The organism is Pseudomonas sp. NFACC24-1 (genome assembly GCF_900115235.1).
Lineage (GTDB): Bacteria > Pseudomonadota > Gammaproteobacteria > Pseudomonadales > Pseudomonadaceae > Aquipseudomonas > Aquipseudomonas fluorescens_AA.
Genome location: NZ_FOVS01000007.1, coordinates 169,007 through 217,366 on the forward strand (window position 1 = coordinate 169,007; position 48,360 = coordinate 217,366).

A 48,360-nucleotide genomic window follows, 5' to 3' on the forward strand; every position below is an offset into this window, starting at 1 on the left:
TCATGAAGCCCGACAGTCTCGAAGAGCACCGCGAGCGCCTCTTGGCGGCTGGCTTCTCGAAAGTCGTGCCGTGGTTCCAGTGTCTTAACTTCGCCTCGTTGATTGCCCTGCCATGATCGATCTGTCCCCCCTCGCCCGCCATCTGGCCGGCACGCCCCTGGCCGATTGGGCCGCGACGCTGCAGACGCAACTCGACAGCAAGATGGAAAAGGGCCACGGCGACCTGGAGCGTTGGCAAAGCGCCCTCGATGCGCTGCCGGTTTTGCAACCCACCACCGTCGACCTACTGAATGGCCTGACCCTCGACGCCGATTGTTCCGACGAAACCCGTGGACAAATGCGTGCCGCGTTGATGGGCCTGTCACCCTGGCGCAAAGGGCCTTTCGACCTGTTCGGCGTGCACGTGGACACCGAATGGCGCTCGGACTGGAAGTGGTCGCGGGTGGCGCCGCACCTGGATCTTGCGGGCAAGCGCATCCTCGACGTGGGCTGCGGCAACGGTTATTACATGTGGCGCATGCTCGGCGCCGGGGCGGACACGGTGATCGGCGTCGACCCCAACTGGTTGTTCTTCTGCCAGTTCCAGGCGGTACAGCGCTACCTGTCGCAGCCCAACGCCTGGCATTTGCCGTTCCCCTTCGAAGCCCTGCCAGCGGAACTGGAAGGCTTCGACACAGTGTTTTCCATGGGCGTGTTCTACCATCGCCGCTCGCCGATCGAACACTTGCTCGCCTTGAAGGACTGCCTGGTCAAGGGCGGCGAACTGGTGCTGGAAACCCTGGTGATCGAAGGCGACGAACACCAGGTGCTGGTACCCGAGGACCGCTACGCGCAGATGCGCAACGTGTGGTTCCTGCCGTCGGTCCCGGCCCTGGAACGCTGGCTGCGCCGCGCTGGGTTCAGCGACGTGCGTTGCGTGGACGTGAGCCTGACGACCGTGGAAGAACAGCGCAGCACCGAGTGGATGAAGTATCAGTCATTGAGTGATTTCCTCGACCCCGCCGACCACAGCAAGACCATCGAAGGGCTGCCGGCGCCGATGCGGGCGGTGATTGTGGCACGTAAATAAATCGCCCAACCACCACAAGCCCCCTGTGGGAGCGAGCTTGCTCGCGATGACGGCCGGACATTCAACAGACATGTTGCCTGACAGACCGCTATCGCGCTCCCACAGGGGATCAGTCTGAAGACTTGGCTCTTCGGGCCTTGAAGAACTCACTCAACACCGTACTGCATTCCTCGGCCAGCACCCCGCCCTCGAACATCACCCGATGGTTCAGGAAACCCTGGCTGAAAAACTGCCCCTGGCTCTGCACGATGCCAGCCTTGGGCTCCAGGGCGCCGTAGACGACCCGGGCGATGCGCGAGTGGACGATGAGGCCGGCGCACATGCTGCACGGTTCCAACGTCACGTAGAGGGTGCTGCCGGGCAGGCGATAGTTGCTCACCGCCTGGGCAGCGGCGCGGATGGCGACCATTTCCGCGTGGGCGCTGGGGTCGTGGCCGCTGATCGGGCAGTTGAAGCCGCGCCCGATGATCTCGCCGTCCTGCACCAGCACCGCGCCCACCGGCACTTCCCCCAGGGCGGCGCCTTGGGCGGCGAGGGCCAGGGCTTCGCGCATGAAGTCCTGGTCACGACTGCGGTCGATGATCCGGGCGGGGCGAATCTGGCGCATCACGCCACCTCGATGGCGGCCATCAGGCCGGTTTCCATGTGGTCGATCACATGGCAGTGGAACATCCACACCCCTGGATTATCCGCCACCAGCGCCACCTGCGCCCGTTCGTTCTTGCCCAGCAAGTAAGTGTCAGTGAAATATGGCACGACCTTGTGCCGGTTCGACGCGATCACCTTGAAGCTCATGCCGTGCAAATGGATCGGATGCTGGTACTGGGTCATGTTCTTCAGTTCGAAAATGTAGCTCTGGCCTTTCTTCAGGGTGGCGATCGGCCGGTCGGCGCAGGTCTTGTCGGTGATGTCCCAGGCCTTGCCGTTGATCTGCCACAGGCTTGGCGGCTTGCCGTTGTCGACATTGACCGACACCGAGCCGACCCATTCGAAATTGAAGTTGAGTTTCTCGGCATTGGCCAGGTCCGGTTCGGACACCGGGTTGGCTGGCAATGCCGGCGGCCACTGGGTCGGTGCGTCACTGTTGGGCACCGAACGCAAGGTGCCCAGGCGCACCGGGCCATTGCGCAACGACAATTCTTCACCGGCCGGCGGCGCCTTGATCGCCAGGCAAATGCGCATGCCCGGGCCCAGCCAGTATTCCTTGCCCAGCGGACGCGGTTCGATGGGATTGCCGTCCAGCGCATAGATCTGCGCTTCAACGCCTGGGATGTTGATACGGTAAGTCAGGGTGTTGTCGAGGTTGAGCAAACGCACCCGGGTGATCTGCCCGGCCGGCAGATCGATCACCGCCTGCGGCACGCCGTTGATGGTCGCCAACCGCCCGGCCGTGCCGCCACGGGCCGCCTCGCGGGGAATGCTGAACGCGACGAACTCGCCCTGCTCATCCACATGCCAGCTCTTGAGGCTCAGGGTCTGTTCGTACTTGAAGCCGGTGGGCTCACGCTCTTCGATGATCAACGGTCCCACCAGCCCACGGCCGAGTTCTTCGCTGCTGTTGACGTGGGGGTGGTACCAGTAACTGCCAGCGTCCGGCACGCGGAATTTGTAGTCGAAATATTCGCCCGGCAGCACCGGCAGTTGCGAGACATACGGCACGCCGTCCATCTCCAGCGGCAAACGGATACCGTGCCAGTGGATGGTGGTGGCGACCGGCAGGTGATTGATGAAACGCACCCGCAACCATTCGCCCTGGCGCACCCGCAGCTCGGTGCCCGGCGCCGAGGGGCCGAAGGCCCAGGCCTGGGTCTTGTGCCCGGCCACCAGCTCCACGTCCAGGGGCGCCGCGATGAGTTCATAGTCGTGACCGGCCTCGGCGTCCGCCCGCTTGCCCAGCCAGTACCGCGACGCACCGCCTGCACCCACACCAACGACAACAAGACCGGCCAGGCCACCGAGTATTTGGCGACGGGTAAAGGACATGAACGCAACCACCTATTGAATCCGCGCGAACCGTTGGGCCCGCAAAAGGCGAATACGATACACCCGCAGATGAGAAACAGTAAGGCCAGCGAAAATGAAAAAAACAAAATGAAAAATGCCCTGGGGAGGTTATCCACAGGGCATTTTCGTGCACTCCGAGACAAGCCTTTTCGACAGGATCAGTCTATTCGCTGGTTACGTATTGCTGTGCCGCGGCGTGAAGAAGGCCAACGCCGCTGCAACGATGAACAACGCGGGCACGTCGCCCACCAGATGGCCGACGTGGCTTGTCCCGTCCATCTCGACGCCGAAGGACTGCACGGCCATGATCGCACCGTGCACGACGCTCGACCACACGGTGAACCAGATCAGGCTCAAATGTTTCATCGGATCGCGCGACGCCATCAGCAGGAACACGCCGAGGGTCGCGTAGATGCCGACGATCATCAGCGGATACTGGGAATGGCCGCTGTGCCACGCCCAGCCGGACGGCCACAGGATCATCAGCGGCCAGATCGCGAATATGGCGATCAGACCGACTACGATCAAAACGATGCGCAAGGCGGCGAGCCGTTGGGTGTCGTTCATGGCGGGCTCCTTATTGCGGCGGATTGCCGTAACTGGATGCCCGTGAGTATAGAACGCTCCCCGGTGTGTATCCCGTCAACCGATACCGTCAGTCGTCTTGACGGTTCAGGCCGGCATGCCCGTAATCAGATGCACCACACCGTGCTCCAGTGTCATCACCCCTGCCACCCCGGCCGCGCTCAACCCTGGCCGGTCGATCCGTGCCACGTCCCGCAACTCCACCCGCAGCCGCGTCAGCGCTACGGGTTGATGGTGCTTGAGGTTATCCGCGCCACCCAGCGCGGCGACGATGGCCGGTGACAGCTCATCAACCGCTGTCGCTGGCCTGGGCTCTTCCGGTACCAGGTCCGGGGTCAGGGCTTTCCAGAATGCCTGTTGCAGTTTGTCTAACATGTTCAATTCTCCATGGCCAGGGTGGCCGGACTGGCCGTGGGTGAATGAATACGCAAGAGATCGCGCACTTGCTCGGCGCTTTCCTGGGCCAAGGCCTGTTGGGCCAGCGTGCGGCATTCGCTCAGATCCCATTCACGCACGCAGGCCTTGATGGCCGGAATCAGCGGCACGCTGACCGATAGCTCATCCACGCCAAGCCCCAGCAACACCGGTACCGCCAAGGTTTCCGATGCCAGCGCGCCACACACTCCGACCCATTTGCCATGGGCGTGAGCGGCCTCGACCGTCCGGGCGATCAGGCGCAGCACCGACGGATGCAGGCCATCGGCCTGGCTGGCCAAGCGCGGGTGGTCGCGGTCCATGGCCAAGGTGTACTGGGTCAAGTCGTTGGTCCCGATGGAGAAGAAATCCACTTCGGGAGCAAACAGGTCGGCCATCAGCGCCGCCGCCGGCACTTCGATCATGATGCCCAGCTTCGGCGCTTGCGGCAGGCCCAGGTTGCGCACCTCTTCGTCCAACATCTGCCGCACCAGCCGCAACTCCGACAGCTGCGTGACCATTGGCAGCATGATGTGCAGCCGCGTCAGCCCCGAACAGGCGAGAATTGCCCGGAACTGTTCGCGCAATAACTGAGGTCGCTCCAGGCACAGGCGAATACCACGCATGCCCAGGAACGGATTGGCCTCGTGGGCCATCGGCACATAGGCCAGCGGCTTGTCCCCGCCCACGTCCAGGGTACGCACCACCAGATTACGCTCAGCTCCCAGGGCCCGGGCGACGGCGCCATACAGGAGCGCTTGCTCGTCGTGTCCCGGTGGGTGGGCGCGATCCAGGTAAAGCAGTTCGGAGCGCAACAGCCCCACCCCATCGCCCCCCAGGGTCATGGCCTGCTCCACGTCCCGAAGCGAGCCGACATTGGCAGTGATCTCGACTCGATGACCGTCAAGGGTACGGGCCGCCAGGGCCGATTGCTCGAGGTCGCGCCGCTGCCGTCGCAACTGTCGGTCACGGGAGGCCTGGAGTTGCTCAATCCGCGCCGCGTCTGGATTCAAATGCAGTTCTCCGCTGTCGGCATCCAGCAACACCGGGGTGCCGTTGGCGAGGGTCAATACCTGCTCAGGCACGCCACACAACGACGGCAGGCCCAGCGCACGGGCCAGGATCGCCACATGGCTGGTAGCACCGCCACCCACCGTGACGAAACCGGCGATTCGCGAGGTGTCCAGGTTGGCGGTCTGGGACGGCGTCAACTGCGCGGTCACCAGGATCGACTGCTCGGGCAGATCCCAGGCGTGGTCCCGTACGCCGAGGATCAGCTTAAGGACCCGATGCCCGACATCGGACAGATCCATCGCGCGCTCGGCCAGCAGGACACTGCCCGACTGCTGGAACTGCGTGGCGGTCGCCTCGGTCGCGGTTTTCCAGGCAAAGGCCGCACTCTTGCCTTCGACGATCAAATCCCGAGCCTGCTCCAGCAAGGTGGGGTCTTCCAGCAGCTCCTGATGCGCGGCAAAAATCTGGGCCTGGACACTGCCTGCACTCTCGCTCTGCAACGCCTTCAATGCCTGGTTCGCCTGGTTCAACGCCTGGTCCAGAAGGGCCTGCTCGGTCTCGATTCCCGCGCCTGGCTCTTGCACTTCCAACGTATGGGTCGCGATCTGCACCACCACACCCGACACCGAGCCCGGCGAGGCACACACGCCTTGCCAGCGCTCAGGCGTGGGCGATTCGACGCACATGGGCACTTCTGGCGTCGGCTGCGCCTGGACGGATTCACCGCAGCCCGCCAACAATAGTTGCGTCAGTGCCTCGAGCGCCTGTTCGGCCTGTGGACCGGCGGCACTGAGCTGCAAACTGTCGCCCTTGACCGTCTGCAACGCCATGATCGCCACCAGGGATTTGGCATTGGCGCTGGCCTGCTGTTTGTGCAGGCAGATGTTCGCATCAAAGCCTTTGGCCGCCTGGGCGAACACCGCAGCGGGACGCGCATGCAGACCGCTGTCATTAGGCAGGATCAGCGGCTTGGAAAACAGCACCGAGCCCTGTTGCGTCTGCGTGTCCTGCCCTGGCGTCCCTTGACTCACCTGCAGCAACGGCTGACCGCTTTCCACCCAGGACGACTGGGCCGGTATCAGGCTGAAGTCTTCGCCAGTGACCACCAGCATCAACGTCAATAGACTGCGCGCGTGCAAGGCGATGTAGTCGGCATCGAAATCGATCAGCGGTTGCCCGACCTCGACTCGTTGACCTATTTCTACTCGGGAAGTAAAGCCCTTGCCCGCCAGGTTCACCGTGTCCAGGCCGATGTGCATCAACACCTGAACACCGTTGTCACTGGTGACACTCACTGCGTGGGCGCTGTCCTGGAGCGTGCCGACGACACCGGAGAGCGGCGCACAAAGGGTCTGCGAAGTCGGATCGATACAGATTCCATCCCCCACGACACGGTTGGAAAAGACCGGATCAGGCACGTTGTCCAAGGGCATCAAGACCCCGGACAACGGTGCGAGCAATTGCAAAGGTTGCGTTGTGTTCATGACTTCACCTGCTGCTGTCTGTTCTTTTGGCATCGCGGGCAGAGCGCATCCACCGACCCGCGTCACACGGGTCATTTCCACCAGTACTCAACCTGCACGCCCACGTTGGAACCATGCCGCGTGCCGCCAAATGCGCCGGTGTCGGACAGCGCCGAACCGGCCGCCAGTTCATTGGCTGCGCGCTGGGCCGCCGCGTTCCAGCTGGCGTAGGTGTAATACAGTCGTATTTCCGGGCGGGCCCAGAATTCCGGGCCCTTGGGCGACCAGGTAGGGGCAAAGGTGAATTTGCTCAGCTTGCGTGTTCCATCGCTGGCCTGCACTTGGTCATGGCCCAGTTCCGCCACCAACTTGAACTGATCGGTGATGGCATAGGCCGGCCGAACCCCCAACGACAGCCAGTCCTGATCGGCGCCATCAGGGCGAATGTCCTTCTGGTACACCGCCTGCACTTGCCCGCCGAAACGCGGCGTGACCTGCCAATCGAAAAACTCCACCAGACGATAGCTCTTGTTGCTGTCGTCCAGTCCGGTATCGCCGGTATAACCCAGTCCGGTGCCGGGCCCCTCACCGTATTGCAAGGCCAGTTTATTCTTGCCACCCAGGAAGTCCTGCTGCACATGCTGGGCGGTCAAGGCCCAGCCGCGATGGGCATCACGACGATTCGCCTGATCGATGAAGCTTACGCCGAACTCCAGCTCGCCACCGGGGTTGGTATCGAAGCCGCCCACGTTGAAATCATGCCGGTTGACTGGGTCTTTCTGGTACAGGTTGTCCTTGCGCGAAAAGGCGTAGCTGTATTTCAGCCCGCCGATCAACACATCCTCGATTCCGGCCCCAGTGGCGCTCTGGTTCCAGTAGTAGAAATCGGAAATATGGATGTCGTTACGCTTGTAGTAACGCCGACCGGCCCATAGCGAGCCTCCGTTCAGGCTGGGCATGTTCGACCACTGGGCATACATCTGCGGCATCCGCGCCGCGCCGTTTTCGCCCTGGAACGTCGGCGTGCGGTCGTAGCGGTTGTACAGCGACGCCATGCCATCCACGCTCAGTACCGAACCGTCGTCGAGGGTGAAAAGATCCTGGCGCAGCTCCAGTTCGCCATATTGTTCGCACTCGTTGCCCAATCGGTATTTGCTTTGTGCCCCGGGCAACTGGAAACAGGATTGGGAGCGGCCATTGGTGGCGCTGCCGACGCCACTGCGCAGGTAGCCGGAGAACTCCAAGGCCTGGGCCGGGAATGGCAACGCCAGGCAGATACAAGACACCGCAAGTCCACGATTTATTGTTGTTTTCATATGCCGCTCCTTCTTTTTTATTGTTTTTTGATGCACTTCAATCGTCCTTCGCCCGCCAACGAATGGGCGATAAAGGGCACACGGTGCGTCGAGCGCAACGTGATCGCTATCAGGCAATGCCTGGGTCAGAAATGACGTTTATTCAGTCGCTCAGGTGCAGCACGAACGACTCGTAGGGGCGTAGGAACAATCGTCGCTCACGGTGTTGGCGGTCGTAGTTGCCGATCACCCAGCGTTGCTTCGTGTCGCCGGAGAGAATCCCTTCGGGCAACTGGACTTCGCAGTCGCCACCGTAAAAGTGGCTGACGACCAGCAGGCGTTCGCCCTGCCCTTCGCGCAGGTACGCCCACACCTGGGGATGCTCGGGCAGCAGCAGGCGATAGACCCCGTCCTGGATCAAGGCTTCGCTGCGACGCAGGGCAATCAAGCGACGGTAGTAATGCAGTACCGAGGTCGGGTCTTGCAGTTGCTGCTCGACATTGATGAAGGCCGCGTTGGCGGGTACGTCGATCCAGGGTTCGGCACGGCTGAAACCCGTGTTCGGCCCGGCAGTCCATTGCATCGGCGTGCGCCCGTTGTCCCGGGACTTTTGCATGATCGGCGCCATGGCCTCGGCTTCAAGCACTCCGGCGTTGCGCTTGAGGCGGTAGATGTTCAGGGTTTCCACATCGCGGTACTGATCGATGTGATCGAAGCCCGGATTGGTCATCCCCAGCTCCTCGCCCTGGTACACGAAAGGCGTGCCTTGGAGAAAGTGCAACGCGGTAGCAAGCATCTTCGCCGAGACCACCCGATACTTTCCGTCTTGCCCGAAACGCGACACCACCCGCGGCTGATCATGGTTACACCAGAACAGTGCGTTCCAGCCGCCACCGGCCTGCATGCCGGTCTGCCAGTCGGACAAAATGCGCTTGAGCTCTAAAAAGTCGAAGTCGGCCCGCACCCACTTTTGCAGGTTCGGGTAATCCACTTTCAAATGATGGAAGTTGAAGGTCATCGACAACTCCCGTGATTCCGGGCACGAGTAACGAACGCAGTGCTCAAGGTTGGTGGACGACATCTCGCCAACGTTGATCAGGTCGAAGCCTTCGAAGACTTCCCGGTGCATGTCCTGCAGATAGCGGTGTACGTTCGGGCCATCGGTATAGAAACGTCGGCCATCGGTGTGATCGTCAGGAAAGTCGGCCGGCTTGGAGATCAGGTTGATCACATCGAGACGGAAGCCCCCCACGCCCTTGTCCCGCCAGAAGCGCATCATCTTGAACACTTCGGCGCGCACCTGCGGGTTGTCCCAATTCAGATCGGCCTGAGTGTGGTCGAACAGGTGCAAGTAATACTGGCCGGTCTGTGCTTCGTACTCCCAGGCAGAACCACCGAATTTGGATTCCCAACTGTTGGGCTGGTCGCGCCAGATATAGAAATCGCGGTACGGGTTGTCGAGGCTGCTGCGAGCAGCCTGGAACCAGGGATGCTCGATGGACGTGTGGTTGACGACGATATCGAGCATCAGCTTGATGTCGCGCCTGTTGGCTTCGGCGATCAACAACTCGCAATCGGCCATGGTGCCGTAGCTGGGGTCAATGGTGTAGTAATCGCTGATGTCGTAGCCGTTGTCCCGTTGCGGGGAACGCAGGAACGGGGTGAGCCACAGGTAATCGACTCCCAGCCAGTGCAGGTAGTCGAGCTTGTCCACGACGCCCAGCAAATCACCGGTGGCCTGGCCGCCGTGGCTGTAGAAACTCTTTGGATAAATCTGGTAGATCACTGAGCGTTGCCAGTCTTGCATGGCGAGATTCCTTCAATCTGTTGGGTGCTGGCCCGCAGGTTTCATTGCAGGCAGCCCGGCTATATGGAGGTCAGGCGACGCGATACCCGGGCCGGACGATCTTCATGCTCAACGCGCAGGTCAGGGCAAAGGGCACGCTCATGGCGATGACCATGCCGATCACGAACATGGGTATGGCGTCGGGAATGATCGAAATGAAACCCGGCAAGCCCCCCACGCCAATGGCTGAGGCCTTGATCTTGTTCAACGAGAGGAAAATGCAGCCCAGGGCCGAACCGGCCAAGGCGCAATAAAAGGGGAATTTGTAGCGCAGGTTGACCCCGAACATCGCCGGTTCCGTGATGCCGAAGTAAGCGGAAATCGCCGAGGTGGACGCCATGCTCTTGTCCCGGGCATTGCGGGTCATGTAGAACACCGCCAGCGCCGCGCTACCCTGGGCCAGGTTGGACATGACGATCATTGGCCAGATAAAGGTCCCGCCCTGGGTCGAGATCAACTGAAGGTCCACCGCCAGGAACATGTGGTGCATGCCGGTGACTACCAGCGGCGCATAGAGCAGGCCGAAAATCACCCCGCCAATCACCGGCGCCAGGTCGAACAGCGCCACCATGCCTTCGGTGATCAGGATCCCGAGGTGCCGGGTAACCGGCCCGATGATGGCGAGGGCCAGCACCCCGGTGACCACAATGGTGGTGATGGGAATCACCAGCAGCTGGATGGCGTTGGGCACCCTGGCACGCAACCACTTCTCGATCACGCTCATGACATAGGCCGCCAGCAGGATCGGCAGGATCTGCCCTTGGTAGCCGACTTTTTCGATCCGGAACCAGCCGAAGATATCGAAATAGGGCAGGCTCTGGCCGTCCAGCCCCGCCACGGCCTTGCCGTAGTTCCAGGCGTTGAGCAGGTCCGGGTGAACCAGCATCAGGCCCAGCACGATGCCGAGAATTTCACTGCCGCCAAAACGCTTGGCCGCCGACCATCCCACCAGGGCCGGCAGAAAGACGAAGGAGGTGTTGGCCATCAGGTTGATCAGGCTCCAGACACCGTCCAGGTTCGGATACGCGTCGAGCAACGTCTGGCCGGCAATGAACATGCCCTTGGCCCCCAGCAGATTGTTGACGCCCATCAATAGGCCGGCGATCACCAAGGCGGGCAGGATCGGCATGAACACGTCGGAAAGCACCCGTACCAGGCGCTGCATGCCGTTGCCCTTCTGCGCGCCCTGGCGCTTGACGTCGGCAATGGTCGCGGCGGCCAGGCCCGTCAGCTCCCGCAGGGCGGCGTAGACCTTTTCCACTTCGCCCGGGCCGATGACTACCTGGAACAGCCCGCCGGTAAAAAACGAGCCCTTGACCAGGTCGACCTGGTTCAGCGTGGCGCTGTTCACCCGGGCGGCGTCCTTGAGGGACAGGCGCAGGCGCGTCACGCAATGGGCTGCTTGCTCGATATTGTCGACGCCACCGAGGCTTTGCAGCAGCTCACTGGCGATTTTGGAGTAGTCGTGGCTCATGCTTTTTTTCTTCCGCGTCATTCTTGTTATTGAGAGTCGACAGCACGTGGAAGGGAAAGTACTCGTCTGTACGAGTTAAATCAACAACTCGTACAGACGAGTCTTGAAATTGTTTATGATGCCCCCTGACAAAACGGGAAGCGTCCTACGCTCCTCTCATCAAATAATGACAGCCGAATGGACAAATCCCCCACTTGGCCCTTAAGGTTCCGCCCCGGTGAACAGCGCGGTACAGAGCCCTCTCCATGAGTAAATACAACCGGATCTACAACGATCTGCTGACCAGCATTACCACCGAACGCCTGGAGCGTGGCGCCCGCTTGCCTTCGGAAACCGAACTGATGGACAGCTACCAGGCCAGTCGAGGCACCGTGCGCAAGGCCATCGAACAGCTTCAGGAACGTGGTTTTGCCCAGAAGATCCACGGCAAGGGCACCTTCGTGCTGTCGACCTCCCCCATCGAATTCCAGCTCGGCGGCATCGTCAGCTTCCAGGAGACGTACCCGCGCCTGGGCGACGACGTCAGCACCGATGTGGTCGAATTCAGCCAGATGCCCCTGGAAGGTGCCCTGCTCGAGCACATCAAGGCACCCGCCGGCAGCCAGGTGACGCGCATCAAGCGGGTACGACGAATCGACGGCAAACGGGTGATCCTGGACATCAACCATTTCGTCAGCGATGTGATCCCCGGCCTGACCCGCGACATCGCCGAGCGCTCGATCTACGCCTTCATCGAACAGACCCTGCTGCTGCAAATCGCCTATGCCCAGCGCACCATCGAAGCGGTTCGCTGCGGCAAGGACGACCAGCAACACCTGGACCTCGACGGCCAAAGCCACGTCATCGTGGTCAGCAACCAGACCTTTCTCCAGGACGGCCGACAGTTCGAGTACACCGAATCACGGCACACCCTGGATAAGTTTTATTTTTCGGATGTGGCGCGGCGCTGAAGTCGTGTGAATCCCCGGTCAGCGACGCCACAAGCATGTCACCCAACCAAAGCTTCCAGCCCCTTGAAAGGCAAGCCCGGTAACCGCCGGCCTTCTTTCGCAACGTTGACCTGCAAGGCCACCTGGGCCACGTCCAACACGTTCTTGGTCAGCGAATAGCTGCCCTTGGCCTGTAGCCAGGTCAGAACGTCTGCCAAGTGCCAGATAGACGCACTCCCCTCGTGCACGGGCGTCGGGAAGCTGCCCGGATGAGCCAACATCAGCTTGCGCATGTTTTGCCGAGATACACCGACGATCTCGGCTACGTCGGTCAGCCCGACTAAATCAGGCGCTACCTCGATCAGTCTGGCCGATGGCACGGCGCGGCGAACGTCGCCCAGTGCACTAAGCACAGCCTCAACCGCATCAGGCGCATCGCGAGTGAACTCAAGCGCCAGCCGCCCCGGCTGCCCGATGCCTACCAAGGCATCGTCGCAGCCCGCTTCACCCAGCCGCTCGACCAGTTCATCCAGCGCGCAGCCATCGTCAGCAAGCTGATATTTCAAGGTAAAGGTAAATTCCATTGTTCTATTCCTTAGCATCGTAATCCGCATCGCGCCGATTGCGATGCGTCGAGCAATTGTCCACGACGCGTCGCAACGCTCGCGCATGGTTGCCAGGATTCTTCGGCGTGCTCCATATCGATGTGATGCAGAACTCGCCACAACGGCACTCCACGTCGTTGTACGGGCAATAAACCCGTCCCCAGGCGTGACCGCCGCCAACTTCTATGCGCCACCCGCGCCCTTCGGCATGCCTGAGCGCGTCTTCGATCTCTTTCTTCGGGTGCGTTGGACGAATCATCCGTGATCTCCAGTATTCGCACGACCCGCAGAGTTGTCAAATGACAACCTTCCCTTCTTTCGAACAGCCGCACTCGGCAACGTCTCAGAAAGCCAAAATTGATCGGCATGCGACAAGTCTCCGTGAACCATGCCGGTGAAATACCCATAGGGCTGCAGCCGATGATAAGCGCTTCCTGGTGCGCTCCAAGGCGGGTAATCGTAGCGAAAGGTGACGGCACCACCCTCCCAACACTGCCACGGTATGTAGGCGCGATTGGCAGTCGCGAAGCATAGGCAATGTATTTATGCACGGCTGGTTTACCGAAAGACCGCTTCCGTAAGCCCTTGCGACTCAACCCACAGCCTCGCAGCGACGCTCGTGTCCAGTGCTTGCGCAGGAACCTTGGCAATGGCCGGATAGCCGCGTATTTCGCTGAGCCTGTCCGGGCCGTAATAGACACCGCCTTGAGCCTGCGGTGAGGTCGCGGCGAAGAGGGTCGGCAACGCCCCCTGCGCTGCCGGCTGGAACAGGAACCACATGTAGCGACGAGCCATACCCGGAACGCTCCATGCACCGGCGCCATTGGGCAACAGATCGGTGCGCGAAATGCCCGGATGGGCAGCGACGCTCTGGATGCCCCAGCCAGCAGCATCGCTGCGGCGTTGCAATTCAAGGGCGAACATCAGGCAAGCGAGTTTCGATTGGCTGTAAACCGGCATCGGCTTGTAGCTGCGCTGAGCTTGCAGATCATCGAAGTTGATCGTGCCACTTCGGGCGGCGACGCTTGAAAGACTGACCACCCGTGGCTTGTTGCCCTTGCGCAGCAGCGGCAGCAGTTGGGCAGTCAAGGCGAAGTGACCCAGGTAGTTCGTGCCGAACTGCAACTCGAATCCGTCGCAAGTCACCTCACGCTTCGGCGGCGCCATCACAGCCGCGTTGTTGATCAGCAAGTCCAGGCTGTCGCGCGAACTCCGCAGGCTCTCGCCAAACGCCTCGATGGATTCGAGGCTGGCGAGATCCAGTGCCGCGAAAGTCACATTCGCGCCGGGAACACTTTGGCGAATCTGATCGACTGCTGCGGCGCCTTTCGACGGATTTCGACCGGCGATGATGACATTCGCACCGGCACGGGCCAACGCCAGCGCGTCTTGGAATCCAAGGCCGCCAGTACCGGTGACGACCGCCGTACGGCCGCGTTGGGAAGGGATGTCGGAAACTGTCCAGTGGGTCATGATGCTTGCCTGCCGAGAAGTTGAAATGCACACTAGGTGCATATAAATATGCACCTAGTGCTAAAACTTAATGCACTCAGTGCAACAATGCAATAGGCCATCGAATGTCAGAAACCTTCCCTCCCGCAGGTGAAGCCCCCACAGAAGGCTTGCGGGAACGCAAACGCCGCGAAACACGCCAGCGCATCGCCGAGGCCGGCCAGCGCTTGTTCCTCGCCAACGGTTACGACGGCACAACGCTGGACACCATCGCGGCAGCGGCTGGCATCTCGCGCCGCACGTTTTTCTCGTACTTCAAATCGAAGGACGACATCATCTTGTTCTGGCAGGACGCCGATTCGGCCAGGTTGATTGCCGATCTGCTGAAGACATCGCCCGACGTACCGCCACTCGATGCTGTTCGCGATGTGATGGTCAAGCACATCGCGCGCTATACGACCGAGCAGATGACAGCCGTGGACAATCTCATGCGTTCGAGCGAATCGCTGCTTGCGCGCAAGCAGGCGTACTACGCGCAACAGGAACAAGCGCTGTTCAACACGCTGTGCGAGGTCTGGCGGCAACCTGAGCGGCGGTTGGCCCTTCGGATGGTGGCCGTGGTGTCCGTCGGTGCGATGAGACTCGCGCTTCAGGCGTGGCGGGATCAGACTGGCCAGCGAAAGCCGGTGGCCAAGTTCCTGCAGGACGCCTTTGACAGTTTGAGAACAGAGCTTTGACTGTAGCGACGGGGCGTTTGCGGGTGGACATTGATACCGGACGCGACAGAACTGCCGCGTCCGGTTCGGGAAAAGCCTCGGCGTACGCCGGGGCCATGCTGCGAGGTCACGCGGCCAGTGTTCAGCCAGTCGCGGCTGTTGGCTAAACTGTCGGAACGGTGCCGCCGTCGATCCGATACTCGGTCCCTGCGATCGAAGCGGACCGCGGGGACGCCAGGAACGCGATCAAATCGGCCACCTCTTGTGGTGTGGCCGGTCGACCTACTGGAATTCCTCCCAGCCAATCCATGACGATTTTCTTGCCGCCCTCGTAATCCGTTCCGGCGTCCGCCGCCATCCGCTGCGCAAACGCTACGGAAGCCTCGGTCTCAATCCAGCCCGGCGCAACGCTCAGCACGCGAACGCCCTTCGGCGTCACCTCTCTCGCCAGAGACTTGCTGTAGGTCGTGAGGGCCCCCTTGGCTGCGGCGTAGGCGGTGGTGGACTCGGGCAAAGGCAGCACGCGCTGGATGGAGCTGACGTGGATGATGACGCCGGAGCCCTGAGCCAGCATCGCTGGCAGCAACGCACGATCCAGGCGTACGGCAGGCATCAAGTTCAGGTTCAGCTCGGCGAACCAGTGCTCATCACTGATCGCGGCGAAACCGCCACCGGGAGTGTGCGAACCGCCGAGCACGTTGATCAGGATATCGACGCCGCCCCAGTCCTGCAGGACGGTCTGAGCAAGATGATTCGCACCTTGCGCCGTCGACAGATCGGCAGCCACGTAGTTGACGCCCTCCACCGGCTCCGCTGGCAAGGTGCGCGCGGATGTCGCCACCCGAGCGCCGGCCTCCACAAGGGTTTTCACGACGGCAGCGCCAAGGCCCAGCGTGCCGCCGGTGACCAATGTCCGCAGGCCATTCAGATGAAGGTCGAAGCTCATGCCGTGATCTCCAGCGATGCGATCAGGCCGCGTTCAAGGCGAAAGCGGTAGGACAGAACGATCGGGCTGCCAGGGAAGTTGCCGGTGACGTTGGCGCGGACAACTTGAAAGCCGTCCTCTCCCTCAATGGCGAACGGCACGCTCGTCGCGCTGTACTTGGCCGATGCCTCGGCCATAAAGGCCTTGATGGCGTCGACGCCCGTGTAGGTACGGCCGTCGTCCTTCATGACGGCTTGCGCGGTGAAGCAACGCGCCAAGGCGTCGGGGTTGTGTTGCGCCGCGAAGTACGCGGCAATAGGCTCAGGGAGGGTCAAGGTATTCAAGTTTTGGCTCCATGGGGTCAGCGAAGGCCTTAGGATGCGCGTCTACCTGAATTCAGTGAATACACTAGAATCTTTATAGCTTACTTAGGAAACGATACAGAATGCGTGGATCCGACTTCGCTGAACTGAAGGCCTTCGTAGCCGTCGTGGAGCGCCAAAGCTTTGCCCGAGCTGCAGAGCATTTGGGCCTATCGCCGTCGGCACTCAGCCAGACCATCCGGCAGCTCGAAGGCCGCATCGGCGCTCGCCTTCTGAATCGCACAACTCGAAGCGTCGCGCCATCGGCCAGTGGCGAACTGCTCTACAGGCGCATAGCGCCTTTGTTTCGGGAGATGGCTGCTGCAGTCGCCCAAGCCAGTGAGGCGACAGGGCAGATGAGCGGCACGCTTCGCATCAACACGCTGGGGATCGCAGCGCGGACCATCATCGCGCCCCGGCTTTCACGCTTCCATCAAGCACACCCTGACGTGGTTCTCGACATCGTGGTCGACGACGCGCTCGCCGATATTGTCTCTGGCCGCTTTGATGCGGGCATCCGCGTAGGTGGGCAGCTCGAGAAAGACATGGTTGCCGTGCGCCTCACGCCGGACCTGAACATGGTGGCCGTGGCCTCCCCGGACTATATCGCGCGTAGAGGAACCCCCAAGTCACCTGCCGATTTGCATAACCATACATGCATCAACTGGCGGCTCCAGATGGACGGCAGGCAATATCGCTGGGAGTTCAAGAAACGAGGGCAGCGGCTCGAAGTGGCGGTGGACGGCCCCGTCGTCACCAATCATGCTGACATCGGCATTGCTGCTGCGCTGAACGGGCTCGGCATTGCCTATCACTTCGAGCGAGATGGCGTGGGCGAGCTCTTGACCCAGGGACGGCTGGTCCAGGTCCTGCCGGACTGGTCGATTTCGCGCCCGGGGTTGTTCCTCTACTATCCGAGCCGCCAGCATCGACCAGCCCTCCTCGGGGCGTTCATCGACTGTCTCCTGGATCGAAAACCGTTCGATCGGCGCTAGGCCTCAGGAAGGGTCGCCATAGCGTCGGCAAACACCACGGAGTGGGCTATGGCTTCCAGCACAAAAGAGGTGGCAGCAGCATGCGCATTTCCGCTTCTAAAGGGCAAGCTCCACGATTTGGCCATAGCACATTTACACTATGGTTTCTATGCGAGGCTTAATTCTAAACTACTGACAGGATTCTAATTCACCCTAAAAAAATGAGAAAACCATGACAAAATTAAAACTTGTTGCAGCGGTTTCTGTTTTGGTGGCACTAGCTGGATGTAATGTCATCGCTAGCAAAACTAATATACTCACTGATGACCAAATAAAATCCCAGGCTGGCGGGGCCCTAGGGTATTCTCCTGAGGAGCTGACTTTGGTAAGCCGCCGGACGGAAGGAACCAATACGTTCGCCGCGTTGAAGTCCAAAGATAATCAACAGTTTAATTGCATTATCAACGGCGGGAACCTCTTGACCTTTGGCATGACCAACCCACCATCCTGTGCTAAAAAAGGTCAGCCACCAGTTAGTGCTACTCCATTCGGTGGTTGATTTTTAAAGACAGTGTATACCAAGAGCCTCTTGAATATTTAGTTGAGTTCTACTCCTTATATAGAGTTGCTCTTGGCTTCCTAGAGAGAAGTGATTTCGAGTTATGATTTTTCATAACTTGAATTTTTTGATTTTTATTAGACTAATGTGCTGTTCGCTAAATAGGCTTGGTATCGGTCAACATGGCAATCAATCGGATTCCATGTAAAAAATACCCTGCTTGGAAAAGCACTCGCGCACAATGATAAAACCCAATGAAACCGGGCTTGTCATGAGATTTGATACCATGCCCTTGCCTGCTAAGGCGACATGGTATCGAGCGCTAGGCATGGGCATTTGGCTCAGTCAATGCCCCGTACCACACCGCATAAACACCGTCTCGGCGATGCACAAAGCGGCCAGAACTTGCCAGGCCAAAAAAGCCAAAAGCCCGCAATTACGCGAGCTTCAGGGCATTGGTTTGCTAGATCGTGCCGGTCAGTGCCGGACGCAGGATCATTCCCACTCAATCGTCGCCGGCGGCTTGCTCGACACGTCATACGTGACGCGGGAGATGCCTTCGATTTCGTTGATGATGCGCCCGGAAACGGTTTCCAGCAGCTCGTACGGCAGGTGTGCCCAGCGAGCGGTCATGAAGTCGATGGTTTCCACGGCACGCAGGGCCACGACCCAGGCGTAACGACGGCCATCGCCGACCACGCCCACCGATTTCACCGGTTGGAACACCACGAACGCCTGGCTGACCTTGTGGTACCAGTCGGCCTTGCGCAGTTCTTCGATGAAGATGTGGTCGGCGCGACGCAGCAGGTCGGCGTATTCCTTCTTCACTTCACCGAGGATCCGCACGCCCAGGCCCGGGCCCGGGAAGGGGTGGCGGTAGACCATGTCGTAGGGCAGGCCCAGTTCGAGACCGAGGCGACGCACTTCGTCCTTGAACAATTCGCGCAGCGGCTCGACCAGCTTGAGGTTCATTTCCTCTGGCAGGCCGCCGACATTGTGGTGGGACTTGATCACGTGGGCCTTGCCGCTCTTGGCGCCGGCCGACTCGATTACGTCAGGGTAGATGGTGCCCTGGGCCAGGTACTTGATGTTGTCCAGCTTGCAGGATTCGGCATCGAACACGTCGATGAAGGTGCGGCCGATGATCTTGCGCTTCTTCTCCGGGTCGGACTCGCCGGCCAGGTTGTTCAGGAACTGCTCTTCGGCATTGGCGCGGATCACCTTGACGCCCATGTTCTCGGCGAACATGGCCATCACTTGCTCGCCTTCGTGCAGGCGCAGCAGGCCGTTGTCGACGAAGACGCAGGTCAGTTGGTCGCCAATGGCCTTGTGCAGCAATGCGGCAACCACCGAGGAGTCCACACCGCCGGACAGGCCCAGCAGCACGTTGTCGGTGCCGACCTGGGCACGGACCTGAGCGATGGCGTCTTCAGCGATTTTCGACGGGGTCCACAGGGCTTCGCACCCACAGATGTCGAGGATGAAACGCGACAGGATGCGGCCGCCCTGCTTGGTGTGGGTCACTTCAGGGTGGAACTGCACGCCGTAGTAACGGCGATCATCGTTGAACATGCCGGCAATCGGGCAGCTCGGGGTGCTGGCCAGGATGTGGAAGTCTTCCGGCATCTTGGTGACCTTGTCACCGTGGCTCATCCACACGTCCAGGCCGAACAGGCCGTCGGCGTCGACGTGGTCTTCGATACCGTCCAGCAGGCGGCTCTTGCCGACCACGTCGACGCGGGCATAACCGAACTCACGCAGGTCCGAACCTTCGACCTTGCCGCCCAGCTGTTCAGCCATGGTCTGCATGCCGTAGCAGATACCGAAGACCGGCACGCCCAGGTCGAACACGGCTTGCGGGCAGCGCGGGCTGTCGGCTTCGTGCACGGACTCAGGGCCGCCGGCGAGGATGACGCCTTTCGGAGCGAATTCGCGAATCGCTTCGTCATCCATGTCGAACGGATGCAGTTCGCAGTACACGCCGATTTCACGCACGCGGCGGGCGATCAGCTGGGTGTACTGGGAACCGAAGTCGAGGATCAGGATGCGGTGAGCGTGAATGTCGAGGGCCATGGGAAAACTCTATAAAGCAGTTGCAAGCTTCAAGCTGCAAGCTGCAAGTAATCGGAAGCTGCGCGGTAGCTGTATGAACACAGCCCCGCCTGCAGCTTATAACTTGTGGCTTATAGCTGTCGGCATCAGCCGACCCGATAGTTCGGCGCTTCCTTGGTGATCTGCACGTCGTGGACATGGGACTCGGCCATGCCGGCGCCGGTGATGCGCACGAATTCCGGCTTGGTACGCATCTCTTCGATGTCGGCGCTGCCGGTGTAGCCCATGGAGGAACGCAGGCCGCCCATCAGTTGATGGATGATGGCGCTCAGGGTGCCTTTGTACGGCACGCGACCTTCGATGCCTTCCGGCACCAGCTTCTCGGCACCCGCGGAGGAGTCCTGGAAGTAACGGTCGGAAGAGCCCTGGGCCTGGGACATGGCGCCCAGCGAACCCATGCCGCGATAAGCCTTGTAGCTACGGCCCTGGAACAGCTCGATCTCGCCCGGCGCTTCTTCGGTACCGGCGAACATCGAACCCATCATCACGCAGTAGGCACCGGCGACGATGGCCTTGGACAGGTCACCGGAGAAGCGGATACCGCCGTCGGCGATCAACGGCACGCCTGTGCCTTCAAGGGCGGCGGCAACGTTGGCGATGGCGCTGATCTGCGGCACGCCGACACCGGCGACGATACGGGTGGTGCAGATCGAGCCAGGACCGATACCGACCTTGACCGCGTCGGCACCGGCTTCGGCCAGGGCCTTGGCGGCTTCGCCGGTGGCGATGTTGCCGCCGATCACCTGCACGTCAGGGAAGTTCTGCTTGACCCAGCGAACGCGGTCGATCACGCCTTTGGAGTGACCGTGGGCGGTGTCGACCACCACCACGTCAACGCCGGCATTGACCAGGGCGGCGACGCGGTCGCCGGTGTCCTTGCCGGTGCCGACCGCAGCGCCGACGCGCAGACGACCCTGGTCGTCCTTGCTCGCCAGCGGGTAGGCCTTGGCTTTTTCGATGTCGTTGACGGTCATCATGCCCTTGAGGGCGAATTTGTCGTCGACGATCAGCACACGCTCGATACGGTGCTTGTGCAGCAACTCGCGGACTTCGTCCTTGTTGGTGCCTTCCTTGACCGTGACCAGGCGCTCTTTGGGCGTCATCACTTGGCGGACGGAAGCATCGAGACGGTTCTCGAAACGTACGTCGCGGGAGGTGACGATGCCGACCAGGTCGCCATCGTGCAGTACCGGAACGCCGGAGATGTTGTGCATGCGGGTCAGTTCGAACAGATCCCGGACCGTGGCGTCAGCCTCGATGGTGATCGGATCCTTGACCACGCCAGCCTCGAACCGCTTGACCTTGCGCACTTCGGCGGCCTGCTGTTCGATGGTCATGTTCTTGTGGATGATACCGATACCGCCTTCCTGGGCCATGGCAATGGCCAGACGGGCTTCGGTCACGGTGTCCATGGCGGCGGAAACCAGGGGGATATTCAGTTCGATGCCACGGGTGAGACGGGTTTTGAGACTGACTTCGTTAGGCAGTACTTCGGAATAACCGGGCACTAGGAGAATGTCGTCGAAGGTCAGAGCTTCTTGGCTGATACGCAGCATCGCGGGGGCTCCCGAGCGGGAAAATGGAAGCGCGCCATTATACTCATGGACCCCGTCTGGCTCAATGTAAAACTCTGTCTATTATTGGCGGGCTGATTGACGGGGCTAATCACTACAATCTCTGGAGCACTCCTGATCCTGTGGCGAGGGGATTTATCCCCGCTGGACTGCGCAGCAGTCCCAAAGCAGTCGACTCAATATGCCTGATGTACCGCATAGCCTGGGTTTAGGGCCGCTTCGCGCCCCAGCGGGGATAAATCCCCTCGCCACGAAAGCAATCTCCAGCCTGCCTATCTACAACTCCACCCGCACCCAACTCACCGGCTGATCGAGCCAATCGGCGAACTCATCGAGAAAGTCCTGCTTGAACCCCGCCTCCAGCCAGTTATTGAAGATGAACCCCAGGTTGGAAAAGCCGCACGGCTGCAGGAACAGAAAACCATTGATGTCATCTTCATGGCCGCATTCGGGGCAGGTGAAGTTGTCGGTGCGCGCTGGCATCCAGTCTTCCAGGCTTTCGAACAACGCTTCGCCGACTTCCTTGCGGCACTCGGCGCAACCGGCTTCTTCGAGAAAGCCCTTGGCCGGCGTATAGATGCAGCGCTTGGTAATGATCTCCAGGCCATTGATCGCTTCGCCGAACGGCAAGGCTTCGGGGTGCATTACCACGTCGCGGGCACCGGGGGCGATGGCGTGGGCCATGCGATTGCCGGTGCGCCCGCAGGTGGTCAGTTGTTCTTCGACGATATTTTTGCGCACCAGCCAGCGCACGATCGCCCGGGCCCGGGGCTCGTGGACCGGCAGGGTGGAAATTTTCGGGACGATGATGCTTTGCGAATTCATGACGAGGCCTGGAGGTTCCCATGGGGGCGAATAAAGGCCGGCAGCTTAATCCCTGGCCAAGCCAGGTCAAGCACTCAGGTAACGCCCGATCAAGGCAATGCCACTGGCGAGCACCAGCCAGGTCACCAAGCGCACGAACGCCTCGCGCGACAACCTCATGGTCAGGCGACGACCCACCCACAGCCCCAGCGCCATGGCCGGCAACAAACACAGCGCCAGTACCAGCAAGGGTAGCTCGGCATACACACCGGCGACGATAAACAGGCTCAAGCGCACCACCGTGCTGCAACTGATCAAGGCACTTTGCGTGGCCCGGGCCGGGTCCTTGGGCAGGCGGCTATTCAAGTAAATGGCATATAAAAAGCCGCCACTGCCAAACAACGCCCCGAACATCCCGCCCACCGTGCCCATCGGAAACGCCCACCGCGATGACAACTGCGTCGGCCGGGTTTTTATCAACAGGCTATAGATGGCATAGCTGCTGATGAACAGCCCCATCAACAGCAACAACAGATCGGACTTGAGGTTAAGCAGGAAAATCACTCCCAGGGTGCAGCCCAGTGCCATGCACGGCAGCAACCGCAGTAGCTCTGGCCGGGACACGTCCCTACGCGATGGCAACAGGTTGCCGAAGGCCGCGACAAAATCCAGCAGGACCAGCAGCGGGATGATCTTCGACAAGGGCATGAACAGCAGCAGGATGGGCGCGGCCACCAGCGCCGTGCCGAACCCGGCGATGCCGAACACGATATAGGCCAGGGTAATGGCCGAGCCGATCGCCAGCCATTGCATGGGGGCAAATGCCCACTGGCCCAACCACGACAGAAGATTCATCCGGCACTTCCTTGATGACGAAGCGGGGACTTTAGCCAGATGTGTCGGGGCATATCCAGCATTTGTGGTGACCGGCCTATCGCTATCGCGAGCAAGCTCGCTCCCACACTGGACCTATGTCGCACTGGAAATCAAATGTGGGAGCGAGCTTGCTCGCGATGAAGGCAACTCGATCCGATTTGTTTGCACACATGGAGATTCACCAGCGAATGCCCTTATCATGCCGCCCATGATTAAAGATCCCTTTGCCCGACTGGGCCTGGACCGCGAGGTCCTGACTGTCAGCCAGCTCAACGGCCGTGCGCGGGTGTTGCTTGAAGACGTGTTCAGCAACATCTGGGTCGAGGGCGAGATTTCCAACCTTGCCCGTCCGGCCTCCGGCCATGTGTACTTCACCCTCAAGGACAGCGGTGCCCAGGTGCGTTGCGCGCTGTTCCGGCAGAATGCCGCGCGGGTGCGCCAGGCCTTGAAGGATGGGCTGGCAGTAAAAGTGCGCGGCAAGGTTTCGCTGTTCGAAGGCCGTGGCGATTATCAGTTGATTCTCGACACCGTGGAGCCGGCCGGCGATGGCGCCCTGCGCCTGGCCTTCGATGCCCTGAAGGAAAAACTCAGCGCCGAGGGCCTGTTCAGCGCCGAACGCAAAGTGCCGTTGCCGGCCCATCCGCAACGCATCGGCATTATCAGTTCGCCCACGGGCGCGGTGATCCGCGACATTATCAGCGTGTTCCGCCGCCGGGCGCCGCAGATCTCCCTGACCCTGATTCCCACCGCCGTGCAAGGCCGCGAAGCCACCGGGCAAATCGTCCGCGCCCTGAAACTGGCCGATGCCCGTGGCTTCGATGCGCTGATCCTGGCCCGGGGCGGCGGTTCCCTGGAAGACTTATGGTGCTTCAACGAAGAAGCCGTGGCCCGGGCGGTGGATGCCTGCGTCACGCCAATCGTCAGCGCCGTCGGCCATGAAACCGACGTGTCCATCAGCGATTTCGTCGCCGATGTGCGCGCCCCGACCCCGTCCGCCGCCGCCGAACTGCTGGCGCCGGATGCCGGCGATCTGGTGCGCCGGGTCGAAAGCCTGCATCGCCGGCTGGTGATGCGCATGCGCGACCGGCTGATGCGCGATCAGTTGCGTCTCGAAGGCCTCACCCGGCGCCTGCGTCATCCCGGCGAACGCCTGCGCCAGCAAGCCCAGCGCCTCGACGACCTGGACATGCGCCTGCGCCGGGCCTTCGAACGCAACCTCAATACCCGCCGCGAGCGGCTGATCCGCCTGGAAACCCGCCTCGCCGGGCAACACCCGGGCCGACAGCTGGCCATGTTGCGCCAGCGCCTGGACAGCCTGGCCGAACGCCTGCCCCGGGCCATGCGTGAAGGGCTCAAGGCGCGCCGCGTGCAGTTGCACAACCAGATGCAGACACTGCACATCGTCAGCCCCCTGGCGACCCTTGGCCGGGGCTACAGCATCTTGCTCGACGAACGTGGCCATGCAATCCGCAGCGCCGGGCAAACCCAGACCGGCCAACGCCTGACCGCCCGGCTCGGCGAAGGCGAACTGCTGGTGCGGGTCGAAGACAATCACCTGACGCCGGTCACCCTTTCTTTACTGGATTGATTCATGCCGCGCTATCTCACCCCATTGCTGTTGCTGTGCCTGACCTTCAATGCCCACGCCGACAGTTACATCACTCGCTTGTTGAACAAGCCGGTGCCCGGCGGCGTGGCCGTGGTGGACCTGGGCAGCGCGGCCCAGGCACCCAAAGCCACTTACCAGGGCAAGCCGGTGCTGGTGGTCAAGGAACAGCAGAATTGGCTGGCGATTGTCGGCATCCCGCTGACGGTCCAACCCGGCACCCAACAGATCAGCAGCGGCGGCGGCACCCAGCCCTTTGTGGTCGGCTACAAAAAATACCCCGAGCAACACATCACCTTGAAGAACAAGCGTCAGGTCAATCCGAACCCGGCGGACCTCAAGCGCATCGACGCCGAGCTGGCGGTACAACTGAAGGCCTATCGCAGCTTCAGCCCGAACATTCCCAGCAACCTGTTGCTGGACAAACCGGTCAATGGCCCGCTGTCGAGCAAATTCGGCGTGCGCCGCTTCTTCAACGGCGAAGAGCGCAACCCCCATGCCGGCCTGGACTTCGCCGTGCCCGCCGGGACACCGATCAAGACCCCGGCCGCGGGCAAGGTGATCCTCACCGGCAATTATTTCTTCAATGGCAATACGGTGTTCGTCGACCACGGCCAGGGTTTCATCAGCATGTTCTGCCACATGTCGAAGATCGACGTGAAGGTCGGCCAGCAACTGGCCCGGGGCACCGTGGTGGGCAAGGTCGGCGCCACTGGCCGCGCGACCGGGCCGCATATGCACTGGAATATCAGCCTGAACGATGCGCGGGTGGATCCGGCGATTTTCATCGGTGCTTTCCAGCCCTGAGATGTGTGCCGGGGCTACCGGCCTCATCGCGAGCAAGCTCGCTCCCACATTGGGATGTGTTGTGACCACGCCCCCTTGCAACCCACAGAGATCCGCTGTGGGAGCGAGCTTGCTCGCGATGACGGCAGCCGCATCACCGCCCGCCTATGAATTGCCAAGCTCAAAACATCGGCGCAATTTCCAATATCGACATCTCTAATATCCGCGATTAAATCTCGTAAACCCGCTCAAAAGCAGAAGTTCTCTCAATTTTTTCCGACTGCTTGCGATCCGCCGTTCACGCGGTTAGGGTTGGAGCATGAAAACCTCTCACACCCTCATCCAGCTTCGCCAGCACCGCAGCCTGTGCCTCGTCAGCGCACGACTGCCGGGCTGAATCGCGGCATCTCGTCCAGGCTTCAAGCCACCCCATTCGAACCACCGGCAGGCCGCCTTTTTCCGGCCACGACAATAAGGATTTCCCCATGAGCATGCTCAAAGACCCGTCTTCCAAATACCGCGCGTTCCCGACCATCAACCTGCCGGATCGCACCTGGCCGTCGAAGACCATCACCGCCGCGCCGATCTGGTGCAGCTCCGACCTGCGCGACGGCAACCAGTCGCTGATCGAGCCGATGGACGCGGTCAAGAAGCTGCGCTTCTGGAAAACCCTGGTGGCGGTGGGCGTGAAGGAAATCGAGGCATCGTTCCCGGCCGCTTCCCAGACCGACTTCGACTTCGTGCGCACGCTGATCGAAGAAGGCCACATTCCGGACGACACCACCATCCAGGTGCTGACCCAGGCCCGTGAAGACCTGATCGCCCGTACGTTCGAATCCCTGCGCGGTGCGAAAAAAGCCATCGTCCACCTGTACAACGCCACCTGCCCGTCGTTCCGCCGCATCGTGTTCAACCAGGACAAGGAAGGCGTGAAGGAAATCGCGGTGAACGCGGCCAAGCTGTTCGTCAAATACGCCGCCCAGCAGCCGGAAACCCAATGGCAGTTCGAATACTCGCCAGAAACCTTCAGCGCCACTGAGCTGGAGTTCGCCAAGGAAGTCTGCGACGCGGTGATCGAAGTCTGGAACCCGACACCCGAGCGCAAGGTGATCCTCAACCTGCCGGCTACCGTGGAAGTCGCTACCCCGAATATCTACGCCGACCAGATCGAGTGGTTCCACCGCAACATCACCCGGCGTGACAGCGTGCTCATCAGCCTGCACACCCACAACGACCGTGGCACCGGCGTGGCCGCCACCGAGCTGGGCCTGATGGCCGGCGCCGACCGTGTCGAAGGCTGCCTGTTCGGCAACGGCGAACGCACCGGTAACGTCGACCTGGTGACCGTGGCGCTGAACCTCTACACCCAGGGCATCAACCCGGAGCTGGACTTCTCCGACATCGACGGCGTGCGCAAAGTGGTCGAGGAATGCAACCAGATCCCGGTGCACCCACGTCATCCCTACGTCGGCGACCTGGTCCACACCGCGTTCTCCGGCTCGCACCAGGATGCCATCCGCAAGGGCTTCGCCCAGCAGAAACCGGACACCCTGTGGGAAGTGCCGTACCTGCCGATCGACCCGGCCGACATCGGTCGCAGCTACGAGGCGGTGATTCGCGTCAACAGCCAGTCCGGCAAAGGCGGGATCGCTTACCTGCTGGAACAGGAATACGGCATCAGCCTGCCACGTCGCATGCAGATCGAGTTCAGCCAGGTGGTACAGCGCGAAACCGATCGCCTGGGCCTGGAAATGACCGCCCAGCAGATCCACGGCCTGTTGCAGCGTGAATACCTGCAAGCCAACACCCCGTACGCGCTGGTCAGCCATCGCCTGCAGGAAGAGAACGGCAACAGCGCCGTAGAGGTGGAAGTGGCGAGCAAGGGCCAGGGCGAGACCAACCTGCACTGGCGCGGCAAAGGCAACGGCGCCCTGGAAGCGCTGGTGGCCGGCCTGCCGATTCCAGTGGAGATCATGGACTATAACGAACACGCCATCGGTGCTGGCACCAACGCCAAGGCTGCGGCCTACATCGAACTGCGGGTTAACGGCGAGCGTGCGGTGCATGGCGTGGGTATCGATGAGAACATCACCACGGCGAGCTTCAAGGCCCTGTTCAGTGCACTGAACCGCTCGCTGAGCCAGCCGGAGGCCAAGGCGGCCTGATTTGTGCTGAAATGCAAAAAGGCCCCGGGGTGTGAACCCTGGGGCCTTTTTGTTTGGCTGATGGTTGGGTGCTGACTGTACTGGCCTCATCGCGAGCAAGCTCGCGATGGCGGCCTGTCAGACAACCAAACTGTCAGGCATGGGTATCGACAGAAACGGTCATGGCCTGCAACAACGACGCCCGCAAGGTTTGCAGCATCGCCTGGGTACCCATGATCTGGGTCTGGATGGCCATGGCTTGCTGAGCCTTCTGCTCTTCGTTGGCCTGACTCTTCTGCACGCGGGCCAACTGGGCTTGCTGCTGGGCCAGCAGTTTTTCGGCCTGCTCAATCTGCTTTTTCAGTTGTTCGATGATGTCCCCACCGCCGCTGGCGGGAGCGCCAGCGACATTCGCGCCGCGGGTATCGACCTGCAATGTCTTGTCTTTGTCGTCAGTGTCAGTCGATGCCACTGGACTGACCGCTTTCTCTTCTTCAGCCCCGCGGATGGAAACTTTAGGGGCTGACAACGGATAAGGGTTTACGGTGGTTGCGCTGATACTGGTCATAGGGACTTCTCCTTGGCTGACCGGTTATCGGCACGCAACAGCGTTCCTTGAGGCTGAATCGTTTCAACTCGTGAATTCGAAGCGATCGGCATCCAGGTTCGCCGGAAACCGCGTGCGATACGCCGCCAGGTCCGCCGCCTTCAAACACACGGTGAACACGCCATCCGCGTCACCGGCGCTGAGCAAGGTTTCACCCTGGAAATCCAGCACCTGGCTGTCTCCGGTGTAGGCGAAGCCCTTGCCGTCGGTGCCGACGCGATTGACCGCTGCCACATAGCACAGGTTCTCGATCGCCCGGGCCGGCAGGAGCCGATTCCAGTGCATACGCCGCGCTCCGGGCCAGTTGGCGGTGTACAGCAAAAGGTCGGTGTCCTCGGCGTCGCGGCTCCACACCGGAAAGCGCAGGTCGTAGCAAATCAACGGGCGAATCCGCCAGCCCTTGAGTTCGAACAGCACCTGTCGCTCACCCGGCGTGTAGTGGTTGTGCTCGCCGGCCATGCGAAACAGATGGCGCTTGTCGTAATGCAGCACTTCACCGTCCGGTCGCGCCCACAGCAGGCGATTGCGGTGGCTGCCGTCGCCGGCCTGGATGATCACACTGCCGGTAATCACCGCGTCCAGCTTCGCGGCCTGGGTCTTGAGCCATTGGCGCGTCGGGCCGTTCTCCGGCTCCGCCAGGGTCTCGGATTCCATGGAGAAACCCGTGGTGAACATCTCTGGCAGGATGATCAGATCAGCCCCACGTGCCTGCTCAAGCAGCGCTTCGAAATGCTCAAGGTTGGCCCGGCGATCGTGCCAGGCCAGGGTGGTCTGGACCAGGGCAATGTCGAGGTCAGGCAACGCGCTCAAATCACGCATAGTTTTTCCGCCGCTTCACGCAGCGTCTCCTCGCGTTTGGCAAAGCACAGGCGCACCAGGCGCTGGCCTTGGGGTGGGTCCTGGTAGAACACCGAGATCGGAATCGTCGCCACGCCATGCTCGCGGGTCATCCACACCGCCATGTCGACGTCATTGAGGTCCGGGCGAATCCGCGAATAGTCCACCAACTGGAAATAAGTACCGGTCACGCGCTTGAAGCTGAACCGTGACGGGGCCAGCAGGTCGCAGAACAGGTCGCGCTTGGCCTGGTAGAAGTCCGGCAGTTCGTCGACGTGCTCCGGATGTTCGGCCATGTAGTCGGCCAGGGCGTACTGCAACGGCGTCACGCCGCAGAAGCTGACGTACTGGTGCACCTTGCGCAGCTCTGCCGTCAGGGCCGCTGGCGCCACTACGTAGCCGGTTTTCCAGCCGGTGACGTGGTAGGTCTTGCCGAACGAACTGACCACGAAGGCGCGGCGGTACAGCTCTTCGTGGGCCAGGACACTGGCGTGGGCGACGCCGTCGAACACCAGGTGTTCGTAGACCTCATCGCTGACCAGGTAGATGTCACGGTCGCGAATCAGTGTCGCCAATTGATCGAGTTCGGCACGGCTGATCAGGGCACCACTGGGGTTGTGCGGCGAATTGAGGATGATCATGCGCGTGCGCGGGCTCAGGGCCTCGCCGAGCTTCTCGAAGTCGATGGCGAAGTCATCCAGGCCCAATGGCACGTGCACGCAGCGCCCACCGGCCAAGAGAACGGAAGGCTCGTAGCTGTCATAGCTAGGATCGAAAACGATCACTTCGTCACCGCTGTGGACCACCGCCGCGATGGCACAGAAAATCGCCTCGGTCGCGCCAGGGGTCACGGTGACCTCTTGATCGGCATCGACGTTGGCGCCGTAACTGCGGGCGATCTTCGCCGCGATCTGCTGGCGCAGCGCCGGCAGGCCGGTCATCGGCGAGTACTGGTTATGGCCTTGAGCAATGTGCCGGCCAACCGCATCGCGCAGGGCCTGCGGGCCATCGAAATCGGGAAAGCCCTGGGACAGGTTCAGCGCGCCCGTCTGCGCGGCGAGCTGGGACATCTGGGTGAAAATCGTGATGCCGACGTTCGGCAACTTGCTGGTGATCATGAAGGGTCCCTGCTCTGCACCCGGCTCTGGTGCGGCGCGGGAGAGCCCGAGGATAGCCCAATCGCCGAGCGTGAAAAAGGGTGCCGCGGTGGGCACCCGATCTCACTCAATGACATAACAGCCATCCCGACACAGAACCCTGTGGCGAGGGGATTTATCCCCGCTGGGTTGCGCAGCAACCCCAAAGCAGTGAGTTCAATCTACCTGACACACCGAGTTGAGGGTTTTAGGGCTGCTTCGCAGCCCAGCGGGGATAAATCCCCTCGCCACAGGTTCCGTGTGCTGCCTCAGTCACTGTGGGCAACGCCCCTCAGTGAGCAGCCAATCAACGCTTGTCGCGGCGCTTCTTGTCAGCCTTCTTGTGGTGCGACATCAAGCGGCGCTTCTTGTTGACCTGGCGGTCGGTGAGCGTGTTCTTGTTGCCTTCGTACGGGTTCTCACCGCCCTTGAACTCGATGCGGATCGGCGTGCCGACCAGCTTCAGGACGCGACGGTAGGTGTTTTCCAGGTAGCGGACGTACGACTTGGGCACCTTCTCGATCTGGTTACCGTGGATCACGATAATCGGCGGGTTGGCACCGCCCAAGTGGGCGTAGCGCAGCTTGATCCGACGGTTGTTGACCATCGGTGGCGCGTGCTCGCCTACCGCATCTTCGAGGATCTGGGTCAGGCGGTTGGTCGGCCAGCGGGTGACCGCCGACTTGAACGAGTTCTGCACCGAAGCGTAGAGGTTGCCCACGCCCGTGCCGTGCAGGGCCGAGATGAAGTGGATGTCGGCGAAGTCGACGAAGAACAGCCGGCGCTGCAATTCGACCTTGACGAAATCCCGCTCGCTCGGCGTCATGCCGTCCCATTTGTTGATCGCGATGACCAGCGCACGCCCGGCTTCCAGGGCGAAGCCCAGCAGGTTCAGGTCGTGATCGACCACGCCTTCGCGGGCGTCCATCACGAAGATCACCACGTTGGCGTCTTTGATCGCCTGCAAGGTCTTGACCACGGAGAACTTTTCAACTTCTTCGTGGATCTTGCCGCGCTTGCGCACACCGGCGGTGTCGATCAGCGTGTACTTCTCTTCGTTACGCTCGAAGGGAATGTAGATGCTGTCACGGGTGGTGCCAGGCTGGTCGTAGACGATGACCCGGTCTTCACCGAGCATACGGTTGACCAGCGTCGACTTGCCCACGTTGGGACGGCCGATGATGGCGATCTTGATCCCGTCTTTTTCGCTCGGGCCCGGAATGCGCTTGGCTTCCTCGCCCTCGGCAACGACCTCTTCCTCGCCCTCTTCCGGCTCTTCCGCGTCGTCCTTGGGGAAACTCTCCAGGGCGATTTCCAGCATCTGGGTGATGCCACGACCGTGGGCGCCGGCGATCGGGATCGCCTGGCCCATGCCCAACGGTGCGAACTCGGCGCGGGCCATGTCCGGGTCGATGTTGTCGACCTTGTTGGCGACCACGTAGGAACGCTTGTTACGCTTGCGCAAATGCTCGGCGATCATCTGGTCGGCGGCGGTAAAACCCGCCTTGGCGTCTACCAGGAACAGCACCACATCGGCTTCTTCAATGGCGAGCAGCGACTGCTCGGCCATTTTTTCGTCCATGCCGTGTTCATCACCGGAGATGCCGCCGGTGTCGACCAGAATATAGGTACGCCCTTGCCACTTGGCCTCACCGTATTGGCGATCACGGGTCAGACCGGACAAGTCGCCGACAATGGCGTCGCGAGTCCTGGTCAGGCGGTTGAACAAGGTGGACTTGCCGACGTTCGGTCGGCCCACCAGGGCGATTACGGGAACCATGCGGCTCTCCACTTCGTTATTTCAGAAAATACAAAAGCCGCTGCGAGGCAGCGGCTGGTGCTCGGAGGCAGTCCTGTGGGAGCGGGCTTGCTCGCGGAAGCGGTGTGTCAGTTAACAAATTTTCTTCTGATACACCGTATTCGCGAGCAAGCCCGCTCCCACAAAGGACGGGCCGCTTGAGATCTAGCCCCAAGCATAGCCTTACTTGATGGTCAGGGCTTCCAGTTTGCCGCTGTTGCCATACACATAGATCATGTTGCCCACCACCAGCGGACGGGCACGCAGGCCGTCGCTGTCGATGCGCTCACGGCCGACGAAACGACCGTCCACCTGGCTGAGCAGGTGCAGGTAACCTTCCAGGTCACCCACTGCGACGTAGCTGGAGAACACTTCCGGGGCCGACAGTTGACGACGGGCCAGGGAGTCGTTGCTCCACAAGGCGGTGGTGGAACGCTCGTCAACGCCTTCGACGGTGCCCGAGGACAGGCTCACGTAGACGCTGCCAAAGCCTTGGGCGACACCGGCGTAGCTGGACGCATCGCGCTGCCACAACGGACGACCGCTTTCCAGGTCCAGTGCCGCCACGCGGCCCTGGTAGCTGGCGACGTACAACGTACCGCCGGACAGCAGCAAGCCGCCGTCGATATCGACCACGCGCTCCAGTTCCGAACGACCTTGCGGAATCGCTACGCGCTGTTCCCAGACCGGCACGCCGTTGGAAACATCCAGGGCCACCACTTTACCGGTCGACAAGCCAGCCACCGCCAGGCGGTTGGTGACGACAGGCGCACTGGTGCCACGCAGGGTCAGTACCGCCGGGGTACTGTCATACAACCAGCGCTGGTTGCCGGTGGCGGCATCCAGGCCGATCAGGCGGTCGTCCTGGGTCTGGACCACCACCACGTCACCGTTGGTGGCCGGCGGTGCGAGCACTTCGCTGGTCACCCGGGCGCGCCATTTCTCTTCACCGCTGCTCGCGTCCAGGGCGACGATCTCGCCCTTGAGCGTGCCGATCATGACCAGGCCGTAACCCACGCCAACGGCGCCGGAAACAGGCAGTTCGAGATCTTTCTCCCATTTGACGTCGCCGTTGCTGCGATCCATCGCCATGACCACGCCCGTGACGTCGCCGGCATAGATGGTGTCGCCATCGATGGCCGGCACCAGCATGTTGTAGGTTTCACCCTGGCCATCGCCGATGGAGCGGCTCCACTGCTTCTGCAGCACGACTTCTTCTTTGAAGTCGGTCAGTTCGGCTGGCGGCAGTTCTTTCTTGCTGTTGCTGCTGCAACCCGCGGCCAGAATGGCCAGGGCCAGCAATGCTGCATGTTTCCACTGGATCACGTCACGCATCCCCTTTGGCCAGGTCGTCCAGCTTGATTTGCAGGCCACCGACCGCGGCTTCATCCGACAGCGCAGCCTTGGCTTTTTGGTAGGCCGCATGGGCCTCATCGGCACGACCCAGCTGCACCAGCAGGTCGCCCTTGAGTTCTTCGCGGGTCGCCAGGAACGCCTTGTCGGCATCGCCGTCGAGCAGCTTCAAGGCGTCTTCGGCCTTGTTCTGGGCCGCCAGCACCTGCGCCAGGCGCTGACGCGCCACTTCGCCCAGGGTCGGGTTGGCCGGTTTGTCGACGATACCTTTGAGCTCGGTGGCCGCGTCGTCCAACTTGCCGCTGTCCACCGCCACCTTGGCCACGAACAGGCGACCGTACTGCGCGTAGGCAGTGCCGCCGAATTCCTTGTCCAGCTTGCCGGCCAGGTCCGCCACGCGGGCAGGGTCAGGCTTGCCGTCCGGGGTCAGGGTGGTTTCCAGCAATTGCTGGTAGAGCACCGAGGCGCCTTGCGACTGGTTGCTCTGATATTTCTGGTAGGCCTGCCAGCCGAACACGATGACCAGCGCCAACAGGCCGCCAGTGACCAGCGGCTTGCCGTTGCGCGTCCACCAGTCCTTCAAATCCGCCAGCTGTTCATCTTCGGTACTCGACACCCCAATACTCCTTAATCGCTAAATCGGCTGTTTGACAGCTTCAACCCTGCACGACGCAGGTGGCCAGGTGTGCAGCAAGCGCATCCCAGGCAATGCTTTGTTGTTCGCCCTGGCCACGCAGGGGTTTGAAACCTACCACTTGTTGGGCCAGTTCGTCGTCACCGAGGATCAGTGCATACAGTGCACCGCTCTTGTCGGCCTTCTTGAATTGGCTCTTGAAGCTGCCGGCGCCGGCGTTGATCTGCAAGCGCAGGTTGGGCAACTGGTCGCGGATCCGCTCGCTCAACGACAAGGCGGCCAGTTCGGCGGCCTCGCCAAAGGCGCACAGGTAGACGTCGACCTGACGGGACAGTTCTTCAGGCACCTTGTCCAAGGCTTCCAACATCAGTACCAGGCGCTCGATGCCCATGGCAAAGCCCACGCCCGGGGTCGGCTTGCCGCCCATCTGCTCCACCAGCCCGTCGTAGCGGCCGCCGGCACAGACGGTGCCTTGGGCGCCGAGTTTGTCGGTGACCCACTCGAAGACCGTCTTGCTGTAGTAATCCAGGCCGCGAACCAACTTGGGGTTGATCACGTAGGGAATGCCCACGGCGTCCAGGCGCGCCTTCAGCCCTTCGAAGTGCGCACGGGATTCGTCGTCGAGGTAGTCGGCCATTTTCGGCGCGTCGACCAGGACCGCCTGGGTATCGGCATTCTTGGTGTCGAGCACGCGCAGTGGATTGGTCTTCAGACGGCGCTGGCTGTCTTCGTCGAGCTTGTCCAGGTGCGCGGAAAGAAACTCCACCAGCGCTTCACGGTAGCGGCCACGGGACTCGCTGGTGCCCAGGCTGTTGAGCTCGAGCTTGACCGCGTCACGCAGCCCCAGCTCGCCCCACAGGCGCCAGGTCATGACGATCAGCTCGGCATCGATGTCCGGACCTTCGAGGTTGAACACTTCCAGGCCAATCTGGTGGAACTGGCGATAACGGCCTTTCTGCGGGCGCTCGTGACGGAACATCGGGCCGACGTACCAGAGCTTCTGCACCTGGCCGCCGCCGGTGATGCCGTGTTCGAGCACCGCACGCACGCAGGCCGCCGTGCCTTCGGGGCGCAGGGTCAGGGAGTCGCCGTTGCGGTCGTCGAAGGTGTACATCTCTTTTTCGACGATGTCGGTCACTTCACCGATGGAGCGCTTGAACAGCTCGGTGAACTCGACGATCGGCATGCGGATCTGCCGGTAACCGTAGTTATCCAGCAGGCGCGCCACGGTGCCCTCGAAATAGCGCCACAGGGGCGTCTGCTCGGGCAGGATGTCGTTCATGCCACGAATGGCTTGCAGAGACTTGCTCACAGGTAATCCTTAAATTCGTTCGACTCAACCACGCGCAATCACTGCAGCGTCGGCTTCGACCTTTTCGGCCGCTTTCTGGCGAATCAGCCGTTCCAGCTCATCCACCAGATTGTCATTCGTCAGTTTCTGCGACGGCTTGCCGTCGATGTAAATCAGGTTCGGTGTACCGCCAGTCAGGCCGATATGGGCCTCCTTGGCTTCGCCCGGCCCGTTGACCACGCAACCGATCACCGCGACATCCAGCGGCACCAGCAGGTCTTCGAGGCGCCCTTCCAGTTCGTTCATGGTCTTGACCACATCGAAGTTCTGCCGCGAGCAGCTCGGGCAGGCGATGAAGTTGATGCCACGGGAACGCAGGTGCAGGGACTTGAGAATGTCGTAGCCGACTTTCACTTCCTCGACCGGGTCAGCCGCCAACGAGATGCGGATGGTATCGCCAATCCCTTCGGCGAGCAGCATACCGAGGCCGACGGCGGATTTCACCGTGCCCGAACGCAACCCACCGGCTTCGGTGATGCCCAGGTGCAGCGGCTGGACGATTTCCTTGGCCAGCAGGCGGTAGGCTTCGACGGCCATGAACACGTCGGACGCCTTCACGCTGACCTTGAAGTCCTGGAAATTCAGGCGTTCCAGGTGCTCGACGTGGCGCAGGGCGGATTCCACCAGCGCCGCCGGGGTTGGTTCGCCGTATTTCTTTTGCAGGTCTTTTTCCAGGGAACCGGCGTTGACGCCGATGCGGATCGGGATGCCGCGGTCGCGGGCGGCATCCACCACGGCACGTACCCGGTCTTCGCGACCGATGTTGCCCGGGTTGATGCGCAGGCAATCGACGCCCAGTTCGGCCACGCGCAGGGCGATGCGGTAGTCGAAGTGAATGTCGGCGACCAAAGGCACCTTGACCAGTTGCTTGATCTTGCCGAACGCCTCGGCGGCGTCCATGTCCGGCACGGAAACGCGCACGATGTCGACACCGGCGGCTTCCAGGCGGTTGATCTGCGCGACCGTGGCGGCCACGTCATTGGTGTCGCTGTTGGTCATGCTCTGCACAGCGATAGGCGCATCGCCGCCCACGGGCACGTTACCAACCCAGATCTTTCGGGATTCGCGACGCTTGATTGGAGATTCGCCGTGCATGACTTATTGACCCAACTTCAGGCGAGCGGTCTCGCCACTGGTGAACGGAGCGATGTCGACCGGCTGGCCGTTGTAGCTGACCTGCGCGCCACGGGCATAACCCAGGCGTACGGCAAACGGCGGCTTGCCGTTGACGGCGGTGCTGTCACCCTTGCGCTTGAGGCCGCTGAACAGCACCTTGCCGTTGCCGTCGGTGATCTGCGTCCAGCAGTCGGCGACAAACTGGATCTGCACCTGGCCTTCACCCGCGACTGGCGCCGGGGTCGAGGCCGCTGGAGCTGCCGGGGCGACTGGAGTGGTAGGCGCGGCGTGGGTCGCAGGCGCAGCTGCGGTCTGTGCTGGCGTACTCGGCGCGGCCGGTGCCGTGGCGATCGGTGCGCTGCCGGTGTTCGGGACAGTCGGCGTGGTCGGTGCTGGAACAGCCGGCTCGGCACCGGCCTGGGCATCGGCGTCGTCCTGGCTTTGTGGCAACGCCAGGGTGGTTTCGCCTTCGGCCTGGCCTTCGACGACAGCCTGGTCTTCCGGCTCGTCCAGCGGATGAATCTGGGTGGTGCCGTCAGCGCCCTCGACCTCGACGTGCTCGGGGTTCATGGCGACGGGCTCCTTGTTGCGCAAGGACGCCTGGTCCTGCCACCAGACAAAACCGCCACCGATCACCGCGATCAGCAGCAACAGGCTGACGATTCGCAAAATGGTGTGGGAAACGCGAACCGGCTCCTCGATGCGCCCCAGGCTGTGCACGTTGCTGCCCTTGGCATCGGAACCGGTGTATTGATCGAACTGCTGGACCAGCACGGTCTGGTCCATGCCGAGCAACTTGGCATAGGCGCGGATATAACCCCGGGCGAAGGTGTGCCCGGGCAGCTTGTCGAACGCGCCCGCTTCCAGATTGCCGAGGGAAGCCACGGTAAGATTGAGCTTGAGGGCCACTTCGGCCAGCGACCAACCATTGCTTTCGCGGGCTTGACGCAGGGTCTCACCGGGATTTACGCGAGTCGCTGCTACAACTTCGGGATGCGCCGCTTTCATCATTGCTCCGACAGGTATTGCTGATATTCCGGCGTACCGGGATAGAGTCTTTTGAGTTGCAAGCCGTAACTCGCAGCTTTGTCGCGATCTTCAAACACATGTGCCAGCCGAACGCCGAGCAATAGACTACGTGCATTTTGCTCGCTCAGCAGGCTAAAACGCTCGTAGTAGTCACGGGCGGGCACATAATGCCTGTCTTCGTAGGACAACTCAGCCATTTCCAGCAGTGCCCGCGGTTGCTGGCGGTTGAGCCGCAGCGCCTTTTCGAGCTGCTGGCGGGCCAGGTCACGCTGGCCCAACTGCGCGGCCGTCATGCCGAGGTTCTCGAAAACCCGCGAACGCTCAGGGTAAAGGGTATCGGCGGCAGCCTGCTCGAAGCGCTCATAGGCTTCCTTGTAGCGTTTCTGCTCGAAAAGAAAGCTGCCGTAGTTGTTCAGGATCCGTGCATCCTGGGGCCGGCCGGACAGCGCCTTGCGAAAGTGCTGGTCGGCCAGTTCCGACTCCATCTCGGCCTGGAACACCAGGGCCAGGGCCGCGTTGGCATCCGGGTCGGAATCGTCCAGCTCCAGGGCCTTCTTGAGCGGCACCTTGGCCCGTTCGGTCATGCCCTGCTGCAGATAGCCGATGCCCAGTTGCACATAGGCCACACGCGCCTCGTCACGCCCTTTGCTGGTCTTCATCGGGTTGTAGTCACCCGACAGGACACAACCGGAACACAGGCCGGCCAACAGCAAAACGAGCGCGAAGCGCAGGGACATAGAGTTCCTCTCTTAGTGACTGTTCGCAGCGTTTTGCACCGCATCGTCCGCGGCGTTCAACTCACGCACGGCAATGTAGCGTTCGCTGCGACGGGTGCGATCCAGCACCTGTCCTACCAATTGGCCACAGGCGGCGTCGATGTCTTCGCCGCGGGTGGTGCGCACGGTGACGTTGAAGCCAGCGTGGTGAAGCTGATCCTGGAAGCGACGAATCGCGTTGTTGCTCGGACGCTCGTAACCGGAATGCGGGAACGGGTTGAACGGGATCAGGTTGATCTTGCACGGGATGTTCTTGAGCAACTCGATCATCTCGACCGCGTGCTCGACCTTGTCGTTCACATCCTTGAGCAGCGTGTACTCGATGGTCAGCACGCGTTTTTCGCCCAGGGACGACATGTAGCGCTGGCACGACTCGAGCAGCATCTTAAGCGGATACTTCTTGTTGATCGGCACCAATTGGTTACGCAATGCGTCATTGGGTGCATGCAGCGACAACGCCAGGGAGACGTCGATGTGCTTGGCCAGCTCATCGATCATCGGCACCACGCCGGAGGTGGACAGGGTCACGCGGCGCTTGGAGATGCCGTAGCCCAGGTCGTCCATCATCAGGTGCATGGCGGAAACGACGTTATCGAAGTTCAGCAGCGGCTCACCCATGCCCATCATCACCACGTTGGTGATGGCACGGTCGACGGTCGCCGGGACGCTGCCAAAGGATTTGTTGGCAATCCACACCTGGCCGATCACTTCGGCGGCGGTGAGGTTGCTATTGAAGCCTTGCTTGCCGGTGGAGCAGAAACTGCAATCCAGGGCACAGCCTGCCTGGGACGAAACGCACAAGGTGCCGCGCTTGCCCTGGGGAATGTAGACGGTCTCGACACAGCTGCCGGACGCCACGCGCACCACCCACTTGCGGGTGCCGTCGCTGGAAATGTCCTGGCTGACCACTTCGGGGCCGCGAATCTCGGCAACAGCCTTGAGCTTTTCACGCAGGGCCTTGCCGACATTCGTCATGGCGTCGAAGTCGTCGACGCCAAAATGGTGAATCCATTTCATCACTTGGCCGGCACGGAAACGCTTCTCCCCGATCGAGTCGAAGAATTTCTCCATTTCCGGCTGGGTCAGGCCCAACAGGTTGGTTTTGCCGTTCGATGTAGTCATGGATTCACCTTCACTCAAAAGCCTGGGCTTAGCGAGTGGTTACTTCAGTAGCGGAGAAAAAGTAAGCGATTTCGCGAGCGGCAGCGGCTTCGGAGTCCGAACCGTGGACGGCGTTGGCGTCGATGGACTCGGCGAAGTCGGCACGGATGGTGCCGGCAGCAGCTTCTTTAGGGTTGGTGGCGCCCATCAGCTCACGGTTGCGAGCGATGGCGTTTTCGCCTTCCAGCACCTGAACGACAACCGGACCGGAAGTCATGAAGGCAACCAGCTCACCGAAGAAACCGCGCTCGCTGTGCTCAGCGTAGAAGCCTTCGGCTTCGGCTTTGGACAGTTGCTTCATTTTCGAAGCTACAACGCGCAGGCCAGCGTCTTCGAAGCGGGTAACGATCTTGCCGATCACGTTTTTAGCAACGGCGTCAGGCTTGATGATGGAGAAAGTACGTTGAACAGCCATGGTGTAACTCCAGAAACGGTAATTTACGAAAAATTAAACCCGCGAATTATACGCGGGTTCTTGGGTATTGCCTAACCTGCGAGGCGATCAGTCCAATTCTTTGGCCCAGAGCTCCTGAACCGCTTCCAACACCTTCTCGCCGACTCGGCCAGAGGTGGCATCGAAGTCAGGCAGATCCAGGATCATCTGCTGCAGACGGACGAAACCTACAGAGTACGGATCGAGCCCTTCGTGGGCCTCGGCCAACTCTTCCGCGATGCGTTGTACGTCATTCCAACCATAGCTCATGACAGTGTCACCATCAGTGCGGCGCTTCGGCCGCATGGTTAAGCGAATATTTCGGGATTTCGACCACCAGGTCTTCGGTGCCGACCTTGGCCTGACAGGTCAGGCGCGACGTCGGCTCCAGGCCCCACGCCCGATCAAGATAGTCCTCTTCCAGCTCATCGGCTTCATTCAGCGAGTCGAAACCCTCGCGAATGATGCAATGGCACGTGGTGCAGGCACAAACGCCGCCGCAGGCGCTCTCGATCTCGATGTGGTTGTCATGGGCCACTTCAAGCAGGGACTTGCCGGTTTCGGCCTCTACCACCATACCGTCCGGGCAATGCTCGGCGTGTGGCAGAAAAATGATCTGCGGCATCAGTTATTCCTCGATTTCATTCAGGTTGCGCCCCGCCAGGGCGGCTTTCACCGTCGAGTCCAGGCGGCGGGCAGCAAAGGCATCCGTGACTTGCGACAGACGCTTGGTCTGCTGCTCGATGGCATAACCATCGGTGCCTTTGATCAATTCGGACAGTTCCTGCATCTGCAGCTCGATGACCATGCGTTCTTCGGCATCCAGCAAACGCTCGCCGTCGGCTTCAAGGGCCCCCTGCACGGCTTCGATCAGGCGCTGGGCGTCGACCTGCTGCTCGCGCAGCACACGGGCCACCTTGTCGTCGCTGGCGTGCTGGAAGGAATCCTTGAGCATCTTGGCGATTTCGCCGTCGGTCAGGCCGTAGGACGGCTTGACCTGGATGCTCGCCTCCACGCCCGAAGCCAGTTCGCGGGCGGAGACGTTGAGCAAACCGTCGGCATCGACCTGGAAGGTCACGCGGATCTTCGCCGCCCCGGCCACCATCGGCGGGATGCCGCGCAGTTCGAAACGGGCCAGGGAACGGCAGTCGCTGATCAGTTCACGCTCGCCTTGCAGCACGTGGACCATCATGGCCGACTGGCCGTCTTTATAGGTGGTGAAGTCCTGGGCGCGGGCAACCGGGATGGTGGTGTTGCGTGGAATCACCTTCTCCATCAGGCCGCCCATGGTTTCCAGCCCCAGGGACAACGGAATCACGTCGAGCAACAGCAGTTCGCCGCCGTCGCGCTTGTTGCCGGCCAGGGTATCGGCCTGGATCGCGGCGCCGATGGCGACCACCTGGTCCGGATCGATTTCGGTCAGCGGCTGGCGGCCAAAGGCCTCGGCGACGGCTTCGCGAACCCGAGGCACGCGGGTCGAACCACCCACCATGACCACGGCCTTGACGTCTTCGAGCTCGATGCCGGAATCACGCACGGCACGGCGGCAGGCCTTGAGGCTGCGGGCGACCATGGGCTCGATCAGGGCATCGAAGGCTTCGCGGGTCAGCGCGGCTTTCCAGTCGCCATAAGCGACTTCAACGGTGGCGGCGTCGGTCAGGGCTTCCTTGGCCGCGCAGGCGGTTTGCAGCAGCTGGCGTTGCGCACCCGGGTCGAGGTCGGCGGACAAGCCGGCTTGCTCGATGATCCAACCGGCGATGGCGTGGTCGAAGTCATCGCCGCCCAGGGCGCTGTCGCCACCGGTGGCCAGGACTTCGAAAACACCGCCGGTCAGGCGCAGGATCGAAATATCGAATGTACCGCCGCCCAGGTCGTAGATGGCAACGAGGCCTTCGGCGTGTTGGTCGAGGCCGTATGCCACGGCAGCGGCGGTCGGCTCGTTGAGCAGGCGCAGCACGTTCAGGCCGGCCAGCTTGGCGGCGTCCTTGGTGGCTTGGCGCTGGGCGTCGTCGAAATAGGCCGGGACAGTAATGACCGCGCCCACCAGTTCACCGCCCAACGCCGCCTCGGCACGCTGGCGCAGGACCTTGAGGATGTCGGCGGAAACCTCGACCGGGCTTTTCGGGCCCTGCACGGTTTCGATGAACGGCATGTGGGATTCGCCACCGACGAAGCGGTACGGCAGCTGGTCACCCAATTGCTTGACGTCGGACAGACCACGACCCATCAAGCGCTTGACCGAGACAATGGTGTTCAGAGGATCGGTGGCGGCGGCCAGCTTGGCCGACTCGCCCACTTCGACGCGGTCGGCGTGATAACGCACGGCGGACGGCAGGATCACCTGCCCTTGCTCATCGGCCAACGGCTCGGAAAGACCGCTGCGCAAGGCAGCGACCAGGGAATTGGTGGTACCCAAGTCGATCCCGACAGCCAGGCGACGCTGGTGCGGTTGTGGACTTTGGCCGGGTTCGGCGATCTGCAGTAGGGCCATCGTAATCAGGACTTATCTGTAATCAGGCGTGCGACCGGAGCGGCACTGGGTTAATCGTCGAGGCGCTCTTCTAGCTGGCGCACTTCGTAGGTGAGCTTGTCGAGGAACTGCATGCGCCGCATCAGGCGTTCGGCCTGTTCGCGTTGCGCGGCATCGTTCCAGCAGGCTGCGAAGCTTTCGTTCAGTGTTTGCTGGGCGTCTTTCAAGCGCCGCTTGAATACCGCGACACCGGCCAGGTCGGCGCTGTCCTGCAGGTCCTCGAGTTCTTCGCGCCACTGCATCTGCTGCAAAAGAAACTCGGGATCGTGGACCGTGACCTCCAGGGGCAACTCATGACCGCTGATGGCGAGCAGGTAACGCGCGCGCTTGGCCGGGTGCTTGAGCGTCTGGTAAGCCTCGTTGAGGTTCGCCGACTGCTCGAGCGCCCGCCGCTGCTCCGCCTCGGAGGCATCGGCAAAGCGGTCGGGATGGACGCCACGGGCCAATTCAAGATAACGCGCGGACAACTGCTCGAGATCCAGCTGGAACGCAGGCTGCATCTGGAACAACGCAAAATGACAAGGAGTACCCACAAGCCGCCTCAGATGTTGAAGCTTTCGCCGCAGCCACATTCACCGCGCACGTTAGGGTTGTTGAACTTGAAGCCTTCGTTCAACCCTTCCTTGACGAAATCCAGTTCGGTGCCGTCCAGGTACGTCAGGCTTTTCGGGTCGATGATCACTTTCTGACCATGACTTTCGAACACCTGATCGTCTTCGCCCACTTCGTCGACGAATTCCAGTACATAGGCGAGACCAGAACAGCCCGTGGTGCGTACACCCAGGCGGATACCCTCACCCTTGCCACGCCCCGCAAGTGAGCGCTGGATATGGTTAGCTGCCGCTTCTGTCATCTGGATAGCCATGGAAAACTCCTTACCGTACGCGGATCAGATCAAGCCTTTCTTCTGCTTGTAATCGCGAACGGCGGCCTTGATGGCGTCTTCGGCGAGTACCGAGCAGTGGATCTTCACTGGCGGCAGGGCCAGTTCTTCGGCCAACTGGGTGTTCTTGATGGTTTCGGCTTCATCAAGGGTCTTGCCCTTCATCCACTCGGTGGCCAGGGAGCTGGACGCGATGGCCGAACCGCAGCCGTAGGTCTTGAACTTGGCATCTTCGATGATGCCTTGCTCGTTGACCTTGATCTGCAGGCGCATGACGTCGCCGCACGCCGGGGCGCCGACCATGCCGGTGCCGACATCAGGATCCTGCGCGTCCATCTTGCCGACGTTGCGCGGGTTCTCGTAGTGGTCGATGACCTTTTCGCTATATGCCATTTGCTTCAATCCTCATCAGTGAGTCGCTCTGGTGGCGACTTCTTCAGTGCGCCGCCCACTCGATTTTCGAAATGTCGACGCCGTCTTTGTACATGTCCCACAGCGGCGACAGAGCGCGCAGCTTGGTAACGGCCTCGCAGACTTTCTGCGCGGCGTAATCGATTTCTTCTTCGGTGGTGAAACGGCCGAAGGTAAAGCGAATGGAGCTGTGGGCCAGTTCGTCGTTGCGGCCCAGGGCGCGCAGTACGTACGAAGGCTCCAGGGACGCCGAGGTGCACGCCGAACCGGACGACACGGCCAGATCCTTGAGCGCCATGATCAGCGACTCGCCTTCAACATAGTTGAAGCTCAGGTTCAGGTTGTGCGGTACGCGGGCGGTCAGGCTGCCGTTGACGTAGAGTTCTTCGAGGTGCTCGACCTGCTTGAAGAAGCGGTCGCTCAGGGCCTTGATGCGTACGTTCTCAGCGGCCATGTCTTCCTTGGCGACGCGGAAGGCTTCGCCCATGCCGACGATCTGGTGGGTCGCCAGGGTACCGGAACGCATGCCACGCTCGTGACCGCCACCGTGCATGGTCGCTTCGAGGCGAACACGCGGCTTACGGCTGACGTACAGGGCGCCGATGCCTTTAGGGCCGTAGGTCTTGTGGGCCGAGAACGACATCAGGTCGACTTTCAGCTTGGACAGGTCGATGTCGACCTTGCCGGTGGACTGGGCCGCGTCGACGTGGAACAGGACGCCCTTGGAGCGGGTCAGTTCGCCGATGGCCGCGATGTCGTTGACGGTGCCGATTTCGTTGTTCACGTGCATGATCGAAACCAGGATGGTGTCGTCGCGCAGGACGGCTTCGACCATGGCCGGGGTGATGATGCCGTCTTCGCCGGGCTCGATGTAGGTGACTTCGAAGCCTTCACGCTCCAGTTGGCGCATGGTGTCCAGGACAGCCTTGTGCTCGATCTTGGAGGTGATCAGGTGCTTGCCCTTGGTGTGGTAGAAATGCGCGACACCCTTGATTGCCAGGTTGTCGGATTCGGTGGCACCGGAGGTCCAGACGATTTCACGCGGGTCGGCGTTGACCAGGTCGGCGACCTGGCGACGGGCATTTTCGACCGACTCTTCGGCCTTCCAGCCAAAAACGTGGGAACGGGACGCCGGGTTACCGAAGTTTCCGTCGACCAGCAGGCATTCACTCATTTTTTGCGCAACACGCGGATCAACCGGGGTGGTCGCAGAGTAATCAAGGTAAATCGGCAATTTCATGGACTCTCTCCTAAATCAGGCTGGCTGGCGTTCCGCGTGCTCTGCGGCGGTCATTCGACGGCGGACGCTTCAATCTTGTCCAGGTGCGGCGCCCTGCTGTTGCAACGGCGCTGGTCCTGACGCTGGGCTACTTCTTGCACCTCACGGCGAGTTACAAGGTCAGCCAAGCTGATACCGCTCAGAAATTCGTGGATCTGCAGGCTGAGGTCGCACCACAAGTGGTGGGTCAGGCAAGTATCGCCGCCATGGCAGTCGCCAAGGCCCTGGCATTTGGTCGCATCGACCGATTCGTTCACCGCATCGATCACCTGGGCGACCTGGATGCCTTGCATGTCCCGCGACAGCTGGTAGCCGCCGCCAGGGCCGCGAACGCTGGACACCAGGTTGCTGCGGCGCAGCTTGGCGAACAGCTGTTCAAGGTAAGACAGGGAAATGCCCTGGCGCTCGGAGATATCGGCCAGGGACACCGGCCCGTGCTGCGCATGCAATGCCAGATCCAGCATCGCGGTCACGGCGTATCGGCCTTTTGTAGTCAGTCGCATGGACAATTACCACGGAGTTCGGAATGGGGGCGAGTATGCAATTCCCGAGTATTTAAGTCAAGTATAAGACCTAGTGGGTTACTCGGGTTTACCCGCGAAAGAGCGCGCGCATGATAGCAAAGGCTGGCCAGTGGCGACCAGTGATACCGCGTTATCGTTCATCGCGAGCAAGCTCGCTCCCACATTGGATCACGGGTGCTGATGCGATTCCTGTGGGAGCGAGCTTGCTCGCGATGAGGCCAGCAGGGTTTCAGCTGGCCTGGCTCTCATCCTTATCCTTCACACACGCAAAGTCTTCCTCGCGCAGTTCAGGCAGGTCCTTGGCACAGTAATTACTGCCCAGGTCCTTCAGGGCGCCGCACATCCCCTCCAGGCGCCCATCGACGGCCTGCAGGTGATCGAGCAACTGGTTGATAGCCCGGGCGACCGGGTCGGGCATGTCTTCGCCGACACCGTAGGCGTCGAAGCCGATCTTCTCGGCCATGGCCTTGCGGCGAGCATCCTGCTCCTCATCGGACTTGACGATGATCCGCCCCGGGATCCCCACCACCGTCGCACCCGGCGGCACGGCCTTGGTCACCACGGCGTTGGAGCCGACTTTCGCCCCCGCCCCCACCGTGAACGGCCCGAGCACCTTGGCGCCGGCACCGACCACCACGCCGTCTTCCAGGGTTGGGTGACGCTTGCCTTTGTTCCAACTGGTGCCGCCGAGGGTCACGCCCTGGTACAGGGTCACGTCGTCGCCGATCTCGGCGGTTTCGCCGATGACGATACCCATGCCGTGGTCGATGAAGAACCGACGGCCGACCTTGGCGCCCGGGTGGATCTCGATCCCGGTCAGCCAGCGGCCGAAGTTCGAGACCAGCCGCGCCAGCCACTTCCAGCCCATGTTCCACAAGGCGCCGGACAGGCGATGGATCCAGATGGCGTGCATGCCCGGGTAGCAGGTCAGCACTTCAAAGGCATTGCGCGCCGCCGGATCACGATGGAAAACGCTTTGGATATCTTCACGCAAACGTTCGAACATTTTATTTCTTCCGCTTAATCAGCTCGCCACGGGCCGCCTTCTGGGTTTCCGTGAGGATGCCGCGCAATATATTCATCTCCGCCCGGCTGACCGAGCTTCGTCCGTACAACCGACGCAGGCGCGCCATCAAGTGCCGCGGCTTTTCCGGGTCGAGGAACTCGATGTCCACCAGGGTCTGCTCCAGGTGCTCATAGAATCGTTCCAACTCGTCCATGGTCGCCAGTGTCTCACTGCGCGGCGACGTGACCTCGGTTTTTTCGACTTTGCTGGGCTTGCCTTCAGCCGCCAGCCAAGCCATGCGCACTTCATAACTCAACACCTGCACCGCCGCGCCCAGGTTCAAGGAACTGAACTCAGGGTCGGAAGGGATATGCACGTGAAAGTGACATCGCTGCAGCTCGTCGTTGGTCAGGCCGGAGTCTTCACGGCCGAACACCAGGGCGATTTCAAAACCTTGCGCGGCTTCCTCGACCACTTTGGTGCCGCATTCCCGGGGGTCGAGCAGCGGCCAGGGAATACGCCGGTCGCGGGCGCTGGTGCCAAGCACCAGGTTGCAACCCACCAGGGCATCTTCGAGGGTGGCGACGACTTGCGCGTTAGCCAGGATGTCACCGGCGCCGGAGGCCCGGGCGTCGGCTTCGTGATGGGGAAACAAGCGCGGCTCGACCAGCACCAGGCGCGACAGGCCCATGTTCTTCATGGCCCGCGCAGCTCCGCCGATGTTACCCGGATGGCTGGTATTGACCAGGACGACACGAATGTTCTGCAACAAGGGAGGCGCTCTCGAACACGATAAAGGGAGCAAATCTTACAGAAGCACCTACCGTTAAGCTATGAAAGCGAACACCAACCTTCTCCTGAGAAAACTTTCTGATAGAATGCGCGGCTTTCTTTAACAACCTTAGGTGACACATCCATGCAGCCCATGCTGAATATCGCGCTGCGCGCCGCCCGCAGCGCCAGTGAACTGATCTTCCGCTCCATCGAGCGCCTGGATACCATCAAGGTCGATGAAAAAGACGCCAAGGACTACGTGTCCGAGGTCGATCGCGCCGCCGAACAGAAGATCGTCGACGCCCTGCGCAAGGCTTACCCGAACCACTCCATCCTCGGTGAAGAGACCGGCATGCACGCCGGCACTGGCATCGAAGGCGAAGAGTACCTGTGGATCATCGATCCGCTGGACGGCACCACCAACTTCTTGCGCGGCATTCCTCATTTCGCTGTCAGCATCGCCTGCAAATACCGTGGCCGCCTGGAACACGCTGTCGTGCTGGACCCGGTTCGCCAGGAAGAATTCACCGCCAGCCGTGGCCGTGGCGCCCAACTGAACGGTCGTCGCCTGCGCGTCAGCGGCCGCACCAGCCTGGACGGCGCCCTGCTGGGTACCGGCTTCCCGTTCCGTGATGACCAGATGGACAACCTGGACAACTACCTGGGCATGTTCCGCGCCCTGGTCGGCCAGACCGCCGGCATCCGCCGCGCTGGCGCTGCGAGCCTGGACCTGGCTTATGTGGCGGCGGGTCGTTTCGATGCGTTCTGGGAGTCGGGCCTGTCCGAGTGGGACATGGCAGCGGGCGCCCTGCTGATCCAGGAAGCCGGTGGCTTGGTGAGCGACTTCACCGGCGGCCACGACTTCCTTGAAAAAGGCCACATCGTTGCCGGCAACACCAAATGCTTCAAGGCTGTGCTCACTGCTATCCAGCCGCATCTGCCGGCTTCGTTGAAGCGCTAAGCAGCTCCGCTATAGAAAAAGCACCTTTCGGGGTGCTTTTTTTATGCCTGAATTTCGGTAATTGATCGTTCCCACGCTCCGCGAGGGAACGATCAGGTCGCGGGGGCGGTGCAAGATCGTTCCTCACGCTCCGCGTGGGAATGCCGCCAGGGACGCTCCGCGTTCCGCTTCTG

At 61.4% G+C, this 48,360-nt stretch carries 49 protein-coding genes (1 of these 49 running past the window's edge); 10 read left to right on the plus strand and 39 right to left on the minus strand.

The genetic code is table 11. From position 1 onward, the window contains the following. Positions 1 to 116 carry the end of a carboxy-S-adenosyl-L-methionine synthase CmoA gene (cmoA, locus tag BM317_RS09445; RefSeq protein WP_092165731.1) on the plus strand. Its footprint begins 628 nt before the window's first position, so 116 of the gene's 744 nt are visible here — the last part of the coding sequence; its start codon lies beyond the left edge, outside the window; the stop codon is at positions 114 to 116. Then, positions 113 to 1,069, plus strand: a complete 957-nt coding sequence (gene cmoB, locus BM317_RS09450; protein ID WP_092165729.1) for a tRNA 5-methoxyuridine(34)/uridine 5-oxyacetic acid(34) synthase CmoB — start codon at positions 113 to 115, stop codon at positions 1,067 to 1,069. The genes cmoA and cmoB overlap by 4 nt, the downstream gene beginning before the upstream one ends. Positions 1,070 to 1,178: 109 nt before the next feature. Here the strand turns inward: cmoB and tadA are convergent, their stop codons facing one another. The 8 genes from tadA to treP all read right to left on the minus strand — a co-directional run bounded on the left by tadA (position 1,179) and on the right by treP (position 11,164). Then, positions 1,179 to 1,676, minus strand: a complete 498-nt coding sequence (gene tadA / locus BM317_RS09455; RefSeq protein WP_060739067.1) for a tRNA adenosine(34) deaminase TadA — start codon at positions 1,674 to 1,676, stop codon at positions 1,179 to 1,181. Beyond that, a complete protein-coding gene (locus tag BM317_RS09460) occupies positions 1,676 to 3,052 on the minus strand; it encodes a multicopper oxidase family protein (RefSeq protein ID WP_072408147.1) in 1,377 nt (458 codons plus the stop codon). The genes tadA and BM317_RS09460 overlap by 1 nt, the downstream gene beginning before the upstream one ends. Before the next feature lie 195 nt (positions 3,053 to 3,247). Next, a complete protein-coding gene (locus tag BM317_RS09465; protein ID WP_092165727.1) occupies positions 3,248 to 3,640 on the minus strand; it encodes a DUF6632 domain-containing protein in 393 nt (130 codons plus the stop codon). A 105-nt stretch (positions 3,641 to 3,745) separates the two neighbouring features. Beyond that, entirely contained in the window at positions 3,746 to 4,033 is a 288-nt protein-coding gene (locus BM317_RS09470) for a PTS sugar transporter subunit IIB (RefSeq protein ID WP_092474075.1), read from the minus strand. Positions 4,034 to 4,035: 2 nt separating this feature from the next. Beyond that, positions 4,036 to 6,570 (minus strand): phosphoenolpyruvate--protein phosphotransferase, encoded by a 2,535-nt coding sequence (gene ptsP / locus BM317_RS09475; protein ID WP_092474077.1) that lies wholly within the window; start codon positions 6,568 to 6,570, stop codon positions 4,036 to 4,038. Positions 6,571 to 6,641: 71 nt separating this feature from the next. After that, positions 6,642 to 7,865 (minus strand): maltoporin, encoded by a 1,224-nt coding sequence (locus BM317_RS09480; RefSeq protein ID WP_092165721.1) that lies wholly within the window; start codon positions 7,863 to 7,865, stop codon positions 6,642 to 6,644. Positions 7,866 to 8,007: 142 nt separating this feature from the next. After that, complete coding sequence (gene treC, locus BM317_RS09485; protein WP_092474079.1) at positions 8,008 to 9,651, minus strand: alpha,alpha-phosphotrehalase; 1,644 nt, start codon at positions 9,649 to 9,651, stop codon at positions 8,008 to 8,010. Positions 9,652 to 9,721: 70 nt separating this feature from the next. Then, the gene (gene treP, locus BM317_RS09490; protein ID WP_092165717.1) at positions 9,722 to 11,164 is read right to left on the minus strand and encodes a PTS system trehalose-specific EIIBC component; all 1,443 of its coding nucleotides are present in this window, start codon (positions 11,162 to 11,164) and stop codon (positions 9,722 to 9,724) included. Positions 11,165 to 11,409: 245 nt separating this feature from the next. Between treP and treR the strand changes: the two genes are divergently transcribed. After that, positions 11,410 to 12,114 carry a trehalose operon repressor gene (gene treR, locus BM317_RS09495; protein WP_092165715.1) on the plus strand — a complete coding sequence of 235 codons (705 nt, stop codon included), beginning with the start codon at positions 11,410 to 11,412 and terminating at the stop codon, positions 12,112 to 12,114. A 38-nt stretch (positions 12,115 to 12,152) separates the two neighbouring features. Here the strand turns inward: treR and BM317_RS09500 are convergent, their stop codons facing one another. The 3 genes from BM317_RS09500 to BM317_RS09510 all read right to left on the minus strand — a co-directional run bounded on the left by BM317_RS09500 (position 12,153) and on the right by BM317_RS09510 (position 14,171). Beyond that, positions 12,153 to 12,677 (minus strand): helix-turn-helix transcriptional regulator, encoded by a 525-nt coding sequence (locus tag BM317_RS09500; RefSeq protein WP_092165713.1) that lies wholly within the window; start codon positions 12,675 to 12,677, stop codon positions 12,153 to 12,155. A gap of 4 nt (positions 12,678 to 12,681) precedes the next feature. After that, a complete protein-coding gene (locus BM317_RS09505) occupies positions 12,682 to 12,957 on the minus strand; it encodes a hypothetical protein (RefSeq protein ID WP_092474081.1) in 276 nt (91 codons plus the stop codon). Positions 12,958 to 13,256: 299 nt separating this feature from the next. Then, on the minus strand, positions 13,257 to 14,171 hold the full coding sequence (locus BM317_RS09510) for an SDR family oxidoreductase (RefSeq protein WP_092165709.1): 915 nt from the start codon (positions 14,169 to 14,171) through the stop codon (positions 13,257 to 13,259). A gap of 104 nt (positions 14,172 to 14,275) precedes the next feature. On the opposite strand from BM317_RS09510, the gene BM317_RS09515 reads away from it, so the two are divergent. Then, a complete protein-coding gene (locus BM317_RS09515) occupies positions 14,276 to 14,887 on the plus strand; it encodes a TetR/AcrR family transcriptional regulator (protein WP_092474083.1) in 612 nt (203 codons plus the stop codon). 142 nt (positions 14,888 to 15,029) lie between these two features. On the opposite strand, the gene BM317_RS09520 is transcribed toward BM317_RS09515, so the two are convergent. Continuing rightward, the gene (locus BM317_RS09520; RefSeq protein WP_092474085.1) at positions 15,030 to 15,812 is read right to left on the minus strand and encodes an SDR family oxidoreductase; all 783 of its coding nucleotides are present in this window, start codon (positions 15,810 to 15,812) and stop codon (positions 15,030 to 15,032) included. Beyond that, on the minus strand, positions 15,809 to 16,135 hold the full coding sequence (locus tag BM317_RS09525) for a nuclear transport factor 2 family protein (RefSeq protein WP_092165703.1): 327 nt from the start codon (positions 16,133 to 16,135) through the stop codon (positions 15,809 to 15,811). Before BM317_RS09525 ends, BM317_RS09520 begins: the two co-directional genes overlap by 4 nt. Positions 16,136 to 16,236: 101 nt before the next feature. On the opposite strand from BM317_RS09525, the gene BM317_RS09530 reads away from it, so the two are divergent. Continuing rightward, the gene (locus BM317_RS09530; RefSeq protein WP_092165701.1) at positions 16,237 to 17,148 is read left to right on the plus strand and encodes a LysR family transcriptional regulator; all 912 of its coding nucleotides are present in this window, start codon (positions 16,237 to 16,239) and stop codon (positions 17,146 to 17,148) included. Between the two features lie 211 nt (positions 17,149 to 17,359). Then, positions 17,360 to 17,686, plus strand: a complete 327-nt coding sequence (locus BM317_RS09535; RefSeq protein ID WP_092165699.1) for a hypothetical protein — start codon at positions 17,360 to 17,362, stop codon at positions 17,684 to 17,686. A 495-nt stretch (positions 17,687 to 18,181) separates the two neighbouring features. Here BM317_RS09535 and guaA read toward each other — a convergent pair whose 3' ends face one another. The 4 genes from guaA to BM317_RS09555 all read right to left on the minus strand — a co-directional run bounded on the left by guaA (position 18,182) and on the right by BM317_RS09555 (position 23,031). After that, entirely contained in the window at positions 18,182 to 19,759 is a 1,578-nt protein-coding gene (gene guaA, locus BM317_RS09540; RefSeq protein ID WP_045155136.1) for a glutamine-hydrolyzing GMP synthase, read from the minus strand. 125 nt (positions 19,760 to 19,884) lie between these two features. Then, positions 19,885 to 21,354, minus strand: a complete 1,470-nt coding sequence (gene guaB / locus BM317_RS09545) for an IMP dehydrogenase (protein WP_060739079.1) — start codon at positions 21,352 to 21,354, stop codon at positions 19,885 to 19,887. A gap of 294 nt (positions 21,355 to 21,648) precedes the next feature. After that, a complete protein-coding gene (locus tag BM317_RS09550; protein WP_072408104.1) occupies positions 21,649 to 22,197 on the minus strand; it encodes a sugar ABC transporter ATPase in 549 nt (182 codons plus the stop codon). 66 nt (positions 22,198 to 22,263) lie between these two features. Next, complete coding sequence (locus tag BM317_RS09555; RefSeq protein WP_092165696.1) at positions 22,264 to 23,031, minus strand: sulfite exporter TauE/SafE family protein; 768 nt, start codon at positions 23,029 to 23,031, stop codon at positions 22,264 to 22,266. Between the two features lie 229 nt (positions 23,032 to 23,260). On the opposite strand from BM317_RS09555, the gene xseA reads away from it, so the two are divergent. The 3 genes from xseA to leuA all read left to right on the plus strand — a co-directional run bounded on the left by xseA (position 23,261) and on the right by leuA (position 27,609). Beyond that, the gene (gene xseA, locus BM317_RS09560; RefSeq protein WP_092474087.1) at positions 23,261 to 24,640 is read left to right on the plus strand and encodes an exodeoxyribonuclease VII large subunit; all 1,380 of its coding nucleotides are present in this window, start codon (positions 23,261 to 23,263) and stop codon (positions 24,638 to 24,640) included. 3 nt (positions 24,641 to 24,643) lie between these two features. After that, a complete protein-coding gene (locus tag BM317_RS09565) occupies positions 24,644 to 25,465 on the plus strand; it encodes a peptidoglycan DD-metalloendopeptidase family protein (RefSeq protein ID WP_092165695.1) in 822 nt (273 codons plus the stop codon). A 464-nt stretch (positions 25,466 to 25,929) separates the two neighbouring features. Further along, positions 25,930 to 27,609, plus strand: coding sequence for a 2-isopropylmalate synthase (gene leuA / locus BM317_RS09575; RefSeq protein WP_060739084.1), 1,680 nt, complete (start codon positions 25,930 to 25,932; stop codon positions 27,607 to 27,609). A gap of 133 nt (positions 27,610 to 27,742) precedes the next feature. Here the strand turns inward: leuA and BM317_RS09580 are convergent, their stop codons facing one another. From BM317_RS09580 to trmJ, 22 genes are all read right to left on the minus strand, one after another. Continuing rightward, the gene (locus BM317_RS09580) at positions 27,743 to 28,156 is read right to left on the minus strand and encodes a hypothetical protein (RefSeq protein ID WP_092474089.1); all 414 of its coding nucleotides are present in this window, start codon (positions 28,154 to 28,156) and stop codon (positions 27,743 to 27,745) included. Positions 28,157 to 28,219: 63 nt separating this feature from the next. Continuing rightward, positions 28,220 to 29,014, minus strand: coding sequence for an amidohydrolase (locus BM317_RS09585; protein WP_092166074.1), 795 nt, complete (start codon positions 29,012 to 29,014; stop codon positions 28,220 to 28,222). Continuing rightward, positions 29,002 to 30,150 carry a pyridoxal phosphate-dependent aminotransferase gene (locus tag BM317_RS09590; protein ID WP_092474091.1) on the minus strand — a complete coding sequence of 383 codons (1,149 nt, stop codon included), beginning with the start codon at positions 30,148 to 30,150 and terminating at the stop codon, positions 29,002 to 29,004. Before BM317_RS09590 ends, BM317_RS09585 begins: the two co-directional genes overlap by 13 nt. A gap of 325 nt (positions 30,151 to 30,475) precedes the next feature. Further along, positions 30,476 to 31,948, minus strand: a complete 1,473-nt coding sequence (gene der / locus BM317_RS09595; RefSeq protein WP_039592110.1) for a ribosome biogenesis GTPase Der — start codon at positions 31,946 to 31,948, stop codon at positions 30,476 to 30,478. Between the two features lie 201 nt (positions 31,949 to 32,149). Next, on the minus strand, positions 32,150 to 33,301 hold the full coding sequence (bamB, locus tag BM317_RS09600; protein WP_092474093.1) for an outer membrane protein assembly factor BamB: 1,152 nt from the start codon (positions 33,299 to 33,301) through the stop codon (positions 32,150 to 32,152). Next, the gene (locus BM317_RS09605) at positions 33,294 to 33,935 is read right to left on the minus strand and encodes a YfgM family protein (RefSeq protein ID WP_025212011.1); all 642 of its coding nucleotides are present in this window, start codon (positions 33,933 to 33,935) and stop codon (positions 33,294 to 33,296) included. Before BM317_RS09605 ends, bamB begins: the two co-directional genes overlap by 8 nt. Positions 33,936 to 33,975: 40 nt before the next feature. Then, positions 33,976 to 35,265 (minus strand): histidine--tRNA ligase, encoded by a 1,290-nt coding sequence (gene hisS / locus BM317_RS09610; RefSeq protein WP_025212010.1) that lies wholly within the window; start codon positions 35,263 to 35,265, stop codon positions 33,976 to 33,978. 24 nt (positions 35,266 to 35,289) lie between these two features. Next, positions 35,290 to 36,399, minus strand: coding sequence for a flavodoxin-dependent (E)-4-hydroxy-3-methylbut-2-enyl-diphosphate synthase (gene ispG / locus BM317_RS09615; RefSeq protein WP_003185136.1), 1,110 nt, complete (start codon positions 36,397 to 36,399; stop codon positions 35,290 to 35,292). A 3-nt stretch (positions 36,400 to 36,402) separates the two neighbouring features. Further along, positions 36,403 to 37,428 (minus strand): RodZ domain-containing protein, encoded by a 1,026-nt coding sequence (locus BM317_RS09620; RefSeq protein WP_092474094.1) that lies wholly within the window; start codon positions 37,426 to 37,428, stop codon positions 36,403 to 36,405. Further along, complete coding sequence (gene pilW / locus BM317_RS09625) at positions 37,428 to 38,186, minus strand: type IV pilus biogenesis/stability protein PilW (protein ID WP_072408090.1); 759 nt, start codon at positions 38,184 to 38,186, stop codon at positions 37,428 to 37,430. The genes BM317_RS09620 and pilW overlap by 1 nt, the downstream gene beginning before the upstream one ends. Positions 38,187 to 38,198: 12 nt before the next feature. Beyond that, positions 38,199 to 39,347 carry a dual-specificity RNA methyltransferase RlmN gene (gene rlmN, locus BM317_RS09630; protein WP_053118626.1) on the minus strand — a complete coding sequence of 383 codons (1,149 nt, stop codon included), beginning with the start codon at positions 39,345 to 39,347 and terminating at the stop codon, positions 38,199 to 38,201. 28 nt (positions 39,348 to 39,375) lie between these two features. Beyond that, positions 39,376 to 39,801: a nucleoside-diphosphate kinase gene (gene ndk / locus BM317_RS09635; RefSeq protein WP_042727994.1), complete on the minus strand. Its 426-nt coding sequence runs from the start codon at positions 39,799 to 39,801 to the stop codon at positions 39,376 to 39,378. 87 nt (positions 39,802 to 39,888) lie between these two features. Next, on the minus strand, positions 39,889 to 40,089 hold the full coding sequence (gene iscX, locus BM317_RS09640) for a Fe-S cluster assembly protein IscX (RefSeq protein WP_072408088.1): 201 nt from the start codon (positions 40,087 to 40,089) through the stop codon (positions 39,889 to 39,891). A 13-nt stretch (positions 40,090 to 40,102) separates the two neighbouring features. Then, on the minus strand, positions 40,103 to 40,444 hold the full coding sequence (gene fdx / locus BM317_RS09645; protein WP_042727996.1) for an ISC system 2Fe-2S type ferredoxin: 342 nt from the start codon (positions 40,442 to 40,444) through the stop codon (positions 40,103 to 40,105). Between the two features lie 3 nt (positions 40,445 to 40,447). Beyond that, positions 40,448 to 42,310 (minus strand): Fe-S protein assembly chaperone HscA, encoded by a 1,863-nt coding sequence (hscA, locus tag BM317_RS09650; protein ID WP_092165676.1) that lies wholly within the window; start codon positions 42,308 to 42,310, stop codon positions 40,448 to 40,450. 50 nt (positions 42,311 to 42,360) lie between these two features. After that, positions 42,361 to 42,882 carry a co-chaperone HscB gene (gene hscB / locus BM317_RS09655; protein WP_060739093.1) on the minus strand — a complete coding sequence of 174 codons (522 nt, stop codon included), beginning with the start codon at positions 42,880 to 42,882 and terminating at the stop codon, positions 42,361 to 42,363. Positions 42,883 to 42,890: 8 nt separating this feature from the next. Next, a complete protein-coding gene (gene iscA, locus BM317_RS09660; RefSeq protein WP_003185155.1) occupies positions 42,891 to 43,214 on the minus strand; it encodes an iron-sulfur cluster assembly protein IscA in 324 nt (107 codons plus the stop codon). 24 nt (positions 43,215 to 43,238) lie between these two features. Then, on the minus strand, positions 43,239 to 43,625 hold the full coding sequence (gene iscU / locus BM317_RS09665) for a Fe-S cluster assembly scaffold IscU (protein WP_003185157.1): 387 nt from the start codon (positions 43,623 to 43,625) through the stop codon (positions 43,239 to 43,241). A 43-nt stretch (positions 43,626 to 43,668) separates the two neighbouring features. Beyond that, positions 43,669 to 44,883: an IscS subfamily cysteine desulfurase gene (locus BM317_RS09670; protein ID WP_092165674.1), complete on the minus strand. Its 1,215-nt coding sequence runs from the start codon at positions 44,881 to 44,883 to the stop codon at positions 43,669 to 43,671. 50 nt (positions 44,884 to 44,933) lie between these two features. After that, positions 44,934 to 45,425, minus strand: a complete 492-nt coding sequence (gene iscR, locus BM317_RS09675) for a Fe-S cluster assembly transcriptional regulator IscR (RefSeq protein ID WP_092474096.1) — start codon at positions 45,423 to 45,425, stop codon at positions 44,934 to 44,936. 250 nt (positions 45,426 to 45,675) lie between these two features. After that, positions 45,676 to 46,452 (minus strand): serine O-acetyltransferase, encoded by a 777-nt coding sequence (cysE, locus tag BM317_RS09680; protein ID WP_092165673.1) that lies wholly within the window; start codon positions 46,450 to 46,452, stop codon positions 45,676 to 45,678. Between the two features lies 1 nt (position 46,453). Beyond that, positions 46,454 to 47,224 carry a tRNA (cytosine(32)/uridine(32)-2'-O)-methyltransferase TrmJ gene (gene trmJ, locus BM317_RS09685; protein WP_038856918.1) on the minus strand — a complete coding sequence of 257 codons (771 nt, stop codon included), beginning with the start codon at positions 47,222 to 47,224 and terminating at the stop codon, positions 46,454 to 46,456. 144 nt (positions 47,225 to 47,368) lie between these two features. Here trmJ and suhB point away from each other — a divergent pair, with 144 nt between their 5' ends. After that, positions 47,369 to 48,187, plus strand: a complete 819-nt coding sequence (gene suhB, locus BM317_RS09690; protein ID WP_003185165.1) for a type III secretion system regulator SuhB — start codon at positions 47,369 to 47,371, stop codon at positions 48,185 to 48,187. Positions 48,188 to 48,360: the final 173 nt, after the last annotated feature.

What these genes read in the sequence shown, in the direction of transcription:
- ndk (WP_042727994.1), bottom strand. Translation starts at nt 39,801, where the DNA reads ATGGCTGTTCAACGTACTTTCTCCATCATCAAGCCTGACGCCGTTGCT.
- iscU (WP_003185157.1), bottom strand. Translation starts at nt 43,625, where the DNA reads ATGGCATATAGCGAAAAGGTCATCGACCACTACGAGAACCCGCGCAAC.
- xseA (WP_092474087.1), top strand. Translation starts at nt 23,261, where the DNA reads ATGATTAAAGATCCCTTTGCCCGACTGGGCCTGGACCGCGAGGTCCTG.
- der (WP_039592110.1), bottom strand. Translation starts at nt 31,948, where the DNA reads ATGGTTCCCGTAATCGCCCTGGTGGGCCGACCGAACGTCGGCAAGTCC.
- iscR (WP_092474096.1), bottom strand. Translation starts at nt 45,425, where the DNA reads ATGCGACTGACTACAAAAGGCCGATACGCCGTGACCGCGATGCTGGAT.
- BM317_RS09520 (WP_092474085.1), bottom strand. Translation starts at nt 15,812, where the DNA reads ATGAGCTTCGACCTTCATCTGAATGGCCTGCGGACATTGGTCACCGGC.
- treR (WP_092165715.1), top strand. Translation starts at nt 11,410, where the DNA reads ATGAGTAAATACAACCGGATCTACAACGATCTGCTGACCAGCATTACC.
- BM317_RS09505 (WP_092474081.1), bottom strand. Translation starts at nt 12,957, where the DNA reads ATGATTCGTCCAACGCACCCGAAGAAAGAGATCGAAGACGCGCTCAGG.
- guaB (WP_060739079.1), bottom strand. Translation starts at nt 21,354, where the DNA reads ATGCTGCGTATCAGCCAAGAAGCTCTGACCTTCGACGACATTCTCCTA.
- ptsP (WP_092474077.1), bottom strand. Translation starts at nt 6,570, where the DNA reads ATGAACACAACGCAACCTTTGCAATTGCTCGCACCGTTGTCCGGGGTC.
- BM317_RS09460 (WP_072408147.1), bottom strand. Translation starts at nt 3,052, where the DNA reads ATGTCCTTTACCCGTCGCCAAATACTCGGTGGCCTGGCCGGTCTTGTT.
- tadA (WP_060739067.1), bottom strand. Translation starts at nt 1,676, where the DNA reads ATGCGCCAGATTCGCCCCGCCCGGATCATCGACCGCAGTCGTGACCAG.
- BM317_RS09620 (WP_092474094.1), bottom strand. Translation starts at nt 37,428, where the DNA reads ATGAAAGCGGCGCATCCCGAAGTTGTAGCAGCGACTCGCGTAAATCCC.
- guaA (WP_045155136.1), bottom strand. Translation starts at nt 19,759, where the DNA reads ATGGCCCTCGACATTCACGCTCACCGCATCCTGATCCTCGACTTCGGT.
- cmoB (WP_092165729.1), top strand. Translation starts at nt 113, where the DNA reads ATGATCGATCTGTCCCCCCTCGCCCGCCATCTGGCCGGCACGCCCCTG.
- BM317_RS09535 (WP_092165699.1), top strand. Translation starts at nt 17,360, where the DNA reads ATGACAAAATTAAAACTTGTTGCAGCGGTTTCTGTTTTGGTGGCACTA.
- BM317_RS09590 (WP_092474091.1), bottom strand. Translation starts at nt 30,150, where the DNA reads ATGATCACCAGCAAGTTGCCGAACGTCGGCATCACGATTTTCACCCAG.
- BM317_RS09510 (WP_092165709.1), bottom strand. Translation starts at nt 14,171, where the DNA reads ATGACCCACTGGACAGTTTCCGACATCCCTTCCCAACGCGGCCGTACG.
- BM317_RS09565 (WP_092165695.1), top strand. Translation starts at nt 24,644, where the DNA reads ATGCCGCGCTATCTCACCCCATTGCTGTTGCTGTGCCTGACCTTCAAT.
- BM317_RS09530 (WP_092165701.1), top strand. Translation starts at nt 16,237, where the DNA reads ATGCGTGGATCCGACTTCGCTGAACTGAAGGCCTTCGTAGCCGTCGTG.
- iscA (WP_003185155.1), bottom strand. Translation starts at nt 43,214, where the DNA reads ATGGCTATCCAGATGACAGAAGCGGCAGCTAACCATATCCAGCGCTCA.
- treC (WP_092474079.1), bottom strand. Translation starts at nt 9,651, where the DNA reads ATGCAAGACTGGCAACGCTCAGTGATCTACCAGATTTATCCAAAGAGT.
- BM317_RS09500 (WP_092165713.1), bottom strand. Translation starts at nt 12,677, where the DNA reads ATGGAATTTACCTTTACCTTGAAATATCAGCTTGCTGACGATGGCTGC.
- pilW (WP_072408090.1), bottom strand. Translation starts at nt 38,186, where the DNA reads ATGTCCCTGCGCTTCGCGCTCGTTTTGCTGTTGGCCGGCCTGTGTTCC.
- treP (WP_092165717.1), bottom strand. Translation starts at nt 11,164, where the DNA reads ATGAGCCACGACTACTCCAAAATCGCCAGTGAGCTGCTGCAAAGCCTC.
- hscA (WP_092165676.1), bottom strand. Translation starts at nt 42,310, where the DNA reads ATGGCCCTACTGCAGATCGCCGAACCCGGCCAAAGTCCACAACCGCAC.
- cysE (WP_092165673.1), bottom strand. Translation starts at nt 46,452, where the DNA reads ATGTTCGAACGTTTGCGTGAAGATATCCAAAGCGTTTTCCATCGTGAT.
- BM317_RS09550 (WP_072408104.1), bottom strand. Translation starts at nt 22,197, where the DNA reads ATGAATTCGCAAAGCATCATCGTCCCGAAAATTTCCACCCTGCCGGTC.
- fdx (WP_042727996.1), bottom strand. Translation starts at nt 40,444, where the DNA reads ATGCCGCAGATCATTTTTCTGCCACACGCCGAGCATTGCCCGGACGGT.
- bamB (WP_092474093.1), bottom strand. Translation starts at nt 33,301, where the DNA reads ATGCGTGACGTGATCCAGTGGAAACATGCAGCATTGCTGGCCCTGGCC.
- BM317_RS09470 (WP_092474075.1), bottom strand. Translation starts at nt 4,033, where the DNA reads ATGTTAGACAAACTGCAACAGGCATTCTGGAAAGCCCTGACCCCGGAC.
- suhB (WP_003185165.1), top strand. Translation starts at nt 47,369, where the DNA reads ATGCAGCCCATGCTGAATATCGCGCTGCGCGCCGCCCGCAGCGCCAGT.
- ispG (WP_003185136.1), bottom strand. Translation starts at nt 36,399, where the DNA reads ATGCACGGCGAATCTCCAATCAAGCGTCGCGAATCCCGAAAGATCTGG.
- BM317_RS09515 (WP_092474083.1), top strand. Translation starts at nt 14,276, where the DNA reads ATGTCAGAAACCTTCCCTCCCGCAGGTGAAGCCCCCACAGAAGGCTTG.
- rlmN (WP_053118626.1), bottom strand. Translation starts at nt 39,347, where the DNA reads ATGACTACATCGAACGGCAAAACCAACCTGTTGGGCCTGACCCAGCCG.
- BM317_RS09465 (WP_092165727.1), bottom strand. Translation starts at nt 3,640, where the DNA reads ATGAACGACACCCAACGGCTCGCCGCCTTGCGCATCGTTTTGATCGTA.
- BM317_RS09580 (WP_092474089.1), bottom strand. Translation starts at nt 28,156, where the DNA reads ATGACCAGTATCAGCGCAACCACCGTAAACCCTTATCCGTTGTCAGCC.
- leuA (WP_060739084.1), top strand. Translation starts at nt 25,930, where the DNA reads ATGAGCATGCTCAAAGACCCGTCTTCCAAATACCGCGCGTTCCCGACC.
- BM317_RS09585 (WP_092166074.1), bottom strand. Translation starts at nt 29,014, where the DNA reads ATGCGTGATTTGAGCGCGTTGCCTGACCTCGACATTGCCCTGGTCCAG.
- BM317_RS09670 (WP_092165674.1), bottom strand. Translation starts at nt 44,883, where the DNA reads ATGAAATTGCCGATTTACCTTGATTACTCTGCGACCACCCCGGTTGAT.
- iscX (WP_072408088.1), bottom strand. Translation starts at nt 40,089, where the DNA reads ATGAGCTATGGTTGGAATGACGTACAACGCATCGCGGAAGAGTTGGCC.
- BM317_RS09480 (WP_092165721.1), bottom strand. Translation starts at nt 7,865, where the DNA reads ATGAAAACAACAATAAATCGTGGACTTGCGGTGTCTTGTATCTGCCTG.
- BM317_RS09555 (WP_092165696.1), bottom strand. Translation starts at nt 23,031, where the DNA reads ATGAATCTTCTGTCGTGGTTGGGCCAGTGGGCATTTGCCCCCATGCAA.